Annotated in this window: 53 protein-coding genes, 1 tRNA gene and 1 riboswitch (2 of these 55 only partly in view); of the genes, 31 read left to right on the top strand and 23 right to left on the bottom strand. The window is 71.0% G+C overall.

Annotated elements, in window-relative coordinates; translation table 11 throughout:
* Nucleotides 1–2,376: the 3' portion of a transcription-repair coupling factor gene (gene mfd / locus EJC51_RS21215; protein ID WP_126272538.1), read on the top strand. 1,155 nt of this gene lie to the left of the window's left edge; the window shows 2,376 of its 3,531 coding nt (coding positions 1,156–3,531); the start codon falls outside the window, past its left edge; its stop codon occupies nt 2,374–2,376.
* A 188-nt stretch (nt 2,377–2,564) separates the two neighbouring features.
* On the opposite strand, the gene EJC51_RS21205 is transcribed toward mfd, so the two are convergent.
* Nucleotides 2,565–3,149 (bottom strand): TetR/AcrR family transcriptional regulator, encoded by a 585-nt coding sequence (locus EJC51_RS21205; protein ID WP_126272537.1) that lies wholly within the window; start codon nt 3,147–3,149, stop codon nt 2,565–2,567.
* Between the two features lie 128 nt (nt 3,150–3,277).
* Here EJC51_RS21205 and EJC51_RS21200 point away from each other — a divergent pair, with 128 nt between their 5' ends.
* Both EJC51_RS21200 and EJC51_RS21195 read left to right on the top strand, forming a co-directional pair.
* Nucleotides 3,278–4,177 carry an SCO6745 family protein gene (locus tag EJC51_RS21200; RefSeq protein ID WP_126272536.1) on the top strand — a complete coding sequence of 300 codons (900 nt, stop codon included), beginning with the start codon at nt 3,278–3,280 and terminating at the stop codon, nt 4,175–4,177.
* Between the two features lie 99 nt (nt 4,178–4,276).
* Nucleotides 4,277–4,702, top strand: coding sequence for a hypothetical protein (locus EJC51_RS21195; RefSeq protein WP_126277063.1), 426 nt, complete (start codon nt 4,277–4,279; stop codon nt 4,700–4,702).
* A gap of 113 nt (nt 4,703–4,815) precedes the next feature.
* Here the strand turns inward: EJC51_RS21195 and EJC51_RS21190 are convergent, their stop codons facing one another.
* Nucleotides 4,816–5,001 carry an antitoxin gene (locus tag EJC51_RS21190; RefSeq protein ID WP_059196131.1) on the bottom strand — a complete coding sequence of 62 codons (186 nt, stop codon included), beginning with the start codon at nt 4,999–5,001 and terminating at the stop codon, nt 4,816–4,818.
* Nucleotides 5,002–5,203: 202 nt separating this feature from the next.
* On the opposite strand from EJC51_RS21190, the gene EJC51_RS21185 reads away from it, so the two are divergent.
* Nucleotides 5,204–5,935, top strand: a complete 732-nt coding sequence (locus tag EJC51_RS21185; RefSeq protein WP_126277062.1) for an HNH endonuclease family protein — start codon at nt 5,204–5,206, stop codon at nt 5,933–5,935.
* 113 nt (nt 5,936–6,048) lie between these two features.
* Entirely contained in the window at nt 6,049–6,792 is a 744-nt protein-coding gene (locus EJC51_RS21180) for an N-acetyltransferase (protein ID WP_126272535.1), read from the top strand.
* Nucleotides 6,793–6,804: 12 nt separating this feature from the next.
* Here the strand turns inward: EJC51_RS21180 and EJC51_RS21175 are convergent, their stop codons facing one another.
* Both EJC51_RS21175 and EJC51_RS21170 read right to left on the bottom strand, forming a co-directional pair.
* A complete protein-coding gene (locus EJC51_RS21175) occupies nt 6,805–7,608 on the bottom strand; it encodes a LolA-like protein (RefSeq protein WP_126272534.1) in 804 nt (267 codons plus the stop codon).
* Nucleotides 7,609–7,709: 101 nt separating this feature from the next.
* On the bottom strand, nt 7,710–8,417 hold the full coding sequence (locus tag EJC51_RS21170; protein WP_126272533.1) for an Rv1352/Rv1906c domain-containing protein: 708 nt from the start codon (nt 8,415–8,417) through the stop codon (nt 7,710–7,712).
* Nucleotides 8,418–8,650: 233 nt separating this feature from the next.
* On the opposite strand from EJC51_RS21170, the gene EJC51_RS21165 reads away from it, so the two are divergent.
* The 5 genes from EJC51_RS21165 (at nt 8,651) to EJC51_RS21145 (ending at nt 15,257) form a co-directional block, all read left to right on the top strand.
* Nucleotides 8,651–10,888, top strand: coding sequence for an N-6 DNA methylase (locus EJC51_RS21165; protein WP_126272532.1), 2,238 nt, complete (start codon nt 8,651–8,653; stop codon nt 10,886–10,888).
* Between the two features lie 287 nt (nt 10,889–11,175).
* Nucleotides 11,176–11,832, top strand: coding sequence for a hypothetical protein (locus tag EJC51_RS21160; protein ID WP_126272531.1), 657 nt, complete (start codon nt 11,176–11,178; stop codon nt 11,830–11,832).
* A gap of 38 nt (nt 11,833–11,870) precedes the next feature.
* Nucleotides 11,871–13,364, top strand: coding sequence for a serine/threonine-protein kinase (locus EJC51_RS21155; RefSeq protein WP_279631439.1), 1,494 nt, complete (start codon nt 11,871–11,873; stop codon nt 13,362–13,364).
* Between the two features lie 167 nt (nt 13,365–13,531).
* Nucleotides 13,532–14,176 (top strand): SurA N-terminal domain-containing protein, encoded by a 645-nt coding sequence (locus EJC51_RS21150; RefSeq protein ID WP_126272529.1) that lies wholly within the window; start codon nt 13,532–13,534, stop codon nt 14,174–14,176.
* Between the two features lie 94 nt (nt 14,177–14,270).
* Complete coding sequence (locus EJC51_RS21145; protein WP_126272528.1) at nt 14,271–15,257, top strand: nucleoside triphosphate pyrophosphohydrolase; 987 nt, start codon at nt 14,271–14,273, stop codon at nt 15,255–15,257.
* Between the two features lie 6 nt (nt 15,258–15,263).
* Here the strand turns inward: EJC51_RS21145 and EJC51_RS21140 are convergent, their stop codons facing one another.
* Complete coding sequence (locus EJC51_RS21140; protein ID WP_126272527.1) at nt 15,264–16,502, bottom strand: cytochrome P450 family protein; 1,239 nt, start codon at nt 16,500–16,502, stop codon at nt 15,264–15,266.
* A gap of 206 nt (nt 16,503–16,708) precedes the next feature.
* Between EJC51_RS21140 and EJC51_RS21135 the strand changes: the two genes are divergently transcribed.
* From EJC51_RS21135 to EJC51_RS21095, 9 genes are all read left to right on the top strand, one after another.
* Nucleotides 16,709–18,664 (top strand): recombinase family protein, encoded by a 1,956-nt coding sequence (locus EJC51_RS21135; RefSeq protein ID WP_126272526.1) that lies wholly within the window; start codon nt 16,709–16,711, stop codon nt 18,662–18,664.
* Between the two features lie 125 nt (nt 18,665–18,789).
* A complete protein-coding gene (locus EJC51_RS21130; RefSeq protein ID WP_126272525.1) occupies nt 18,790–19,782 on the top strand; it encodes a LysM peptidoglycan-binding domain-containing protein in 993 nt (330 codons plus the stop codon).
* A 194-nt stretch (nt 19,783–19,976) separates the two neighbouring features.
* Nucleotides 19,977–20,144, top strand: a riboswitch (cyclic di-AMP (ydaO/yuaA leader).
* A 3-nt stretch (nt 20,145–20,147) separates the two neighbouring features.
* The gene (locus tag EJC51_RS21125; protein ID WP_126272524.1) at nt 20,148–20,837 is read left to right on the top strand and encodes a LysM peptidoglycan-binding domain-containing protein; all 690 of its coding nucleotides are present in this window, start codon (nt 20,148–20,150) and stop codon (nt 20,835–20,837) included.
* Between the two features lie 305 nt (nt 20,838–21,142).
* Nucleotides 21,143–22,429, top strand: coding sequence for a phosphopyruvate hydratase (gene eno, locus EJC51_RS21120; RefSeq protein WP_059196146.1), 1,287 nt, complete (start codon nt 21,143–21,145; stop codon nt 22,427–22,429).
* Nucleotides 22,430–22,527: 98 nt separating this feature from the next.
* Nucleotides 22,528–23,004 carry an FtsB family cell division protein gene (locus EJC51_RS21115; RefSeq protein ID WP_097265064.1) on the top strand — a complete coding sequence of 159 codons (477 nt, stop codon included), beginning with the start codon at nt 22,528–22,530 and terminating at the stop codon, nt 23,002–23,004.
* 26 nt (nt 23,005–23,030) lie between these two features.
* The gene (locus EJC51_RS21110; protein WP_059196148.1) at nt 23,031–23,561 is read left to right on the top strand and encodes a DUF501 domain-containing protein; all 531 of its coding nucleotides are present in this window, start codon (nt 23,031–23,033) and stop codon (nt 23,559–23,561) included.
* The gene (locus EJC51_RS21105; protein WP_126272523.1) at nt 23,558–24,502 is read left to right on the top strand and encodes a Ppx/GppA phosphatase family protein; all 945 of its coding nucleotides are present in this window, start codon (nt 23,558–23,560) and stop codon (nt 24,500–24,502) included. Before EJC51_RS21110 ends, EJC51_RS21105 begins: the two co-directional genes overlap by 4 nt.
* A 455-nt stretch (nt 24,503–24,957) precedes the next feature.
* Nucleotides 24,958–26,349 (top strand): NAD(P)/FAD-dependent oxidoreductase, encoded by a 1,392-nt coding sequence (locus EJC51_RS21100; protein WP_126272522.1) that lies wholly within the window; start codon nt 24,958–24,960, stop codon nt 26,347–26,349.
* Nucleotides 26,350–26,501: 152 nt separating this feature from the next.
* Nucleotides 26,502–27,794 (top strand): SAM-dependent methyltransferase, encoded by a 1,293-nt coding sequence (locus EJC51_RS21095; RefSeq protein ID WP_126272521.1) that lies wholly within the window; start codon nt 26,502–26,504, stop codon nt 27,792–27,794.
* Nucleotides 27,795–27,857: 63 nt separating this feature from the next.
* Here EJC51_RS21095 and EJC51_RS21090 read toward each other — a convergent pair whose 3' ends face one another.
* Together EJC51_RS21090 and EJC51_RS21085 are read right to left on the bottom strand one after the other, a co-directional pair.
* Nucleotides 27,858–30,386, bottom strand: a complete 2,529-nt coding sequence (locus tag EJC51_RS21090; protein ID WP_126272520.1) for an ABC transporter permease — start codon at nt 30,384–30,386, stop codon at nt 27,858–27,860.
* The gene (locus tag EJC51_RS21085; RefSeq protein ID WP_126272519.1) at nt 30,386–31,156 is read right to left on the bottom strand and encodes an ABC transporter ATP-binding protein; all 771 of its coding nucleotides are present in this window, start codon (nt 31,154–31,156) and stop codon (nt 30,386–30,388) included. The genes EJC51_RS21090 and EJC51_RS21085 overlap by 1 nt, the downstream gene beginning before the upstream one ends.
* Before the next feature lie 421 nt (nt 31,157–31,577).
* Here EJC51_RS21085 and EJC51_RS21080 point away from each other — a divergent pair.
* The 5 genes from EJC51_RS21080 (at nt 31,578) to EJC51_RS21060 (ending at nt 35,688) form a co-directional block, all read left to right on the top strand.
* Nucleotides 31,578–31,660, top strand: a tRNA-Leu gene (locus EJC51_RS21080).
* Nucleotides 31,661–31,787: 127 nt separating this feature from the next.
* Nucleotides 31,788–32,324 (top strand): hypothetical protein, encoded by a 537-nt coding sequence (locus EJC51_RS21075; RefSeq protein ID WP_126272518.1) that lies wholly within the window; start codon nt 31,788–31,790, stop codon nt 32,322–32,324.
* Nucleotides 32,325–32,327: 3 nt separating this feature from the next.
* Nucleotides 32,328–33,329, top strand: a complete 1,002-nt coding sequence (locus EJC51_RS21070) for a hypothetical protein (protein ID WP_126272517.1) — start codon at nt 32,328–32,330, stop codon at nt 33,327–33,329.
* Nucleotides 33,330–33,407: 78 nt separating this feature from the next.
* On the top strand, nt 33,408–34,583 hold the full coding sequence (locus EJC51_RS21065) for a 4-hydroxybenzoate 3-monooxygenase (protein ID WP_126272516.1): 1,176 nt from the start codon (nt 33,408–33,410) through the stop codon (nt 34,581–34,583).
* A 196-nt stretch (nt 34,584–34,779) separates the two neighbouring features.
* Complete coding sequence (locus tag EJC51_RS21060) at nt 34,780–35,688, top strand: Bax inhibitor-1/YccA family protein (RefSeq protein ID WP_126272515.1); 909 nt, start codon at nt 34,780–34,782, stop codon at nt 35,686–35,688.
* 81 nt (nt 35,689–35,769) lie between these two features.
* On the opposite strand, the gene EJC51_RS21055 is transcribed toward EJC51_RS21060, so the two are convergent.
* A complete protein-coding gene (locus tag EJC51_RS21055) occupies nt 35,770–36,000 on the bottom strand; it encodes a DUF4287 domain-containing protein (protein ID WP_059196158.1) in 231 nt (76 codons plus the stop codon).
* 104 nt (nt 36,001–36,104) lie between these two features.
* Here EJC51_RS21055 and EJC51_RS21050 point away from each other — a divergent pair, with 104 nt between their 5' ends.
* On the top strand, nt 36,105–36,416 hold the full coding sequence (locus EJC51_RS21050; RefSeq protein WP_179143432.1) for a hypothetical protein: 312 nt from the start codon (nt 36,105–36,107) through the stop codon (nt 36,414–36,416).
* 127 nt (nt 36,417–36,543) lie between these two features.
* On the opposite strand, the gene EJC51_RS21045 is transcribed toward EJC51_RS21050, so the two are convergent.
* The 3 genes from EJC51_RS21045 to EJC51_RS21035 all read right to left on the bottom strand — a co-directional run bounded on the left by EJC51_RS21045 (nt 36,544) and on the right by EJC51_RS21035 (nt 40,033).
* Nucleotides 36,544–37,326 (bottom strand): hypothetical protein, encoded by a 783-nt coding sequence (locus EJC51_RS21045; protein WP_207924851.1) that lies wholly within the window; start codon nt 37,324–37,326, stop codon nt 36,544–36,546.
* Between the two features lie 307 nt (nt 37,327–37,633).
* Nucleotides 37,634–38,854, bottom strand: coding sequence for an acetyl-CoA C-acetyltransferase (locus tag EJC51_RS21040; RefSeq protein ID WP_126272513.1), 1,221 nt, complete (start codon nt 38,852–38,854; stop codon nt 37,634–37,636).
* 147 nt (nt 38,855–39,001) lie between these two features.
* On the bottom strand, nt 39,002–40,033 hold the full coding sequence (locus EJC51_RS21035) for an SGNH/GDSL hydrolase family protein (protein WP_126272512.1): 1,032 nt from the start codon (nt 40,031–40,033) through the stop codon (nt 39,002–39,004).
* A 149-nt stretch (nt 40,034–40,182) separates the two neighbouring features.
* Between EJC51_RS21035 and EJC51_RS21030 the strand changes: the two genes are divergently transcribed.
* Nucleotides 40,183–41,577: a cystathionine beta-synthase gene (locus EJC51_RS21030; protein ID WP_126272511.1), complete on the top strand. Its 1,395-nt coding sequence runs from the start codon at nt 40,183–40,185 to the stop codon at nt 41,575–41,577.
* A 374-nt stretch (nt 41,578–41,951) separates the two neighbouring features.
* Here the strand turns inward: EJC51_RS21030 and EJC51_RS21025 are convergent, their stop codons facing one another.
* Nucleotides 41,952–42,791, bottom strand: a complete 840-nt coding sequence (locus EJC51_RS21025) for a helix-turn-helix transcriptional regulator (protein ID WP_126272510.1) — start codon at nt 42,789–42,791, stop codon at nt 41,952–41,954.
* 146 nt (nt 42,792–42,937) lie between these two features.
* Between EJC51_RS21025 and EJC51_RS21020 the strand changes: the two genes are divergently transcribed.
* Nucleotides 42,938–43,702 carry an SDR family oxidoreductase gene (locus EJC51_RS21020; protein ID WP_126272509.1) on the top strand — a complete coding sequence of 255 codons (765 nt, stop codon included), beginning with the start codon at nt 42,938–42,940 and terminating at the stop codon, nt 43,700–43,702.
* A gap of 6 nt (nt 43,703–43,708) precedes the next feature.
* Here the strand turns inward: EJC51_RS21020 and EJC51_RS21015 are convergent, their stop codons facing one another.
* The 6 genes from EJC51_RS21015 to EJC51_RS20990 form a co-directional block, all read right to left on the bottom strand.
* Nucleotides 43,709–44,140, bottom strand: coding sequence for a hypothetical protein (locus EJC51_RS21015; protein WP_166683024.1), 432 nt, complete (start codon nt 44,138–44,140; stop codon nt 43,709–43,711).
* A gap of 123 nt (nt 44,141–44,263) precedes the next feature.
* Complete coding sequence (locus EJC51_RS21010; protein ID WP_126272507.1) at nt 44,264–44,926, bottom strand: carbonic anhydrase; 663 nt, start codon at nt 44,924–44,926, stop codon at nt 44,264–44,266.
* Nucleotides 44,927–45,041: 115 nt separating this feature from the next.
* Nucleotides 45,042–45,974: an ABC transporter substrate-binding protein gene (locus EJC51_RS21005; protein ID WP_126272506.1), complete on the bottom strand. Its 933-nt coding sequence runs from the start codon at nt 45,972–45,974 to the stop codon at nt 45,042–45,044.
* Between the two features lie 10 nt (nt 45,975–45,984).
* Nucleotides 45,985–46,647 carry an ABC transporter permease gene (locus EJC51_RS21000; protein ID WP_126272505.1) on the bottom strand — a complete coding sequence of 221 codons (663 nt, stop codon included), beginning with the start codon at nt 46,645–46,647 and terminating at the stop codon, nt 45,985–45,987.
* 3 nt (nt 46,648–46,650) lie between these two features.
* Nucleotides 46,651–47,292, bottom strand: a complete 642-nt coding sequence (locus EJC51_RS20995; protein WP_126272504.1) for an ABC transporter permease — start codon at nt 47,290–47,292, stop codon at nt 46,651–46,653.
* Nucleotides 47,289–48,326: an ABC transporter ATP-binding protein gene (locus EJC51_RS20990; protein ID WP_126272503.1), complete on the bottom strand. Its 1,038-nt coding sequence runs from the start codon at nt 48,324–48,326 to the stop codon at nt 47,289–47,291. The genes EJC51_RS20995 and EJC51_RS20990 overlap by 4 nt, the downstream gene beginning before the upstream one ends.
* A 141-nt stretch (nt 48,327–48,467) precedes the next feature.
* On the opposite strand from EJC51_RS20990, the gene EJC51_RS20985 reads away from it, so the two are divergent.
* The 3 genes from EJC51_RS20985 to EJC51_RS20975 all read left to right on the top strand — a co-directional run bounded on the left by EJC51_RS20985 (nt 48,468) and on the right by EJC51_RS20975 (nt 51,497).
* Nucleotides 48,468–49,973 carry an aromatic amino acid ammonia-lyase gene (locus tag EJC51_RS20985; protein ID WP_126272502.1) on the top strand — a complete coding sequence of 502 codons (1,506 nt, stop codon included), beginning with the start codon at nt 48,468–48,470 and terminating at the stop codon, nt 49,971–49,973.
* Nucleotides 49,970–50,827 (top strand): MurR/RpiR family transcriptional regulator, encoded by an 858-nt coding sequence (locus EJC51_RS20980; RefSeq protein ID WP_126272501.1) that lies wholly within the window; start codon nt 49,970–49,972, stop codon nt 50,825–50,827. The genes EJC51_RS20985 and EJC51_RS20980 overlap by 4 nt, the downstream gene beginning before the upstream one ends.
* An 85-nt stretch (nt 50,828–50,912) precedes the next feature.
* A complete protein-coding gene (locus EJC51_RS20975) occupies nt 50,913–51,497 on the top strand; it encodes a hypothetical protein (RefSeq protein WP_126272500.1) in 585 nt (194 codons plus the stop codon).
* Between the two features lie 12 nt (nt 51,498–51,509).
* Here EJC51_RS20975 and EJC51_RS20970 read toward each other — a convergent pair whose 3' ends face one another.
* From EJC51_RS20970 to EJC51_RS20950, 5 genes are all read right to left on the bottom strand, one after another.
* Nucleotides 51,510–51,884, bottom strand: coding sequence for a roadblock/LC7 domain-containing protein (locus tag EJC51_RS20970; RefSeq protein WP_126272499.1), 375 nt, complete (start codon nt 51,882–51,884; stop codon nt 51,510–51,512).
* Between the two features lie 23 nt (nt 51,885–51,907).
* Entirely contained in the window at nt 51,908–52,384 is a 477-nt protein-coding gene (locus EJC51_RS20965) for a roadblock/LC7 domain-containing protein (RefSeq protein ID WP_126272498.1), read from the bottom strand.
* Between the two features lie 34 nt (nt 52,385–52,418).
* Nucleotides 52,419–53,228: a transcriptional regulator gene (locus EJC51_RS20960; protein WP_126272497.1), complete on the bottom strand. Its 810-nt coding sequence runs from the start codon at nt 53,226–53,228 to the stop codon at nt 52,419–52,421.
* Nucleotides 53,225–53,611 (bottom strand): hypothetical protein, encoded by a 387-nt coding sequence (locus tag EJC51_RS20955; protein ID WP_126272496.1) that lies wholly within the window; start codon nt 53,609–53,611, stop codon nt 53,225–53,227. The genes EJC51_RS20960 and EJC51_RS20955 overlap by 4 nt, the downstream gene beginning before the upstream one ends.
* Before the next feature lie 170 nt (nt 53,612–53,781).
* Nucleotides 53,782–55,179 (bottom strand): type III PLP-dependent enzyme domain-containing protein, encoded by a 1,398-nt coding sequence (locus EJC51_RS20950; protein ID WP_126272495.1) that lies wholly within the window; start codon nt 55,177–55,179, stop codon nt 53,782–53,784.
* A 136-nt stretch (nt 55,180–55,315) separates the two neighbouring features.
* Between EJC51_RS20950 and hutU the strand changes: the two genes are divergently transcribed.
* Nucleotides 55,316–55,846, top strand: partial view of a urocanate hydratase gene (hutU, locus tag EJC51_RS20945; RefSeq protein ID WP_126272494.1) — the start only. Its footprint extends 1,134 nt past the window's final position; 531 of the gene's 1,665 nt are visible here — the first part of the coding sequence; the start codon lies at nt 55,316–55,318; the stop codon falls past the right edge of the window.

The raw sequence follows: 55,846 nt of genomic DNA, 5'->3' as shown, positions 1-55,846 counted from the left end.
GAGACCTACCGCGGCGACACCGCCAAGGCCCTCGCCGACACCAAGGGCTGGCTCGCCGAGGGCTGGTGCACGGTCTTCGTGACCGAGGCCCACGGCCCCGCCGCCCGCACGGTCGAGGTGCTCGGCGGGGAAGGCATCGCGGCCCGCCTGGACGCCGAGCTGGGGGAGATCTCCCCGTCCGTCGTGCACGTGGCGTGCGGCTCGATCGACTACGGCTTCATCGCCCCGACGCTGAAGCTCGCCGTCCTCACCGAGACCGACCTGACCGGCCAGAAGGCGGCCGGCAAGGACGGCGCCCGGATGCCCGCCCGGCGCCGCAAGACCATCGACCCGCTCACCCTGGAGACGGGCGACTACATCGTCCACGAACAGCACGGCGTGGGCCGCTACATCGAGATGGTCCAGCGGACCGTGCAGGGCGCCACCCGCGAGTACCTCGTCGTCGAGTACGCCCCCGCCAAGCGCGGCCAGCCCGGCGACCGCCTCTACATCCCCACCGACCAGCTGGAGCAGATCACCAAGTACGTCGGCGGCGAGGCCCCCACCCTGCACCGCCTGGGCGGCGCCGACTGGACGAAGACCAAGGCCCGCGCGAAGAAGGCCGTCAAGGAGATCGCGGCCGACCTGATCAAGCTCTACAGCGCGCGCATGGCCGCCCCCGGCCACACCTTCGGCCCCGACACGCCCTGGCAGCGCGAGCTGGAGGACGCCTTCCCGTACGCCGAGACCCCCGACCAGCTGACCACCATCGCCGAGGTCAAGGAGGACATGGAGAAATCGGTCCCCATGGACCGCCTGATCTGCGGCGACGTCGGCTACGGCAAGACGGAGATCGCGGTGCGCGCCGCCTTCAAGGCGGTGCAGGACGGCAAGCAGGTCGCGGTGCTGGTCCCGACGACCCTCCTGGTCCAGCAGCACTTCGGGACCTTCTCCGAGCGCTACTCCCAATTCCCGGTGAACGTCCGGGCGCTCAGCCGCTTCCAGACGGACACCGAGGCGAAGGCGGTCCTGGAGGGCCTGCGCGAGGGCTCGGTGGACGTCGTCATCGGCACCCACCGCCTGTTCTCCTCCGAGACCAAGTTCAAGGACCTGGGCCTGGTCATCGTCGACGAGGAGCAGCGCTTCGGCGTCGAGCACAAGGAGCAGCTGAAGAAGCTCCGCGCCAACGTCGACGTCCTGACGATGTCCGCCACCCCCATCCCCAGGACCCTGGAGATGGCCGTCACCGGCATCCGCGAGATGTCGACGATCACGACCCCGCCGGAGGAGCGCCACCCGGTGCTCACCTTCGTCGGCCCGTACGAGGAGAAGCAGATCGGCGCGGCCATCCGCCGTGAACTGCTGCGCGAGGGCCAGGTCTTCTACATCCACAACCGGGTGGAATCGATCGACCGCGCGGCCGCCCGGCTGCGCGAGATCGTCCCCGAGGCGCGGATCGCGACGGCCCACGGCCAGATGTCGGAGTCGGCGCTGGAACAGGTCGTCGTCGACTTCTGGGAGAAGAAGTTCGACGTGCTGGTGTCGACGACGATCGTGGAATCCGGCATCGACATCTCCAACGCGAACACACTGATCGTGGAGCGCGGCGACAACTTCGGCCTGTCGCAGCTGCACCAGCTGCGGGGCCGGGTGGGCCGAGGCAGGGAGCGAGGCTACGCCTACTTCCTCTACCCCCCGGAGAAGCCGCTGACGGAGACGGCCCACGAGCGCCTGGCCACCATCGCCCAGCACACGGAGATGGGCGCGGGCATGTACGTGGCCATGAAGGACCTGGAGATCCGCGGCGCGGGCAACCTGCTCGGCGGCGAGCAGTCCGGCCACATCGCGGGCGTCGGCTTCGACCTGTACGTCCGCATGGTCGGCGAGGCGGTCGCGGACTACCGGGCCTCCCTGGAGGGCGGTGTCGAGGAGGAGCCGCCCCTGGAGGTCAAGATCGAGCTCCCGGTCGACGCCCACGTCCCGCACGACTACGCCCCGGGCGAGCGGCTCCGCCTCCAGGCCTACCGCTCGATCGCCTCCGCCAACACCGAGGAGGACATCAAGGCGGTACGGGAAGAACTCGTCGACCGCTACGGCAAGTTGCCCGAACCTGTGGAGAACCTCCTCCTCGTGGCGGGCCTGCGGATGCTGGCACGCGCGTGCGGCGTCGGCGAGATCGTCCTGCAAGGCACCAACATCCGCTTCGCGCCGGTGGAGTTGCGGGAGTCGCAGGAACTGCGCCTCAAGCGGCTGTACCCGGGGACGGTCATCAAGCCGGCCGTCCACCAGGTGCTGGTGCCGCGCCCGAAGACGGCGAAGGTGGGTGGGAAGCCGTTGGTCGGGCGGGAGTTGCTGGGGTGGGTCGGGGAGTTCCTGACGTCGATTCTGGGGTCGTAGCCAGCGGGGTGGGGGGCGGGGTGCGCCGGGGGGTGTCCCGCCGGGTGGTGTGACGCGGGGGTGCTCGGCGTACCGGTGGCTGTCTGACGGCCGTGGTGCTGGCGTTCCTACGCTTTGGTGCTGGCGTGCCTACGTTTTGGTGCTGGTGCTGGTGCTGGTGCTGGTGCTGGTGCTGGTGCTGGTGCAGGTCAGCGGAACAGTGTTGCCGCGAGCGTCCTGAACACCTCCTCGGGGTTCTGGTCGCCGACCGGGCCGTCCAGGTTGTGGCTCAGGAGGAGCGTCGCGAAACCGTGGGCGAGGGACCAGGCGGCGACGCCGGCGAGGCGGGGGTCGACGTCGCCGGGGTCCACGGCGGACACGGACTCGCGCAGGGCGTCGCCGGCGAGGGTGCGGGCCGTGGTCAGTTCGAGGTCGTCGGTGCGCAGCAGCCCGGGCGCGAACATGACCTGGAAGTGTGCGGGGTGCTCGCGTGCGAAGCGCACGTAGCGCACGCCCGCCTCCTTGAGGTCCGAGGCCTCCCGGAGCGTGGTCGCCAGTAGCCCGAAACCCTCGGCGGCGATCGACGTCAGCAGGCCGGTGCGGTCCTTGAAGTGGTGCGCGGGGGCCGCGTGCGAGACGCCGGCCCGGCGGGCGAGGTCGCGCAGGCTCAGGGCGGCGGGCCCGTCGGCGGCGATGACGTCGAGCGCGGCGGTGAGGATCGCGCGGCGCAGGTCGCCGTGGTGGTAGGGCCGGCGCGCGGCCGGCTTGGTGCTGTCGGTGTCCGCAGGTGCCATGGACAGCAGCGTACGCCCAATCTAGGCATTGACAAGTTCGGGCGGTCGAGGCAATCTTGTCAGTGTCAAGTTGCGCGGTGGGCGGCCGAGCGGCTCCCACCGGCTTCGATACGACGAGGAGGCGTGGCATGTCACAGCACGAGGGTGGGACCGGCGTCGTCGGCAGCGTGGAGCCGGCCCGGGCGCGTCAGCTCTGGCACCTGCTGGAGCCGCTGCACGCGGTCCTGTACTACGCGCCGGAGGTCTTCGAGGAGGCGGCGGCGCTCGGCTTCGACACGAAGGAGCGCTGGCCGAGCTACTTCCCCTTCCGTGCGGCGCCGTTGGGGGCGGTGGACGCCGGGCGCGTGACGTCCGCCTTCTACAGCTTCAGCCCGCGCATGGTCGCCGAGCATGTCGACGTCGCGTGGGATATCGCGCCTCCGGAGGCGGTGCTGGCGGCGCGATTGCGAGGGATCGACCGGGCGTACCGCGCGATGTTCGGTGACCGCGTCGACAGTCCCGAGCTGGCGGAGGCCGCCGCCCTCGCCCGGCGCGCGGCCGAGGCGGTGAACACCGCGGGCCGCCCGCTGGCCGCGGCCAACGCCGCGCTGGAGTGGCCCGAGGCCCCGCACCTCCAGCTGTGGCAGGCGGCGACGATCCTGCGCGAGCACCGCGGCGACGGCCACCTCGCCGCCCTGCTGGTCGCCGGTCTCGACCCGACCGAGTCGCTTGTCTCCTTCGCGGCGATAGGCGCGGCGTCCGTCGAGCGCTTCGAGAGCCGCGGCTGGAGCGAGGCGGAATGGACGGCCGCCCGCGAACGCCTGGCAGCGCGCGGCCTGGTCGACGCCGACGGCACGGCCACGGAGGCGGGCCGCGCCCTGCGCCACCGCGTCGAGGAGCACACCGACCAACTCGCCGTCGCCCCTTGGCAGTCCCTCGCGCCGACCGAGATCGACCGGCTCGTCGAACTCCTCGGTGACTATTGGGTGGCGGTGCTGTCCTCGGGTCTGCTGCCATCGGAGTCGACGCTGGGGATCGGGAAGGTGTGAGGTCCCGGGAGATGAGGGGGTGCGGTGAGCGGCCTGGCGGGGGACGCCGAGAGCGATCTGTCGTGGGACACCGTCAAGGAGTTCCTCGACCCGGAGGAGATGGGCTCGTTGCCCGACCTGCGGGTCCCGGGCACCTCGGCGGGGGACTGGCAGTCGCTGCTCGACCTCGTCGTGGAACGCGGCTGGAGCCATGAGTACGTGGAGGGCGACACTCCACTCCCCCCGCCCCGGGCGGCGGCCGTGCTGGCCCGGCCGGCCGACGCGGAGTGCCCCCAACTGCGGGTCTGGCCGGCCGACGGAATCCTGGCGATCTTCCGCTTCCTCGGGGACGAGGAGATCGACTTCGACGTCGACCTGCGGGAGTTGCAGGGGCAGGGGCGCCTCGACCTGTTCTGCGGGTTCCTGCGGACGCTCGGCAGACGGCTCGGCAAGCCGGTCTTCATGGATCCGGAGGGTTCCTACGGCGATCCGATCCTGGTGTACGACGTAGGCATCGACCGCGTGGTGCTGTTGATGGAGCCGTAGTCGGCACGCCGGTCAAACGCTCCCCGGGTGCGGGACGGCCGAAGCCGCCCGCGGGAGAGCTGGTCTCCGCGGACGGCCTCCACGGTTTTGTGTTTCTCCGTGGGCCTCCGGCCTTACGGCTGCTCGGGCCTGTCTCGGTCCATGCCCATCGCGCCTTCGATCTTCTGCTGCGCGTCGTCGACTTGGCTCTCGTACTTGTTGCCCGTCTTCTCGTTGGCCTTTCTCTCCGCCATGTCGGACATGTCCTTGGCCTTGTCCTGCATCTGGCGGTTGCTCTTGAACCTGTCGAAGATGCCCATCCAGAGCTCCTTCCGGAGGTGACTCGATTCGACGATACGCCCGAGATGCGAAGGATGCCCCTTGAGGCCCCATATGGTCTGGACCTCTCGCCCGCTACGGTGAGTACGGGCAGCGCCTGCCTGTGCGGGGCGGAGACGAACAGAACAAGGGGAGGGACGCACCGTGACGCGTCTGAGGGGTGGGGCGGCGGTCGCCGCCGCGATGCTCGGGATGGTCGTACTGCTCACGGGATGCGAGGGTGTCGACCTGCCCGCGGACGACGAGCCCTCGGGCTCCGTCCCGGCCGTCGGCTCCGGCCGTGCCGTGAGCCCGCTGGACAACCCGGACGGCACCAAACCGGGCCTCGCGGCCATCACCTCGGACGCCGACAAGGCGAAGGCCCGGGATCTGATCGAGAAGATCGCGACCAAGGGCCGCGGCCCCAAGACCGGCTACGACCGTGACGAGTTCGGCTACGCCTGGATGGACTCCGCCCCCGGCGGCGTCCCCTTCTCGCACAACGGCTGCGACACCCGCAACGACCTCCTCAAGCGCGACGGCGACGACGTCCGCTTCCGCTCCGGCTCGGACTGCGTCGTCACCTCCATGACCCTGGCCGACCCCTACACCGGCAAGGAGATCGACTGGGTCAAGGCCCGTGCCACGAAGGTGCAGATCGACCATGTCATGCCGTTGTCGTACGACTGGCAGATGGGCGCCGCGCGGTGGACGAAGGGCAAGCGCGAGGACATAGCCAACGACCCGCTCAACCTGATCCCGGTCGACGGCCCCACCAACGGCTCCAAGAGCGACTCGGGACCGGCTTCCTGGCTGCCGCCGAACAAGACCATCCGCTGCTCGTACGCCGTGCGCTTCGCCCAGGTCTCCCTGAAGTACGAACTGCCCGTGACGAAGGCGGACAAGGAGATGATGCTGCGGCAGTGCGGCGGGTGACCCTGCCGTGCGGCGGCTGAGCGTACGGTGCGGCCGGCCGCCGGCCGAGGGTGCTGTCCGCGGGGCCGGAAAACCGGTTCCGGCCTCCGGCGCCGCCCGCCTACGGTGGCCGCATGGAGTTGAAGGTGTCGAGTCTCGCCGAGCGTCCCGACGACCTCGGGCGGGCGGTCGGGATGGCCGACAGCTGGCCGGAGTTCGTCACCCGGGACCTGGTGGGTGACTACCACTACGGCCGGATCGCCCGGGAGTTCCCGGCGTATGTGCTGTTCGCCGAGGACGAGCGGGGCGAGGTCGTCGCCACCGGGTTCAGCGTGCCCTTCGCCCTCGATACCGAGGGACGGGGCGAACTGCCCGCCCGGGGCTGGGACGAAGTCCTCCTGTGGGCCTTCGCCGACCTGCGCCGCGGGACGCGGTCCGACACGGTCAGCGCGATCGCCATCAACGTCCGGCCCGACCTCCAGGGCAAGGGCCTGTCCGGCCGCATGCTCTCGGCGATGCGGGACAACGCCCGCGCCCACGGCTTCGGCGAGGTCGTCGCCCCGGTCCGCCCCAGCGCCAAGCACCTCGAACCGCACACCCCCATCGAGGAGTACGCCCGCCGCGTCCGCCCCGACGGGCTCCCGCACGACCCGTGGCTGCGCGTGCACGCCAGAGCCGGCGCCACCGTCGAGGCGGTGGCGCCGGCGTCCATGACGGTGGTCGGCTCACTGGAGCAGTGGCGCCGCTGGACCGGGCTGCCCTTCGACACCCGGGGCGACATCGAGGTGCCCGGGGCGCTGGTGCCGGTGCGCTGCGAGCCGGAGCGGGGGTACGCGGTGTACGTCGAGCCCAACGTGTGGATGCGGCACCCGCTCTAGAGGCGCCGGGGCTCAGCCGCCCAGCGCGTCCAGGTCCAGGATCTCGCCGCTGGGCTTCTGCGCCGGGACCTTCTTGTCGTAGTCGCTGAAGGTGAGGCTGCCCGGGTCCTTCGCGGAGACGCTGTCCACGCGCAGCAGGTAGGGCTTGCCCTCGGTGGCGACGTACAGCGTGTAACGCTCCTTGCCGTCCCGCTCGTTCAGCACGATGGCGGGCGTGCCGTCCACGGTGGTCGTCCTGCCGCGCGAGGCGTCCGTCTCGGCGTCGTCGGCGTCACCGAGGACCGTGTCGAGGTCGCAGAAGCTCGCGATGTCCTTGGCGTCCTTGCCCTTGGCGGACATCTTGGTCCACTTCCCGGCGAGCAGCGCCACGGCCGCGTCCACGTCCGACTTCTTCTCGCCCTTGCTCTGCTCGCGCAGGAACTTCTCGTCGTACTTCATGTAGACGGTGTCGCCGACCTTGATCAGGTCGGCCTTGCCCTGGCCGCCCATGCTCATCGTGCCGGCGCACTCGCCCTGCCTGTTCAGGGCCATGTCGATCGTGATCATGCTGCCCGACTCGTCGTCGGGGACGTCCCCCTTCATCCGCAGCGACGAGGCACCGGTCGTGGCCTCGACGGCCTTGTCGGCGATCTCGGCGCCGGTGAGTCCGGCGAAGGGTTCCTTCGCCTCGCTCTTGCTCGGCGAGGGCGAACCAGCCGCGCTGGAACCGGCCTTGTCCGGCTTGCTGTCGGCCTTGTCCTGCCCGGACTGGCAGCCGGTGAGAGAGAGCGTGGCCGCGGCGGCGAGGCAGAGGGTGGCAAGTGCGGTGTGACGCATGGGAATTCCCCGATGGTGAGGCGGTGGGATGAGCGGGTACGGCGAGACGTGCCGCGGGTTCGTCAGCGGAGCCGGGCGGATCTCGCCGTACGGGGCCGGTGTCAGCCGGTCTTCTTCCAGTCCGTGCAGCCGGACGTCTTGAAGTAGGTGTCCTTGGCGCTGATCGTGACGACGGCGCTGCCGGAGACGTTGTCGTTCGCGATGATCGAGTCGAGGCCGTGCTCGGCGTCCTTGGCGCGCTCCCAGTAGCACATGTCGTCCTCGTTGCCGGTGGACTTGTACGTGCCGGGCGCGATGTCCGCGCCGACTCTGAACATGCCACCGTCGCCGGCCATCTTGGAAGCGGGCGAACCCTTCGCCTTGGTGTCGACGGCCTCCCAGTCGTTGCAGTCGCTCGACTTGAAGATCTTGTCGGTGGCCTTGATGGTGACGTAACTGGTGCCGGTGACATTGTCGTTGGCGAGCAGCGAGTCCATCTCGCCCGAGGCGTCCTTGGCGCGCTCCCAGTAGCACATGCCGTCCTCGTTGCCGGAGGTGCGGTAGGTGCCGGGCTTGACGTCCGAGCCGACCTGGAACTGGCCGTCCCCCTCGAACGCGACCTTCTTCTCCTCGGCGGCGTCGGCGGCGTCGGTGCCCTCGGCGGACCCCTTCTCCTTGTCGCCCCCCGGCTTCGCCTGAGCGGACGACGAAGAGCCCTTGCCGCTGCTCCGGGAACCCCCGTCGGAGTCGTCACCGGAGTTCGCCGACACGGCGCCGATGACGACGATCCCCACGACGGCCCCCAGCGCGATCTTGCCCTTCATGCCCATGACTGTGTCCCCTCCCGACACGGTGACAGCCGCTGCTCGGCTGTCGCTCGTTCGCTGGGTCAATAAGAACAGAGCCTGTGAACCGAGTCAACACGGTTCACGGAATGTCTCGCGTACACGACCGTGAATGGGTAGATCTTGCATACGCCGCTATGCTCGGCGTCACACGCGCAGCGGACGTGTACGGGGACGTGCACAGGGACATGCGTGCAGGGACGACGAGGGAGCGGCCGGTGCAGGACAACGCCACAGAGGTGACCGCCGCCGGGATCGCCCGGCTCGCCGGGGTCGGCCGCGCCGCCGTGAGCAACTGGCGCCGCCGCCACGCCGACTTCCCCAAGCCGGTCGGCGGCACCGAGACCAGCCCGTCCTTCGCCCTCGCCGAGGTCGAGGCCTGGTTGCGCAAGCAGGGGAAACTCGCCGAGGTCCCCTTGCGGGAACGCGTCTGGCAGCAACTCGTCGGCCACCCCGAGGGCCCGGTCGCCGCGCTCACCCACGCCGGGTGCGTGCTGCTGCTCATCCACGACCGGCCCACCGTCTGGCTGGAGGTGAGCGCCGGCTCCGACGAGCGGCTCGCGGCGATGCTCCCCGGCGCGCTGGAGGAGGTGCTGACGCCGCGCTTCGGCCCGGTGTCGGCTGTGAACTCACGGCGCGCTGTGAACTCGCGGCGCCCCGGCATCACACCGCCCGCTGTGAACTCGCCACACCCCGGCACCACACCGCGCCCTGTGAACACCGCTCACGCGGGCGCCGACGGTGTGAACACCCCGGCAGGCGGCACCCCAGGCGTCCACGCCGGTCGCGTGAACACCTCCGCCGCCGACCCCGCTGTGAACACCCACCCCGCCATTCACCTCCCCACCGGCCCCGACCTCCTCCCCTCCACCCCCCTCCTGCGCGGCACCGCCGAACTCGCCGCCGAGCTCGGCGCCCGCCAGACCTTCGAGTTCCTGCTCGGCCGGCACCTCGACGCCAACCCCCGCCAGTACACGCTCACCCCCGCCGACCTCGCCGGTCTCATGGCCGACCTGGCCGGCCCCGCCCGCACCGTCCTCGACCCCGCCTGCGGCACCGGCGCCCTCCTGCGCGCCGTCGACGCCCGCCCCGACCAGGAGCTCTACGCCCAGGACAGCGCCCCCGAACTCGCCGCCCTCACCGCGCTCCGGCTCGCCCTGAACACCCGGGCCGTCGTCCGCGGCGCCACCGGCGACACCCTGCGCGCCGACGCCTACCCCCAGCTGCACGCCGACGCCGTCCTGTGCCACCCGCCCTTCAACGAGCGCAACTGGGGGCACGACGAACTCGCCTACGACCCCCGCTGGGAGTACGGCTTCCCGGCCCGCACCGAGTCCGAGCTGGCCTGGGTCCAGCACGCGCTCGCCCGCCTCAAGGACGGTGGCACCGCCGTCCTCCTCATGCCGCCCGCCGCCGCCTCCCGCCGCTCCGGCCGCCGTATCCGCGCCGACCTGCTGCGGCGCGGCGCGCTGCGAGCCGTCGTCGCCCTGCCGGTCGGCGCGGCGCCGCCGTACAACATCCCGCTCCACCTGTGGGTGCTGCGCCGGCCCGAGAAGGCGCCGGCACAGCCCGAGGTACTGCTCGCCGACACCGGGCAGTTCGCCGCCGACGGACGCGGCGGGCCCGACTGGCGGGACGTCGGGGAGGCCGTGCTCGACGCCTGGCGCGCCTTCGACCGCGCGGGCACCCTCGACGAACGGCCCGGCCTCGCCCGCTCCCTCCCGGTGATCGACCTCCTCGACGACGACGTGGACCTCGCCCCGGCCCGCCACCTCCCGCCGCCGACCGCGGCCGAGGGCACCGGCGCACTCACCGCCGTACGCGAGAACCTCGGCGCGACCCTGCGCCTGACCGCCGACCTCACCCCGCCGCCCGCCGAGGCCGCACACCCCGTACCGCGCTGGCCGCTCACCACCATCGGCGAACTCGCGCGCGGGGGCGCCCTGGTGCTGCGCACCGGCGGAAACGGCGGCCACGCGCGCGTGCCCGTCCTCACCGACCACGACGTCCTCGCCGGAACAGCGCCCTCCGGCTCGCTCCCGGAGAGCGACGAGGAGGCCGTGCTGGTGGAGCCCGGCGACGTCGTCGTGCCGGTGCTCGGCGGCGGTTCGATGGCGCGCGTGATCGACGACGCGACGGGGGGCGCCGCCCTGGGGCGCAACCTCGTGCTTCTGCGCCCCGAGCGCACGGCGCTCGACCCGTGGTTCCTCGCCGGCTTCCTGCGCGGCACCGCCAACAACCGTCAGGCCAGCAGCTACGCCTCCACCGCCACCCGCCTCGACGTGCGCCGCCTCCAACTGCCCCGGCTCCCGCTCGACGAACAACGGCGCTACGGCGCGCGCTTCCGCGCACTCGACGAGTTCGAGCGGGCGCTCAGGCGCGCGGGCCGGCTCGGAGAGCAGCTCGTGCGCGGGATGTACGACGGCCTCACGGACGGCACGGTCGCCCCCGACTGACGGTCCGGGGCCCCCGACTGACCGTCCGGGGCCCCCGACTGACCCTCCGGCGCGTCCGACTGACCTTCCGGCGCGTCCCCGTGCCGCACACCCCGCGCGGAAGCCACCACTCCGCCGACCTGCGCGGGCGCGAGAAGTGATCAGTGCGACAACGGTTCGGTACAACCCGGGACCGCTTGTCCGTGTCGGCCTATACGCTCGCCTGTACGCGCGAAGCGACAATCACAGGAACGGGGTTGCCGGGCGACGGCCGCCCTCGTACGCCCACCGAGGCACCAGGAGCTGTCATGCATGGCCACGGCTACCCGCAGCCGGTGAAGCAGCCGCCCCACCCGGCATGGCTGGTCGTCCTGCGTGTGCTGTTCGTGGTGCTCGGGATCTTCACCATCGGCCTGTTCTCCTGGGCGATGCTGCTGCGCCTGGCGCTCGTGACCCGCAGGGCGCTCGACTGGGGCCTGTTCGTCGCCTCGCTCGTCGCGGTCACCCTCGGGCTCGTGCTGATCGGCGTCGAACCGGGCGACGAGATCCACACCGCCGGCGGCTGGACCGGCATGGCCCTGCTGTTCGGCACGCTGGTGGCGTCGATCGCGTACTACCTCTCCGCGGACGTACGCCACTTCCACCAGCTCCGCTACAGCGCCTACGCCCCGCAGCCCGCCCCGGCATCGGCGCCCGCGTACGGCTACCCGCAGCCGCACCCCCAGCCGCCCCTCCCGCAGTCGCCGTACACCGCGACGACCGTGCCCCAGGCGCCGTCCCCGATCCCGCAGCCGCATCTCCAGAACCCCATGCCGCAACCCCCCGCGCCCCACACGCCCCCACCCGCGCCCCAGCGCCCCGCGCCCGCCCGCATCGACCAGGTGCGCGCCGAGCTCGACGAGCTCAGTGACTACCTGCGCCGGCAGGACGGGCAGCCCGGCGGCCACCACGAGGGCGGCAGGTGACCGTGGCGACAGGACGTGTCGTCGCAGGCCGCTATGAACTGTCCACGCTCATCGGGCAGGGCGGCATGGGACAGGTCTGGACGGCGTACGACCGACGGCTCGACCGGCGCGTGGCGGTGAAGCTGCTGCGCCCCGACAAGGTCGCCGGGCAGGAGGCGGACGAGCTGCGCCGCCGGTTCGTGCGCGAGTGCCGGGTGACCGCGCAGGTCGATCATCCCGGGCTCGTCACCGTGCACGACGCGGGCAGCGAGGGCGAGGAGCTGTTCCTCGTCATGCAGTACGTCGACGGCGCGGACCTCTCCGACCACCTCGCCGAACACGACCCGTACCCCTGGCAGTGGGCCGTCGCCGTCGCCGCGCAACTGTGCGCCGTGCTGAGCGCCGTGCACGCCGTGCCGATCGTCCACCGCGACCTCAAGCCGCGCAACGTGATGGTGAAGCAGGACGGCACCGTCACCGTCCTCGACCTCGGCGTCGCCTCCGTCATGGACGCCGACACCACCCGCCTCACCCACACCGGCACCCCCATCGGCTCGCCCGCCTACATGGCGCCCGAGCAGGCCATGGGCGGCGCCGTCGGCCCGTACACCGACCTCTACGCACTCGGCGTACTGCTCCACGAACTGCTCAGCGGCGACGTCCCGTTCTCCGGCTCGACGGCGCTCGGCGTCCTGCACCGCCACCTCTACGAGCCCCCGCTGCCCGTGCGCCGCCTGCGTCCCGAGGTGCCGGAGACGCTCGAGGCGCTCGTCCTGCGCCTGCTCGCCAAGGACCCGCAGCACCGCCCCGCCAGCGCGCAGGAGGTCTACGAGCACCTGGCGGTGCTCCTGCCCGCGCGCGGCATGCCCACGGGGGCGCCCCTCGACCCCACGCGCCCCTTCCTGCGCCCGCACGCCCCCTGGCCGGACCGTGCGCGCACGCCCGCGCCCCAGCCGGCGCCCGCCATGCCGCTCACGCCCCCCGCCGAGAAACCCGACGTCGCGCGCGCCGTCGACGAGGTCAAGCGCCTCCTCGGCGAGGGCCGCATCACCCAGGCCGTCGACATCCTCGGCGCGATCCTGCCCGCAGCGGCGGAACAGCACGGCGAGCACTCACCGGTGGTCCGCACCCTGCGCAAGCAGTACGCCGCCACGCTCATGGACGACGGCCAGTACCGGCGCGCACTGCCCGAACTGCGCCGCCTCGCCGACGAACGCGCCGCCGAGGCCGGCCAGGCCGACCCCCAGTCCCTCCGCTTCCGCCACGACGCCGCCCAGTGCCTCGAACAACTCGGCGAACCGGCGGCCGCGCTGGCCGAGTACCGCGCGCTGCTCCCGTTCTACGAGAACCAGTACGTGGCGGGCGACCCCGAGATGGCCCACGACATCCGCCGCCGCATCGGCCACCTCCTCCTCGCCCTCGGCGACCGCCCCGCCGCCCACGACACGCTGGCCCGCCTCGCCCACGACGTGGAGCACCTCCACGGGCCCGGCCACCCCCTCGTGACGGAGATACGCCGGACGCTGGAGTGGCTGGGACAGGTACGCGGCTAGGTCCGGCAAGAGCCGCGTCCGCAACCCGGCGTCACCCCTGAGGCGTGCCGGTGCCCCAAGTCCCGGTGAATCGTTGGTCGAATGGGTTGGCCAGAGCTTGCCCACTGCCTACCATCGATCACCGCAAGACTTTGTGCACCGTCGCACAAGCTCCCCGGGAGGCTTCCTTGCACCGCCGTCGTCGCACCGCGCTCCTCCTCTCCGCCGCGATCGCCGCGGCGCCCCTTCTCACCGCCTGCGGCAGCGACGCGCACCCCGGCGCGGCAGCCGTCGTCGGCGGCCAGCGGATCACCGTCGCGCAACTGGAGACCAGGGTGAACGAGGTCCGCGACGCCCAGCGCGCCGCGGTGACGGACGACGCGCAGTACGCGCAGGCCATCGCCAAGACCGGCACCCTCACCCGCGACACCCTGCACGGCATGGTCCTCGACCGCGTCCTGCACCGGGCCGCCGAGGACGCCGGCATCACCGTCACCCGCAAGGAGATCCAGACCATGCGGGCCGGCCTGGAACAGCAGGCCGGCGGCGCCAAGGGCCTGGAGACGGCCTGGCTCCAGCAGTACGGCATCGCCCCCGAGCGCCTCGACGACAACCTCCGCCTCCAGCTGGAGGCCCAGAAACTCGCCGCCGCCCTCGGCACCGACACCAGCCAGCCGGCCTTCTGGGCGGCCCTGTCCAAGGCCTCCAAGGAACTCGACGTCGACCTCAACCCCCGCTACGGCACCTGGGACGTCGAGAAGAGCAGCCGCGTCGACGCCAAGACCCCGTGGGTACGCGAGGTCACCGCGTCGGGGACCCGGCAGACCGCCTGACCCGGCACACACAGCGCGGCGGAACGGTACGGCAGCGCCGATCACCCTGTGGATAACTCGCGGGGTGGTCGGCGCCGTGCGTTAGCTTCGAACCGTGAACACCACCAGCCCCGAAGCCACGCCGGACACCCCCGCCGCCCCCGGCCGCATCGTCCTGCTGACCACCAGCCACCGCGTCGCCCCCGGCCTGCTGTCCTGGCCCGCCTGGCAGGCACTGCACGCCGCCGACCGCGTGCTGTGCGCCGACGGCGCCCACCCGCAGCTGCCGTACCTGCGCGAGGCCGGGATACGGGTGGACGAGGCGTCGCCGACGGCGGAGGACCTGGTCGCCGCCTGCGCGGGCGGTCACACCGTGGTCGTCGTGGCGACCGGCGAGGGCGAGCCCGTCCTCACCGACGGCCTCGCCCGTCTCGCCGGCTCAGGTCGCGTGTCCATGCCCGAGCTGGAACTCCTCCCCGCCTCCTACGACCTCCCGGGCGCCCGCCTCCTCGACCTCGTCCAGGTCATGGACCGCATCCGCGCCGAGTGCCCCTGGTCCTCGCAGCAGACCCACAAGGGCCTGGCCAAGTACGGCATCGAGGAGGCGTACGAACTCGTCGAGGCCATCGAGGAGGGCGACCGCGAAGAACTCCGCGAGGAACTCGGCGACGTCCTCCTCCAGGTCGTCTTCCACGCCCGCATCGCGGAAGAGGACCCCGACGCCCCCTTCTCCATCGACGACGTGGCAGGCGGCATCGTCACCAAGCTCATCCACCGCCACCCCCACGTCTTCGGCGACGAGACGGCCACGACCCCCGAGGAGGTCAAGGCCCACTGGCTGCGCACCAAGGCGATAGAGAAGCAGCGCGAGTCGATCACGGACGGCGTCCCCCTCGGCCAGCCCGGCCTGGCCCTCGCCTCGAAACTGGCGTCGAGAGTCCGGACGGCGGGGCTGGAGGTAGCGCTGCCGACGGGCGAGGGCCTCGGGTACGAACTGCTGACTCTGGCCGTGCGCGCGGAGGCCGCGGGAGTGGACCCGGAGGCGGCGTTGCGCAGCGCCGCGCGGGCTTATCGGGACGCCATCAGAGAGACGGAAGGCTGATGTCCGTCAGTCGGCGGTGAACCGCACCGGAAGCTCCCGGAGCCCGCGCATGATCAGTCCGCCCCGCCAGCGCAGATCCGCGGGTTCGGCGGCCAGTTCGAGGTCCGGCAGACGGCGGAGCAGGGTCGCGAGGGCGGTACGGCCCTCAAGGCGGGCCAGGGGTGCACCGAGGCAGTAGTGAATGCCGTGGCCGTACCCGAGGTGCTGGTTGTCACCGCGAGACAGGTCGAGGACGTCCGGATCGGCGAACCGTTCCGGATCACGGTCTGCGGCGGCGAGTACGACCAGCACCGGGTCGCCGACGGCGATGGACTGCCCGCCGATGGTCAGGGGCTCGGTGGCGTAGCGCCAGGTGGCCAGCTCCACGGGGCCGTCGTAGCGGAGCAGTTCCTCGACTGCGGTGTCGAGCAGTCGGGTCTCGTCGCGCTCGAGGGACTGCTGGAGCCGGGCGCGCTGAGCGGGATGACGCAGGAGCGCGTATGAGCCGTTGCCGATCAGGTTGATCGTGGTCTCGAATCCTGCGAACAAGAGTACGAAACACATGGCGGCGGCTTCGTTCTCGGTCAGGTGCTCACCATGGTCGGAGGCGCGGATGAGGTCCGAGATCAGGTCGTCGCCCAGATCGCCGCGCTTGCGGTGGATGAGGTCGGCGAGATAGCTGCGGATCTTCTTGACGGAGCGGGCGACACCCCCGCGTGGGCCGCCTCCGTGGCGGATCATCATGCCCGCCCAGTCCCGGAAGTCGTCCTGGTCCTCGCGCGGGACGCCGAGCAGATCGCAGATCGCATAGATAGGGAGGGGGAAGGCGAAGTCGTGGATGAGGTCGGCCTGGCCCCGGGGCGCGAACCGGTCGATGAGGACGTCGGTCAACTCCTTTACCCGGGGCTCGAATTCGGCCACGCGTCGTGGGGTGAACGCCTTGGAGACGAGGCGGCGCAGCCGGGTGTGGTCCGGGGGGTCGATGTTGAGCAGATGCGTCATGAGGTTGGCGCTGCGCTCGCCAGGGATTCCGGTCCGGCTCTTGCCCTGGGCGTCCTCGGCGTGATGGTCGGGGTTCTTCGAGAGGCGCTGGTCCGCGAGGGCTTGGCGCGCATCGGCATAGCGGGTCACCAGCCACGCCTCGACGCCGCTGGGGAGTTTTGTCCAGTGGACAGGGGAATGTTCGCGCAGCCAGGCGTAGGCCGGGTATGGATCGGAAGCGAACTCCCAGGTGAAGAGTTCGGGGCCGGTGTTCGAGACGTTCACATGGTGACCGTATCCGCAGCCGGGTGGCGGGGGCGGGGCCACCGGAGCGACGAGGCGAACATACGCATGTTTCGTTGGATAAGCGACTAGCCGGATTTCGGGTTCTACAGGTTCTGAGTCATGTCGAGAGCTAACTTTTCGGCAAATGCAAGGGGCCCCAGAGCTGGCTAGAGCTCCGGGGCCTTGCCAGCCGTGAAGGGGCTGACATGTTCAACGCTATCGCGATGCCCATGTCCGGGGGCGGGAACGGGCCGGGGTCGGTGGGTTCCGTTCGAGCAGCTCTGATGCTGCGGGTTTCCACCCAAGAGCAGGCACGGGGATACGGACTGGATGTCCAGGAGCGCGCGGGCCGCGCGTACGTCGCCAACAGGCCTGGATGGAGCCTCGCTCCCGATCTGATCTTCAGGGACGAGGGGGTGTCGGGGGCGACTGTCGATCGCCCTGGCATGCGGCGGCTCGAAGAAGCCGCTCGGCAAGGCCTCATCGACGTCATCGTGGTGGACAGGTTCGATCGCATCGGCCGTACGGGCCGAGCCTTCTGGGCCTGGATCTGGGCCATGGAAGACCTGGGCGTCAGCTTCGCCTCGGTCACCCAGGACATCGACACCACCACGGAGTTCGGTCGGAGGCAGCTGCAATTCCATGCCTCAAGCGCCGAGGCCGAGTGGAACCTCATCCGCGAGCGGACGCAGGGAGGCCGTCAGTGCAGAGCTCTCGAAGGCGGCTGGGTCGGCGGTCCACCACCGTGGGGGTACACCATCGAGCAGTCGGGCCGACGGGGTTCCACGCTGATCGTGAACGATCGCGAGGCGGACGTCGTCCGCGCAGCGGTGACTTTGATCGTGGAGGGGAAGAAGAACGTCTCTCAGGCCGCTTCGGAGCTCAACGAACGCGGGATGTTCACCCGGAGTGGGCGGCCTTGGACGGCTTCCAACCTTCATCGCCGCCTCAGGAGTTCTGCTCTTCTCCAGGGAGAGGTCGTCTTCCGCAACCCTGCCGGCAGTGGGAAGAACGGCACGAGACTCGACGAGGAGGGCGCTCCTCTGCACGGAGACAGTGTGACCATCCCTGTCCCTCGCATCCTCTCCACGGAGAGAGCGGAAGCCCTCGTCGCGGCGATGCGGGAGACAGGGCATGCCTCCCATGCGGCTTCTGGGGACTACCCGTTGTCCGGCCGGATTCTCGGTGCCTGCGGGTACCGGTACGTCGGGGCCTACCGCAAGTCCGACGACACCCGTTACTACCGGTGCGGAGGCGGCAACAACGGCAAGGGAAAGACCACGAACTGCTCCGACCCTTATCTGGCCGCTGACGAGGTGGAAGCAGTCGTGTGGAGGGAGGTGGTGACGCTTCTGAGGGGCCTGGACGGATGCGGTTCGCTGCCGGAGCCCGGTCGCAGGGCTCGTCCCGAGGACACCGACAAGCAGCGTGAACGCGTGGCCCGGTTCGAGGAACTGCTCCATGAGAAGAAAGAAGCCGCGGCTCGGGCGGCAACCGCACTGGCTGCTGTCCCTGGTCTCCATCAGACGGTGAAGGACACCGTCGTGCGCCAACTCGCCGAAGACGTGCGGAGCATGAGCGATCTCCTGACTCAGGCGAGGGAGGTGCTGGCGGAACAGAGTCAAGCGGAGCCGGATCTCAGCATGGTGATGGGCAGGACCCTGCAGAACCCGACGCGCTCCGAGATGGGAGGTGTGGTCAGTTTTCTGAACATCACGGTGAAGCCCCTTGCCCGGGTGAGAAAACGGTCGGGCGTCAAATGCAAAGTGACGGAGTGGCATGTGAGGACCGGGACGCCCGTCCCCGCCGAAGTGCCGGAGCAGGCCTGGCCCGCTGTCGAGGAGTTGATGGTGGCCTACTTCGGACGTCGCCGGTTCGCGCGCGGCACGCCGGACGTCCGGACTCAGGTCAACGGGATTCTGCATCGCCTCCGCACCGGCTGCCTGTGGGACGAACTCCCCGCCCGCTACGGTCCGTGGGCCCCTGCCAAAGACCGGCAGAACTCCTGGTTCAAGAAGGGCTTCTGGCCCGTCCTCATGAATCACTTGAATTCCCGGGGTGTCAGCTCACCGGTCAGGCGCGAGCCCCTCGTCCCACCTCTCCACGTCACAGCGGGAGTTACGCCGAAACCAGCCGAACGCGACTCCCCCTCACCCCTGTGATCTTCACGTGATCTGCGCGGCATTAACTTGTGACAAGTGATCGTCTGCCGATACGTTCACCAACCAGCGTGGCGCCCAGCCTCACCCGCCACGCCGGTCACCGCTGTCTCGCGAAAGGTCCCCGCATGCTCTCCGGGAACGGTCGTCACCGTCGCCCCCGCCAGGCTCCGGCACTTCTCGTCGCGGCCGGAGTGACCGGCTCCGCCATCGCGATCCCGCTGCTCGCCGCCACCGGCGCGAGCGCGGCCGACGGCGGCACCTGGGACAAGGTCGCCAAGTGCGAGACGGACGGCTCCTGGAGCCAGAACAACGGTGACGGTTCCTACGGCGGGCTCAGCCTCTCGCAGGAGAACTGGGAGAAGTACGGCGGCCTCGACTACGCCCCGAGCGCCGACCTGGCCAGCCGCAACCAGCAGATATCCGTCGCCGAGAAGGTCCTCGCCGACCAGGGTGTCGGCGTCTGGGGCGCCTGCGGGCTGCTGAACGGGCTCAGCAAGGACTCGGGCTCGGCCGATGTCGACACGGGCGTCGGGACCGGTTCGTCCTCGGCGTCCGGATCCGGCGCGGAGTCCGATACGTCCGGATCGGGATCGGAATCATCCGGGTTGCCCAACTCCGCGGAGTCCGGCTCGTCGGACGATGCTTCCGGTGACGCCTCCACCGACGCCTCTCCCTCGCCCTCCACCTCCACCGGCGCGGACAAGTCCGCCAAGTCGGATACGCCCGACTCCGGCTCGACCGCCTCACAGTCGCCCGACAGCTCGCCCACAGTCCCGGCGAATGAGGCCGAATCGGACAACTCATGGCAAGTGGGCGGCTCTTCGAACCTCGTCGACATCGGCGCCCTCGGCGGCGACAACAAGAGCGACAACAAGAGCGACAACAAGAGCGACGCCAAGAGTGATCCCGCGGGCGAGACCGGCACCGGCCGGCACCGTGGCCCGAGCGCCGACGAGAAGGCGTACACCGTCCGCGAGGGCGACACGCTCGCCTCCATCGCCGACTCCCTTGGCCTCGACGGCGGATGGCGCCACCTCTACGCCGCGAACGAGCAGGTCATCGGTCCCGACCCGAGCGCCATCATGCCCGGTCAGACCCTCGTAGTCGGGGCTGAATAGGGCGAAAAGCGACGGGAGTTCGCGTCACGCTTCGCGCTGAATGTCCGGTTTGGCGAAAGTGTGGGATGAGTCTCAGAAGCCCTGATCGTCTTTGAAATCCCCCGGGTTCCGTGTCTACGGTCAACACCGCTCGTCACCACGAGCCCCGGCTGCCGCAACGCCGAATCCTGCCAGCGGCCGTACGGGAACAGTCGTCGCGTCAAGCGCCGTAGGCAGGAGCGGGGGACCCAAGGTAAGCGCCGGGCCCAGCAGTTCACGCTGGACCGGCTTGGGGTGAAGCCGCGCACCGCAGGGTGCGCGACCGGGCAACTCAACCGGCCCGAACCCGACAGCTCACCTCGCAGGCGTCGGTGAGGGGATCCACCATGCTGTTTTCCGGCAAGGGCAAGCACCGTCGTCCGTCCAAGGCCACCCGCGCCGCCGCGCTCGCCGGCGTCACCGGTGTCGCCATCGCCGCCCCGCTGATGGCGGCCGGCAACGCCTCCGCCGCCACCGCCTCCGAGTGGGACGCCGTCGCCCAGTGCGAGTCGGGCGGCAACTGGTCCATCAACACCGGCAACGGCTACTACGGCGGCCTTCAGTTCTCGGCCTCGACCTGGGCCGCGTACGGCGGCACCGCCTACGCCCCGCAGGCCAACCAGGCCAGCAAGGCGCAGCAGATCGCCGTCGCCGAGAAGGTGCTCGCCTCCCAGGGCAAGGGCGCCTGGCCGACCTGCGGTGTGGGCCTGTCCGGCGCCGCCTACAACGGTGGCGGCTCGTCGTCCTCCGGTTCCTCCAGCTCGTCGAGCGACAGCGGCACCAGCACCCGCTCCTCCGAGCAGTCGGCCTCCCGCTCCTCGGAGCGCACGGCCGCGAAGAAGACCGTCACCACCCCGACCGGCAAGAAGGTCAAGAAGGGCGACGGCGAGTACAAGGTCGTCAAGGGTGACACCCTCAGCTCGATCGCGGAGAAGCACAAGGTCAAGGGCGGCTACCAGACGCTGTTCAAGCTGAACAAGGACATCATCGAGGACGCGAACCTCATCTACCCGGGTCAGCAGCTGCACCTCAAGTGAGTCCTGCCTGAACCGCGGCGCCCTCACATCCGTGGTCCTCTCATACTGAGGGCCTCGTGAGGGTCCCCCCGTCCCCACGGGCTCCCCGCTCCGGTGCGTGTTCCCCCGTACGCACCGGAGCGGGGTTTTTTGCGCCGCGTTTTGTACGTGGTTTCTTGAACCGTCTTTGTTCCGTTCGGAAACAATTTACGATCGGTTCTGTCCACGGGGCGGTCCACGCGGTGGCCGATCGCCCGGAGCCGGTTAGGCTCGTCTCGCAGAGTCGCTGCGGCAGTGCCGTAGCCGCGTCACATCCCAAGAAGGAGATGCTCGTGCCGTCCATCGACGTCGTCGTAGCCCGGGAAATCCTGGACTCCCGAGGCAACCCCACGGTCGAGGTCGAGGTCGGCCTCGACGACGGCAGCACGGGTCGTGCCGCCGTCCCCTCCGGCGCCTCCACGGGCGCCTTCGAGGCCATCGAGCTCCGCGACGGTGACCCGAACCGCTACCTCGGCAAGGGCGTCGAGAAGGCCGTCCTCGCCGTCATCGAGCAGATCGGCCCGGAGCTGGTCGGCTACGACGCCACCGAGCAGCGGCTGATCGACCAGGCGATGTTCGACCTGGACGCCACCGACAACAAGGGCTCCCTCGGCGCCAACGCCATCCTCGGCGTCTCCCTCGCCGTCGCCCACGCCGCCTCCGAGGCCAGCGACCTCCCGCTCTTCCGCTACCTGGGCGGCCCGAACGCGCACCTGCTGCCCGTTCCGATGATGAACATCCTGAACGGCGGCTCGCACGCCGACTCCAACGTGGACATCCAGGAGTTCATGATCGCCCCGATCGGCGCGGAGTCCTTCTCCGAGGCGCTGCGCTGGGGCACCGAGGTCTACCACACCCTCAAGAAGGTCCTGAAGAGCAAGGGCCTGTCGACCGGCCTCGGCGACGAGGGCGGCTTCGCGCCGAACCTCGAGTCCAACCGCGCCGCCCTGGACCTCATCCTGGAGGCGATCAAGGAGGCCGGTTACATCCCCGGCGAGCAGGTCGCCCTCGCCCTCGACGTCGCCGCCTCCGAGTTCTACAAGGACGGCAAGTACCAGTTCGAGGGCAAGGAGCGCTCCGCCGCCGAGATGACGGAGTACTACGAGGAGCTCGTCGCGGCCTACCCGCTCGTCTCCATCGAGGACCCGCTGTTCGAGGACGACTGGGCCGGCTGGAAGGTCATCACCGACAAGCTCGGCGACAAGGTCCAGCTCGTCGGCGACGACCTGTTCGTCACCAACCCGGAGCGTCTCGCCCGCGGCATCGAGGAGGGCACCGCCAACGCCCTCCTGGTCAAGGTGAACCAGATCGGCTCGCTCACCGAGACCCTGGACGCCGTCGAGCTCGCCCAGCGCAGCGGCTTCAAGTGCATGATGTCCCACCGCTCCGGCGAGACCGAGGACGTCACCATCGCCGACCTCGCCGTCGCCACCAACTGCGGCCAGATCAAGACCGGCGCCCCGGCCCGCTCCGAGCGCGTCGCCAAGTACAACCAGCTGCTGCGCATCGAGGAGATCCTCGACGACGCCGCGGTGTACGCCGGCCGCTCGGCCTTCCCGCGCTTCAAGGGCTGACACCCTTAAAGCCCTCAAGGACAGCGTCGTACGTACGTCCCCGTACTCGGTCCCGTACCGTGTGCGGGGACGTACGCGCGTGTGAACGGGAGTGAGAGATGGCCGTCAAGGACCGGGACCGTTTCTCCACCGCGACCCGGATCCGGCTGCTCGGCGAGCAGACCGCGGCCCGGGTCTACCGCTCCCAGACCAAGCGGCAGGCCCGCCGCTCGCGGCTCACCGGCCGCGCGGCGCTGCTCGCGCTGGTGCTGTGCTCGCTGATCGTCGCGCTCGCGTACCCGATAAGGCAGTACGTCTCCCAGCGCGCCGACATCGCCGATCTCCAGCGGGAGCAGGACCAGGCACGGCAGCGCGTCGAGCAGCTGCGCGACCTCAAGGCGCGGTGGCAGGACGACGCGTACGCCGAGCAGCAGATCCGGCAGCGGCTGCACTATGTGATGCCGGGGGAGACGGGGTTCGTCGTCGTCGACCCGGGCGCGGCCCAGCAGTCGCGCGCCGACCTGGGGGCGGCGGACCGCCCCTGGTACTCGAACGTCTGGGACGGGGTCGACAAGTCCGACGCCTCCGACCAGTAGACCGACAGAGGAAATCAGTAACAGGCATGCAAACGCCCCCGCCCACCACCCCGCGCACCGAGCCGACCGACGCCGACGTCGAGGCCTTCAAGCAGCAGCTCGGGCGTCCGCCGCGCGGGCTGCGCGCCATCGCGCACCGGTGCCCCTGCGGGCAGCCGGACGTGGTGGAGACGGCCCCCCGGCTGCCCGACGGCACGCCCTTCCCGACGCTGTACTACCTGACGTGCCCGAAGGCGAACTCCGCGATCGGGACGCTGGAGGCGAACGGCGTGATGAAGGAGATGACCGAGCGCCTGCAAACCGATCCGGAGCTGGCCGCCGCGTACCGCGCCGCGCACGAGGACTACATCCGGCGGCGTGACGAGATCGAGGAGCTCAAGGGCTTCCCGAGCGCGGGCGGCATGCCGGACCGGGTGAAGTGCCTGCACGTGCTGGTCGGCCACTCCCTGGCCGCCGGGCCGGGTGTGAACCCGCTGGGCGACGAGGCGATCGCGATGCTGCCGGAGTGGTGGCGCAAGGGCGCGTGCGTGACGCTGCCGAAGGAGGACGAGCAGTGACCCGTGTCGCCGCCATCGACTGCGGTACCAACTCCATCCGTCTCCTGGTCGCCGACTGCGACCCGGCCACCGGTGAACTCGTCGACCTGGACCGCCGGATGACGATCGTGCGGCTCGGGCAGGGCGTCGACCGGACCGGGCGGCTGGCGCCCGAGGCGCTGGAGCGGACCTTCGCGGCGTGCCGCGAGTACGCGGCCGTCATCAAGGAGATGGGCGCGGAGCGGCTGCGGTTCGTCGCCACGTCCGCCTCGCGGGACGCCGAGAACCGGGACGACTTCGTGCGCGGGGTGCTGGACATCCTCGGTGTGGAGCCGGAGGTGATCAGCGGCGACCAGGAGGCGGAGTTCTCCTTCACCGGCGCCACGGGGGAGCTCAAGGGCCGTGCCGACCTCGCCCCGCCCTATCTCGTCGTGGACATCGGCGGAGGTTCGACCGAGTTCGTGGTCGGCGCGGAGCAGGTGCGGGCCGCGCGGTCCGTGGACGTCGGCTGTGTGCGGATGACCGAGCGGCATCTCGTCCGGGACGGTGTCGTCTCCGACCCGCCCTCGCCGGCGCAGATCGCCGCCATGCGGGCGGACATCGAGGCCGCCCTGGACCTCGCCGAGGAGACCGTGCCGCTGCGCGAGGCGCGCACGCTGGTGGGGCTCGCCGGGTCCGTCACGACCGTCTCGGCGATCGCGCAGGAGCTGCCCGAGTACGACTCGGAGCGCATCCACCACTCCCGTGTCTCCCGTGAGAAGGTCAGGGAGATCACCGAGTGGCTGCTGCTGCACTCCACGCACGCCGAGCGCGCGACCGTGCCCTCCATGCACCCGGGGCGCGTGGACGTCATCGCGGCGGGTGCCCTCGTACTGCTGTCGATCATGGAGCGGATCGGGGCCGAGGAGGTCGTCGTGAGCGAGCACGACATCCTCGACGGCATCGCGTTCTCGGTGGCGTAGCCCTCCTTTGTTACCGATCGGTAGCCATCTGCTGAGCAGGTCGGATAACGTATGAGCGCCTCCAGGGGGCCCGGAGACGACCCCCGGGGGTGCGCCTCCGAGAAACTTCGTGAAGTTCTTCACAAGGAATTCCGCCCTGCGGAACCACGAAAAGCGGCCGACTGACCCTTCCGGGGCCCCGAAAGGCCATTGAACGTGTTCAGAAGTGTGATACAGGGGGTCGGCCGGGACCCTCCGTCGAGGGCTCGCGAGGGGTCGTCGCGGACCGCTCACAGGGGTCGCGGAGGCCAAGAGAGGCAGCTCACGCGGCATTGACAACGGTCCGCCATACCGGCTGGTTCCGGATCCGCACCATGACCTGGATCACGTGAGTCGCGGAGGATAACACACCCCCTGTCGGAGCTTGTGAAGGGGCGCACGAGCGACCCCCCTGGGGCGGGTGGATACTCGATGGCATGAGCACCACGGAGCGTCCCAGGATCCTCGTAGTAGGCGGTGGGTACGTAGGCCTGTACGCAGCTCGGCGCATCCTCAAGAAGATGCGCTACGGCGAGGCGACCGTCACGGTCGTCGACCCCCGGTCGTACATGACCTACCAGCCCTTCCTCCCCGAAACCGCCGCCGGCAGCATCTCCCCGCGCCACGTCGTCGTCCCGCTGCGACGCGTGCTGCCCAAGGCGGAGGTTCTCACCGGCCGGGTCACCACCATCGACCAGGACCGCAAGGTCGCCACGATCGCCCCGCTGGTCGGCGAGGCGTACGAGCTGCCCTTCGACTACCTGGTGATCGCGCTCGGCGCGGTCTCCCGCACCTTCCCGATCCCCGGCCTCGCCGAGCAGGGCATCGGCATGAAGGGCGTCGAGGAGGCCATCGGCCTGCGCAACCACGTCCTGGAGCAGCTGGACAAGGCCGACTCCACCACCGACGAGGAGATCCGCCGCAAGGCGCTCACCTTCGTCTTCGTCGGCGGCGGGTTCGCCGGCGCGGAGACCATCGGTGAGGTCGAGGACATGGCCCGCGACGCGGCCAAGTACTACAAGACGGTCTCCCGCGAGGACATGCGGTTCATCCTCGTCGACGCCGCCGACAAGATCCTTCCCGAGGTCGGCCCGAAGCTGGGCACCTACGGCAAGGAGCACCTGGAGAGCCGCGGCGTGGAGATCTACCTCTCCACCTCGATGGACTCCTGCGTCGACGGCCACGTCGTGCTGAAGAACGGCCTCGAGGTCGACTCCAACACGATCGTCTGGACCGCCGGCGTCAAGCCGAACCCGGTCCTCTCCCGCTACGGCCTCCCGCTGGGCCCGCGCGGTCACGTCGACACCCAGCCCACCCTCCAGGTGCAGGGCACCGACTACATCTGGGCCGCCGGCGACAACGCCCAGGTCCCGGACGTCGCCGCCCGCAAGGCCGGGGTGGAGAACGCCTGGTGCCCGCCGAACGCCCAGCACGCGCTGCGTCAGGCCAAGGTCCTCGGCGACAACGTGGTCTCCGGCATGCGGGGCTTCCCGCAGAAGGAGTACGCGCACTCCAACAAGGGCGCGGTGGCCGGTCTCGGCCTCCACAAGGGCGTGGCGATGATCGTCATGGGCAAGATGAAGATCAAGCTCAAGGGCCGTCTCGCCTGGTACATGCACCGTGGCTACCACGGTCTGGCGATGCCGACGTGGAACCGCAAGATCCGCGTCTTCGCCGACTGGACGCTCGCGATGTTCCTCAAGCGTGAGGTCGTCGCCCTCGGTGCCCTGGAGACTCCGCGCGAGGAGTTCTACGAGGCCGCCAAGCCCGCGCCGGCGCCCGCCGCCGCGCAGCCGGAGAAGACGCAGGAGAAGGCCAAGGCCTCCTGACCGACTCCGGTCGCCGCGCGACGAACGAACCGAAGGGCCTCCCGCCATCCGTGGTGCGGGAGGCCCTTCGGCGTGTCCCGGGATTGCGTCACCCCTTGTCACTGTTTACGTAGGTGGACAATTCCGGGATCCTCGTCACGGAGGTGTGCGCCATGGCCGACGCCGCGTCGCGGCTGAAGAACCTCTTCGAACTACTGCTGGGAGCCCCGCTCCCGCTCCGCGTGCGGGCGTGGGACGGCTCGCAGGCGGGACCGCCGGGCGCCCCGGCACTGGTGCTGCGCAACCGCCGGGCGGTGCGCCGGCTGCTGTACAAGCCCGGCGAACTCGGTCTCGCCCGCGCCTGGGTCGCGGGGGACCTCGACATCGACGGCGACCTCTACACCGCCCTCGACCTGATCTCCGGCCTGGTCTGGGAGCGCGGCGAGGGCACCAGGAGCCGTGCCGCGCTGCTCCGCGACCCCGAGGTGCGCGCCGCGCTGCGCGGCCTCGTCCGGCTCTCCGGGCTGCCGCTGCCGCCCGCCCCGCCGCCCGAGGAGGTCCGCCGGCGCCGCGGCCACCTCCACACCAAGCGCACCGACAGACGCGCCGTCAGCCACCACTACGACGTCGGCAACGACTTCTACGAGATCGTCCTCGGCCCGTCCATGGTCTACTCGTGCGCCTACTGGGAGACCCCCGGCGGCACGCTCGAAAGCGCCCAGCGCGACAAGCTCGAACTCGTCTGCCGCAAGCTCGCCCTGACCCCCGGTCAGCGGCTGCTCGACGTCGGCTGCGGCTGGGGCTCGATGGCGATCCACGCCGCCCGCGAGCACGGCGTGCGGGTCGTCGGCATCACCCTCTCCCAGGAGCAGGCCGCCTACGCCCGCAAGCGCGTCGCCGGCGAGGGCCTGACCGACCGGATCGAGATCCGCGTCCAGGACTACCGGGACGTCGGCGACGGCCCCTACGACGCGGTCTCCTCCATCGGCATGGCCGAACACGTCGGCTCCGAACGCTACTTGGAGTACGCCGAGGACCTGTACGCCCTCCTCAGGCCCGGCGGGCGGCTCCTCAACCACCAGATCGCCCGCCGCCCCCAGCGCGACGAATCGGCGTACCACGTCGACGAGTTCATCGACGCCTACGTCTTCCCCGACGGCGAACTCGCCCCCCTCGGCACCACCGTCACCCAGCTGGAACGCGCCGGGTTCGAGGTGCGTGACGTCGAGTCGATCCGCGAGCACTACGGCCTCACCCTGCGCCGCTGGGTGGCCCGTCTGGAGACCGACTGGGCCCGCGCCATCCGGCTCGCCGGACCCGGCCGGGCCCGGGTCTGGCGGCTCTACATGGCCGCCAGCGCGCTCGCCTTCGAACGCAACAGCATCGGCGTCAACCAGGTCCTCGCCGTCCGCGCCCTCGACTCCGGGGACTCCCGGATGCCGCTGCGGGCACGCGCCTGGAACTGAACGCACGGACGGGGCCCGCCACTTGCCGGTGGCGGGCCCCAACTGCCGTACGAACGCCGCTCGCTACTCGGCCTTGATGGCCGACAGCATGTTCAGCCTCGCCGCGCGCCGGGCCGGCCACAGGGCCGCCAGCACACCGACGACCGCCGCGCCCAGCAGGAAGAGCGCCATCCGCCCCCAGGGCAGGACGAGTTCGTACGTCGCCATCTTCGTGCCCAGCAGCTCCCCGGCCGCCCAGCCGAAGAACACGCCCAGGCCGATGCCGAGGACACCGCCGAACAGGGAGATCACCAGGGACTCCAGGCGCACCATCCGCTTGACGCCCTTGCGGTCCAGGCCGATCGCGCGGAGCATGCCGATCTCCTGCGAGCGTTCGAAGACCGACATGGCCAGGGTGTTGATGACCCCGAGGACCGCGACGAGCACCGCCATGGCGAGCAGGCCGTAGACCATGTTCAGGATCAGCGTGAACATCTGCGCGATGTCGTCGGACAGGTCCTGCTTGCTCTGCACCTTGACGGCCGGGTTGGTGCCGAGGGCCTTCTCCAGCCGGTCCTTGGTGGCGTCGGAGGCACCGTCGGCCGTCTTCACCAGGATCTGCATGTCGGCCGGGTCGGTCAGATGCGGGGTGAGGGTCCTGTTGTCGACCATGATGCCCCGGATCAGCTCGTTGCCCTCGTAGACCGCCGAGACCGTGAGCCGCTGCGCCTTGCCGTCCTCGTAGTGCGCGGTGAACGTCGAACCGGCCGTCCAGTCACGGGACTTGGCGGTGTCGCTGTCGACGACCACCTGGCCGCCGCCCACCTTGAAGGAGCCGCTGTCGACCTTCAGGTCGGTCAGCTTGCCGATCGCCGAGCCGTTCACGCCGGTCAGGTACTCGGTCTCGCCGTCGATGCGCGAGGGGGCGTTGCGCAGCGGGCTGGTGGTGGTGACACCGTCGGTGGCGTTCAGCTTCCGGTCGACGTCCGGGGACAGCTCGTTGCCGTTCGCCATCGACACGATGTAGTCCGCGCGGATCGCCGCCGACGCCATCTTGTCGATGGACTTCTGGAGGCTGCCCGCCATCACCGTCATCCCGGTGATCAGGGTCAGCCCGATCATCAGCGCGGATGCGGTGGCAGCCGTACGACGGGGATTGCGGACCGAGTTCTGCCGGGCGAGCTTGCCCGCCGTACCGAACACGCGCAGCACCGGGGCGGCGGCCGCGATGAGCGGGCGGGACAGCAGCGGGGTCAGGATGAACACGCCGAGGATGAGCAGGACCGCGCCGATGCCCATGGGGGCCTGGCCGTCGGAGCCGTTCATCGTCGTCGCCGCGAGGACGACCGCGACACCGGCGCCCGCGAACAGCGCGCCGAGGGTGTTGCGCAGCACCAGCGACTTCGTGGTGGCCTGCGCGTGCACGCTGCTCATCGCCGCGACCGGCGGAATCTTCGCGGCCCGGCGGCCCGGCAGCCACGCCGCCAGCATGGTGATGAGGATGCCGACCGCGAGGGCGGTGGCGACCGTGCCGCCGGAGACGACCAGCGGCCCGTCCGGGACGGTCGCGTCCAGCGCGCCCATCAGCGACCGCATCCCGGCGCCGATGCCGATGCCCGCGACCAGGCCGGTCACCCCGGCGGCCGTGCCGACGACGAACGCCTCGACGAGCACCGAGCGAGTGATCTGACGCCGGGAGGCGCCGACGGCCCGCAGCAGCGCCAGCTCCTTGGTGCGCTGGGCGACCAGCATGGTGAAGGTGTTGGCGATGATGAAGGTGCCGACGAACAGCGCGATGCCCGCGAAGACCAGCAGCATCTGCCGGAAGCTGCCCATCTGCGAGGAGATCATCTCGGCCTGGTTGTCGGCGAGTTCCTTGCCGGTCGTCGTCTCGACGAGCTTCGTCGGCAGGGACTTGTCGAGCGCGGCCTTGAGCGCCGTCTGGGAGGTGCCCGGGGCGGCCTTCACGTCGATCTCGTCGTACGTGCCCGTCTTGCCGAACAGCTTCTGCGCGGTCGCCGTGTCGAACAGGGCGAGGCTGCCGCCGGCCGCGACATTGCCGTCGTCGGTGGTGAAGATGCCGGAGACGGTGGGGGTGAGGACCGGGCCGTCGATCGACATACGGACCGTGTCGCCGACCTCGTACCCGGCGCGCCGCGCGGTCTCCGAGTCGATGGCGACCTGGCCGGCACCGCGCGGGGCGGCGCCCTCGACGAGCGGGTACCGGGGGTCCTTGGCGCCCCAGTAGTTCCCGCCCTTCGTCTGGAAGCCGCCGCCGACGAGCTTGCCGTCCTTGTCGGCGAGGGCGGTGAAGCCGCTGACGACGCCGATCGCGGAGGCGGCGCCCGGGGTCCTCGCGCTCTCGTCCAGCAGCGCCTGGGTGAGTTCGGGGGTCTTGCCGACCTTGTCGCCCTTGCTCTCCTGGTAGTCGGGCTGTACCGCCACGTCGACCTGGTCGAAGCCCTTGGCGGAGCTGTTCTGGTACGCGTCCGAGATGGTGTTGGTGAAGACCAGCGTCCCCGACACGAAGGCCACGCCGAGCATCACGGCGAGGACGGTCATGAGGAGCCGGGCCTTGTGCGCGAGAACGTTGCGCAGGGCGGTGCGGAACATCAGGAGGTACGGCCCTTCGCGTCGAACTGCTTCATGAAATCAAGCACGTTGTCCGCCGTCGGCCGGTACATCTCGTCGACGATCCGCCCGTCGGCGAGGAAGACGACACGGTCCGCGTACGCGGCGGCGACCGGGTCATGGGTCACCATCACCACGGTCTGCCCCAACTCCCGTACGGAGTTGCGGAGAAAGCCCAGCACCTCGGCGCCGGAGCGGGAGTCGAGGTTTCCGGTCGGCTCGTCGCCGAAGATGATGTCGGGGCGGGAGGCCAGGGCGCGGGCGACGGCGACGCGCTGCTGCTGGCCGCCGGAGAGCTGGGAGGGCCGGTGCGAGAGCCGGTCCTTGAGGCCGACCATCTGGATGACGGATTCCAGCCACTGCTGGTCCGGCTTCCGCCCCGCGATGTCCATCGGCAGGGTGATGTTCTCCAGCGCGGTCAGCGTCGGCAGCAGGTTGAACGCCTGGAAGATGAAGCCGATCTTGTCCCGGCGGAGCTTGGTGAGCTGCTTGTCCTTCAGCGAGCCCAGTTCGGTGTCGCCGATGCGCACGGAGCCGGAGGAGAACGTGTCGAGCCCCGCCACGCAGTGCATCAGCGTGGACTTCCCGGACCCGGACGGGCCCATGATCGCGGTGAACTCGGCCCGCCGGAACTCGACGGAGACCCGGTCGAGCGCGACCACCTGGGTCTCGCCCTGTCCGTAGATCTTCGACAGATCCGTGGCGCGTGCGGCCACGGAGGTGGTCCGGTCGGCGATGGGAGTGGTGGTCACGGGTGGGTGCTCCTTGACGGACGACGGCGGCGGTCCTGCGTTCTTGTGTTGCTGCGGCCGTTTCGGGCCGTGAACCATCGTCGCGTCGCCTCGCGGCCGTGTAGTCACCCGCTGTTCCGGTTCCGGAGGGCGACTCGAGACTGACCGGAGGCGGCCGTGTCATACCTGGGGATGACGGACGCCCCTGAGCCACGGCCGCGTCGAGAACAGGTGGAGCCCCCTGGTTGAGGCGGTGAAATTCCGTCATTCCGCATGCGCCGCCGGGCCTCGCGCGTAAGGCTATTGGCAAGTGCGGATGGCGCGTTCCACGGGCTGATGCACCCTCAGACGTCAATAAAATAAGACAACATCGGTCCGCCCGTCCGCTGTTCGGGGGACGCGCCCCGATAGGCTCGGGACCTCGATGCGGAGCCCATGGCCTGCCCGGATGGTGGAATGCAGACACGGCGAGCTTAAACCTCGCTGCCCCTCGCGGGCGTACCGGTTCAAGTCCGGTTCCGGGCACCTCCGACCTCATTCGTCCCTTTTCCGTAAAGCCGATGGCTGGATGCCGCTCGCGGTGGGACGCTGCCTTCACCACTTCGCTGCGGCATGCAGCCATGAAGGGGTGTCCCGTTCGGGGGAGGGACCCATGAGGGTGCGGTGTTTTCGGAGCCGTCCGGGCCGCTGGGGCGGTCACGCCGGGGCGGTCGGGCTGATGGTGGTGCTGGGCCTCGGTGCGGTCACCGGATGCGGTGCCTCGGCGGGCGCCGACGGGGACGATCCAGGCGGCGGCGGACCGGCGCCGGCCGCGACCGGCTCCGCGGGAGCGCAGAGCGACGGCGACGGTTACGGCAGCGGCGGCAGTGGTGGCGCGGCAGACGGCTCCGGCGGGGGCGGCGGCGGGGCCAACGGGGATCCGGGAGTGTCGGGCGTGGCGCCACCCTCGGACATCGACAACTGGGACAGCATCTCGGTCGGCCTCGACGGCGGTATCGGCGGTGTCGACAGCGCGTGCCCCTCGCCGCAGGAGGGCTTCTACCCGGACTGCTCCTTGCCGCCGAGCCCCACGGACGGCGGCGGCGAGTCCCCGGTGATCGATCCGCCGGTCGGCGACAGCCAGCCGCCCGTCGACCCCTCGGCCGCCCCGGGCGACGACGGCGCGGGCCTCACCCCCGAGCCGACCTGACCCGTGGCCACTCCCCCGGGGGACCCGGCGCAGCCCGCCGGCCGCCCCCGCCGCCCGGCCCGCCCACGGCCCCGACCTCCGCGTCTCGCCCCCGCCCGTCCGGCCCGCCCCGTACGCACCGCACCCACCGCGCCCACCGCGCCCACCGCGCCCACACCCCCGCCGGAAGGCGCCCGCAGCCCTTTCGAGCTCGTCAACTCCGTGGCCGGCATCGCGTCCTTCCTGGGCGCCCTGATGCTCTACGCCGGCTACATCTACACCAACGCCTACTTCGGCTACTTCCGCCTCAACCCCTTCGCCGTCGGCCTGAGCACCTTCGAACTCGTCATGCACAGCCTCCGGCTGGCCACCCTCCCGGTCCTCGAAATGCTGGCCCTGGCCCTCCTCGTCCCCGCCGCACCCAGGCTGCTGACCCTGCTCCACGTCCCCGAACAGCAGGTCCGCCGCCTGCGGGAGTTCGGCCGCGCCGTCGCTCGCGCGCACCTCGGATACGTCGTCCTCGGCGTCGTCCTGATGCTGCTGTGGCGCTGGATCCAGCCCTACGGCTGGACGGCCCCACTGCTCGTCGCGGGCGGGCTCATCCTCGGGCTGACCCGCGCCGCCGCCCCGGAGGGCGAGACCCGGCGGGCCCCGTGGGAACGCGCCGGCTCCCTCCTGGTCGCCGGGCTCTTCCTCATCTGGGTCGCCGCCCTGTCCGCCGGCCAGCTCGGCAGACAGGACGCCCGGGCCGACGCGGACCAGCTGGTGAGCCGTGTCGCCGTCGTCATCATGAGCACCGAGCGCCTCGACTTCGCCCCGCCCGGCCCCCACTACGAAGACCTCGGCAAAGGCGTCCACTACCGCTACCGCTACACCGACCTCCGCCTCCTCCTCGAACGCGACCACCGCTACTACCTCCTCCGCGTCGGCTGGGACCACGCCACCGACCCCACCTACGTCATCGAGGACGACGACACCGTCCGCATCGAGCTCCGCCCGGGCGTCCTGCCGCGCACCGACCGTTGACAGCGGCCCCGGGCCGTCGCAGACTCGGCGCGGTAAATGGTGAAGGAAATTTCACTACACGAACAGAGAGGTTCGTCGATGCGCACCACCGTCGGCATCATCGGAGCCGGCCCCGCCGGCCTCCTCCTCGCCCGGCTGCTCCACAACGCCGGCATCGACTCGGTCGTCCTGGAAGCCCGTGACCGCGCCTACGTCGAGCACCGCCAGCGCGCCGGAATCCTGGAGCAGGGCACCGTCGACGTGCTGCGCGCGGCCGGGGCCGGCGAGCGCATGGACCGCGAGGGGCTGCGGCACGACGGGATCGAGCTCAGGTACGACAGGAAGCGGCACCGCGTCGACTTCCCCGGCCTCACCGGCGGCCGGTCCGTGATGGTGTACGCGCAGACCGAGGTCTGCAAGGACCTCATCGCCCTCCAGCTGAAGGAGGGCGGCCCGCTGCTGTTCGAGGCGGAGGCGCTGGCCGTCGAGGGCGCCGACAGTGACAGCCCCGCCGTTCGGTTCCGGCACGAGGGGCGTGAGGACGTCCTCGAGTGCGAGTACGTCGTCGGGTGCGACGGGTTCTGGGGCGTCGCCCGCAAGGCCGTCCCCGAGGAACTCGTGCGCGTCTTCGAGCGGACGTACCCCTTCGGCTGGCTCGGCATCCTCGCCGACGTCCCGCCCTCGCACGACGAGCTGGTCTACGCCCGCCACGACCGCGGCTTCGCCCTGCTCTCCATGCGCTCGCCGTCCGTCTCCCGGCTCTATCTGCAGGTCCCCGAGGGCACGGAGGCCGACAGCTGGAGTGACGAGGAGATCTGGGACGAGCTGGAGCGCCGCTTCGAGACCGAGGACGGGTGGGCGCTGGACCGCGGCCCCATCACCCAGAAGTCCGTCACGCCCATGCGGTCCTACGTCCACGAGCCCATGCGGCACGGACGGCTCTTCCTCGCCGGGGACGCCGCTCACATCGTGCCGCCGACCGGGGCGAAGGGGCTGAATCTGGCCGTCGGGGACGTCGTCACCTTCGCGAGGGCGCTCACCCACCAGCGGGACACGGGGTCCGCCGAGCTGCTCGACGCCTACTCGGAGACCTGTCTGCGGCGGGTGTGGCAGGCCGAGCGGTTCTCGTACGACATGACGACCCTCCTGCACCGGGCGCCCGACGCCACTCCCTTCGAGGACCGGCTCCAGGTCGCGCGGCTGGAGCGGATCGCCGGCTCGCGGGCCGCCGAGACCGACCTCGCCGAGGGGTACACCGGGTTCCCCTTCGAGTGAGGTGTCGCGTGACGGACCAGGTGATGTACCGGAATGGTCATGAACCTGCCCCCTTCGTGGCCGGGAATCGACGGGCCGCGTAGCGTGTTGCGCAGCACGACGAGGGAAAGATCCTCCCCAAGCACTAGGGTCATTCCTTTGCCTACCTATTACTCTTGACGCCAAGGCCCACACGAAGTGGCCATGGAGGAGTGAAATGAGGAGCAGCAACCCGGTCTTCTCGCGACGGGGGTTCAGCCGCGACAACGGCTACGCGGGCTTCAACGCCCAGCCGCAGGCCGGGGGCGCAGCCGTGGGCACGCAGGGCAATCCGTACGCCCAGCCGCAGGCCGGCGACCCGTACGCGCAGAACCCCTACGCGCAGAACCCTTACGCCCAGCAGGACCTGCAGTACGGCGCGCCGCCGCAGGCCCCGGTCACCACCGGCCGGATGACGATGGACGACGTCGTCATGCGCACCGGTACGACCCTCGGCATTCTCATCGTCACGGCCGCGGTCGCCTGGGCGGCGCTGCCGGTCGACGACGCGAACATCAACCGGTCCTACGGCATCGCCGTCGGCGCCGGTCTGATCGGCATGGTTCTGGCGCTCGTCCAGTCCTTCAAGCGCAAGGCCTCGCCCGCGCTGATCGTGTCGTACGCCGCGTTCGAGGGCGTCTTCCTCGGTGTCGTCTCCAGCGTCGTCGACAACCGCATCGCGAGCGGTGCGGCCATGCAGGCCGTGATCGGAACGCTTGCCGTGTTCGCCGCCGTCCTGGTGGCGTACAAGGCGGGCTGGATCCGCGTCAACCGGCGCTTCTACGGCTTCGTCATGGCGGCCGCGCTCGGCTTCGTCCTGCTGATGGCCGTGAACCTGCTGTTCGCCGTCTTCGGCGGCGGTGACGGCCTCGGCTTCCGCAGCGGCGGCCTCGGCGTCCTGTTCGGCATCATCGGCGTCCTGCTCGGTGCCTGCTTCCTGGCCCTCGACTTCAAGCAGGTCGAGGACGGCATCGCCTACGGCGCGCCGAAGGAGGAGGCCTGGCTGGCGGCGTTCGGTCTGACCATGACGCTGGTCTGGATCTACATGGAGTTCCTGAGGCTCATCTCGATCCTCAACAGCGACTGATCACCGACGGTCGTACGGTCGTAGCGAAGGGCCCCTGGGCATCCGTCCCGGGGGCCCTTCGCCGTGTCGTGGTGCGCGCCGCTAGAGGAACTTGCGCGCGGCCCTCCTCAGGTCGTACTCGTGGATGATCGCCTTCGCGTGGCCGTACGCGAGGTTGTGTTCGTGGCGGAGCCAGCTGACCTTTTCCTCGAAGCGGAAGAGGGCCGGGCCTTCTTCGACGGTGCGGATCCAGTCGGAGACTTCACGACCGGTGCAGTGGGGGATGCGGGCGAGCATGTTGCGGTGGGTCTCCTCGGAGAGGACGTGGGACATCGGCGCCTCCGGACGCAAAGGGGATGTAAGCCGGTCCTTCAGGTCACCGTGCCTGAGCGTTCGCGTGTTGGCAACAGTCCCGGTGCGGCGCGTACGGTTGCGCCGTGGCTGATACGACGCGTCTGACGCAGGCTGTGGATCACTTCGCCGACCGTTTGCGGGCCGCTCCGCAGAGCCGGCTGCAACGGGGCGCCGCGGCCGAGGCACTGGGTCTGGCCAGGGAGTTGGCCCGCCGGGCGCAGCTTCTGGAGGACCCCTCCGGTGAGCCGCGGGAGATGCCCGACGCGGGGATGTTCGCCGCCGCGGACCAAATCACCGTCGCCGTGCACGACTTGGCCCTCGTCCTCACGGACGAGGGCCAGATCGACGAAGCGGTGCGGCTGGTGGAGGAGGCGCAGAAGCGGGCCGGAGTGTGAACGAGAGGCCCACAAGCCACAGGCCCACAAGCCACAGGCCCACAGACCTACAGGCCCACAGACCTACAGGCCCACAGACCTACAGGCCCACAGTCCTACAGGCCCACAGACCTACAGGCCCACAGACCTACAGGCTCGCTATGACCCGGTCCGCCAGGATGTAGACGTTCTCCTCGCCGCACGCGAAGGTCAGCGTGTACGCGCCCGAGATCCCCGAACCGCCCAGCAGTATCGGCGTCTCGCCGGCCATCAGGGCCGCGGAGAGGCGTTCCGCGGTCTCCTTGTGGCCCGGGGTCATGCACAGCGTGGTGCCGTCGGCGAAGACATAGACGTCGAGCGTGCCCAGCGGGCCCGGGCGGACATCGGCCAGTTCCGTCTGCGACGCGGCGAGTTCCTCCAGGGTGGCCACCGTGCGCTCATGGTCGTTCACGACCGGTGACTGGACCGGCACGAAGTCCGGGTGGGAGGGGTGCCGGCGGCGGGCCGCGGCCAGTTCGGGCGAGTCCGCGGCGAACTCGTCGGCGTCCGCGGCCGGCTCGGCGACGGGCTCCAGGTGCTCCAGGCCCACGAAGTCGCTCTGGCGGGGCAGGAACAGCTCGCTGTCGGTCAGCCCGAGGAGGCTGGGGGCGTCGGCGTCCCGGGCCTCCTGCGCGGCCCAGAAGGCGCGCGCCTCGGCGAGTTCCCGCTCCCGCTCCTCCGCGAGGGCCTCGGCCACCGCGGCGCGTATCTCGTCGGCCTCACCGGCGAGCCGGGCGGCGGGCACGAGACCGCGCGCGGCGGCCGCCGTGTTCGTCTCGGCGAGCTGGGTGTGCAGGGCCGCCACCTGTCGGCGCAGCTGCAAGAGGGTGCGCAGGACGGCGACGCCCACGGCGCCCGTGGCAGCCGTGGTGACCAGCAAGGCGATCGGCATGGCGCTCACTGACGTACTCCCGGTTCAAAGTCGACCCCCGACTTCCTACATCAGCTTGAAGGGCGGACTATCCCGCTGTCAGTGCGTAACGTCACGAAACGGACAGGACTTTGGGCCCGGAGTTTAGTGTGAGAACGGTTCTGACCTGCGTAAATCCCTGCGCAGAGGGAGATAGGTCACATCCTGACGGAGATTGGATCACAAAACGGCCCAGAACCCCGGTGGTTCCAGGGTTCTGGGCCATGACCTCACGGCGGGTGTGCGGACGACTACTTTCGGCGCTGCGCCGAAAGGGACGCCAACTCGCTCAGCTCAGGCGCTCGATGACCATGGCCATGCCCTGGCCGCCGCCGACGCACATCGTCTCCAGGCCGAACTGCTTGTCGTGGAACTGGAGGGAGTTGATCAGCGTGCCGGTGATGCGGGCGCCGGTCATGCCGAAGGGGTGGCCGACCGCGATGGCGCCGCCGTTCACGTTCAGCTTGTCCAGGTCGATGCCCAGGTCGCGGTAGGAGGGGATCACCTGCGCGGCGAACGCCTCGTTGATCTCGACCAGGTCGATGTCGTCGATGGTGAGACCGGCGCGGCGCAGCGCCTGCTGCGAGGCCTCCACCGGGCCGAGGCCCATGATCTCGGGGGACAGGCCCGAGACGCCGGTGGACACGATGCGGGCGAGCGGGGTGAGGCCCAGCTCGCGGGCCTTGGTGTCGCTCATGATGACGACGGCGGCGGCACCGTCGTTCAGCGGGCAGCAGTTGCCGGCCGTGACCAGTCCGTCCGGGCGGAACACCGGCTTCAGGCCGCCGACGGCCTCCAGGGTGACGCCGGCGCGCGGGCCGTCGTCCTTGCTGACCACCGAGCCGTCGGGCAGCGTCACCGGGGTGATCTCGCGCTCCCAGAAGCCGTTCTTGATGGCTTCCTCGGCGAGGTTCTGCGAGCGGACGCCGAACTCGTCCATGTCCTGGCGGGTGACGCCCTTCCAGCGGGCGAGGTTCTCGGCGGTCTGGCCCATCGCGATGTAGGCGTCGGGGACCAGGCCGTCCTCGCGCGGGTCGTGCCAGGTGGTGCCCTCCTGCTGGGCGACCTCGGCGGTACGGGCCTCGGCCTCGGCGAAGAAGGGGTTGTGCGTGTCCGGGAGGCTGTCGGAGTTGCCCTTGGTGAAGCGGGAGACCATCTCGACGCCGGCCGAGATGAAGACATCGCCCTCGCCGGCCTTGATGGCGTGCAGGGCCATGCGGGAGGTCTGGAGCGAGGAGGAGCAGTACCGGGTGACCGTGCAGCCGGGGAGGTGGTCCATGCCCATCTGCACGGCGACGATCCGGCCGAGGTTGTTGCCCTGCTCGCCGCCGGGCAGGCCACAGCCGAGCATCAGGTCGTCGATGTCCCGCGGGTCCAGCTCGGGGACCTTCGCCAGCGCGGCCTGGATGATCGTGGCGGTGAGGTCGTCCGGGCGCAGGTCCTTGAGAGAGCCCTTGAAGGCGCGGCCGATCGGGGAGCGGGCGGTCGAGACGATCACTGCTTCGGGCATCACGGCTCCATTGGCGATACAGGTTCTTCCGGGCAGGGCTGGTTGGGAAGTTACCCGTACGTATGGGCGAGGTCACGGGGGTGGGGGTGTGACCCTGGCCGCAGTTTTCTAAGCGCTTGCTTTTTCGGGTGGCCGGCGGTGAAGGGCTCACGGTGACGGAGTGACCGGCGCCCGCTCCGGCTCGGGCACCCTCCGCCGACGCCGCCTCTTCAGCAGGGCCCACGGTCCCTTCGGCCCCGTCGGCATGGCCGCCGTGACCTCCGTGCCCGGCTCCGCCACGGCCTCCGCCGCGGCCCGGGCCACCGGCAGGAAGCCCTCGCGGCGGCTGACGTCCGGGCGCTCCTCGTCCGCCGGCCACAGCCCGAGGGCCGCGCACACCGTCGGCAGCACCGCCATCGCCGCGGTCGCGTACCCCTCCGCCGACGGGTGGTAGTTGTCCGGCCCGAACAGCTCGCGCGGGTTCGCCGCGAACTCCGGGCCCAGCAGGTCGCCCAGGGACACGGTGCGGCCGCCCTGCTCGACGACGCCGATCGTCTGGGCGGCCGCCAGCTGACGGGAGGCCCGCCGGGCCAGCCAGCGCAGGGGCTGCTGGACCTGCTCGACGGTGCCGAGGTCGGGACAGGTGCCGACCACCACCTCCGCACCGGCCGTGCGCAGGCGCCGTACGGCTGTCGACAGATGACGTACGGAACGGGTCGGCGGCATCCGATGGGTGACGTCGTTCGCGCCGATCATGATCACGCAGACGTCGGGCAGCCGCCCGGGGTCCGCGAGCACGAGGGTCACCTGGCGGTCCAGGTCGTCGGAGCGGGCGCCCGGCAGCGCCACGTTGCGCAGATCCACCGGCCGTTCGGCGACCGCCGCCAGCCCGGACGCCAGCAGCGCGCCCGGCGTCTGCCCCGAGCGGTGCACGCCCTGGCCCGCGGCCGTGGAGTCGCCCAGCATCGTCAGCCTGAGGGGCGGTTCACCGGGGACGGAATAGGAGAGGCCGTACAGACCCTGCGCGTTGGGCACATGCGGCGACGGGCCGTGGCCGTTGCCCACCTGGCGTTTGGCCAGCCGCACCTCGGCCAGCAGCACACCCACGGCCGCCGCGCCGACCAGCCCGATCCCGCCGCCGCCGTACGCCGCGCCCGCCGCGATCCGCCGGGCCACCCTCGCCCTCGACATGCTCGTCATGCGTCGCCGCCACCTCCTCGTTGCCGTACATCCACTCCTTGCCCCGTACGGGCCGTCGTCCAATCGCAACGAGGAGTGAACAACCGCCAAGGGGCCGTAGGCTGGCGGAACCACTACGACCACATCTTTTGCAGCATCCGGAGACAACGGTGCAATTCCACGACTCGATGATCAGTCTCGTCGGCAACACCCCGCTGGTGAGGCTCAACAACGTCACCCAGGGCATCCAGGCGACCGTCCTGGCCAAGGTGGAGTACTTCAACCCCGGCGGGTCCGTGAAGGACCGCATCGCCCTGCGCATGATCGAGGCGGCGGAGGAGAGCGGCGCGCTCCAGCCCGGGGGCACGATCGTCGAGCCGACCAGCGGCAACACCGGCGTGGGCCTCGCCATCGTCGCGCAGCAGAAGGGGTACAAGTGCATCTTCGTGTGCCCCGACAAGGTGAGCACCGACAAGATCAACGTGCTGCGTGCCTACGGCGCCGAGGTGGTCGTCTGCCCGACCGCCGTCGACCCCGAGCACCCGGACTCGTACTACAACGTCTCCGACCGCCTCGTCCGTGAGACCCCGGGCGCCTGGAAGCCCGACCAGTACTCCAACCCCAACAACCCGCTCTCCCACTACCACTCCACCGGCCCCGAGCTGTGGGAGCAGACGGAGGGGAAGATCACCCACTTCGTCGCGGGCGTGGGCACCGGCGGCACCATCTCCGGCACCGGCCGCTACCTGAAGGACGCCAGCGACGGCAAGGTCAAGGTCGTCGGCGCCGACCCGGAGGGCTCGGTCTACTCCGGCGGCTCCGGCCGCCCCTACCTCGTCGAGGGCGTCGGCGAGGACTTCTGGCCGACCGCCTACGACCGGACCGTCGCCGACGAGATCGTCGCCGTCTCCGACAAGGACTCCTTCCAGATGACCCGCCGCCTCGCCAAGGAGGAGGGCCTCCTGGTCGGCGGCTCGTGCGGCATGGCGGTCGTCGCGGCCCTGCGCGTCGCCGAGCGCCTGGGCCCGGACGACGTGGTCGTCGTCCTCCTCCCGGACAGCGGCCGCGGCTACCTCTCGAAGATCTTCAACGACGAGTGGATGGCGGACTACGGCTTCCTGGAGGACGAGGGCCCGTCCGCCCGCGTCGGCGACGTCCTCAGTGACAAGGAGCACGGCGCCATCCCGTCGCTCGTCCACATGCACCCGGACGAGACGGTCGGCCAGGCCATCGAGGTGCTGCGCGAGTACGGCGTCTCGCAGATGCCGATCGTGAAGCCCGGCGCCGGCCACCCCGACGTGATGGCCGCGGAGGTCGTCGGCTCGGTCGTCGAACGCGAGCTGCTCGACGCGCTGTTCGCCCAGCGCGCCTCCCTGGGGGACCCGCTGGAGAAGCACATGTCGGCCCCGCTCCCGCAGGTCGGCTCCGGCGAGCCGGTCGGCGACCTGATGTCGGTGCTGGGTGCGGCGGACGCCGCGATCGTCCTCGTCGAGGGCAAGCCGACCGGAGTGATCAGCCGCCAGGACCTGCTGGCTTTCCTCGCCAAGGGCGGGAAGCAGCGGTGAACGTCCGGTGAACCGGCGGGGCGGGCGGCGAACTTGCGTTTGCCCACCCCATCGGTGGACTTCCCGGAAGTGGTACGAGGGCGTCACGTCCGCGCAGCACTCGCTTAACACGCGTCCGGCACATTAGTGGGTGTCGGCAGGGCGGGAGCGGCTCCCCGCCCCCGCCGACACCGAAACGTCCAAGGACCTCCGGAGCGGCTCCCGGACCTCCATGGACGCCGGACGTGAGACCTGGCCCTGACCCGGTCGACGTCCCTCGCGGGGACCGCCGTCGTCCCGCCCCCCGGTAACGGGGGTGCGGCGGTCCCCGCGCACCCCTTTGCGCCTAAACCGGCGCCGCTCTCGCGGATGTGGTTGCTCGCCGTCGGGGTTCCTCAATTGATGGTTGCGGCCGTTGTCGCTTTCCAACTTCCCAGCAGCTGCAGCCTCTCCGCCGTCTCCGAGCCCGGTTCCGGGGTGTAGACGACGAGCGTCTGGTCCGGGGTTTCCGGGAGGGTCAGGGACTCGTACGGGAGGGTCAGCAGGCCCGCGATCGGGTGCTGGACGCGCTTGACGCCGTACATGCACGCCCTGACCTGGTGGTCGGCCCACAGGCGCCGGAAGTCCTCGCTCTTGAGGGAGAGTTCACCGACGAGGTCGCGCAGGACGGGGTCGTCGGGGTGGGCGCCCGCGCTGAGGCGCAGGTGGGCGACGGTCTGGGCGGCGACCGCGGCGTAGTCGGGATAGAGGTCGCGCCCGCCGGGCTCCAGGAAGAGCTGCCGGACGATGTTGCGCCGGGCCGGAGCCATCCGGCTGAAGCCCAGCAGGGCGTCGCCGAGGGCGTTCCAGGCGAGGACCTCCATGCCGGGGCCGAGGACGAACGCGGGAGTGCGCTCCATGCTGTCCAGCAGGAGCTGGACGCCGGGGCGGACGCGTGGGGCGCGGCGGCGGGGCGTCTGCTTCTTCGGCGGCCTGGCCACCGCGCGCAGATAGGCGTGCTCGGTGTCGTCGAGACGCAGGACGCGCGCGATCGCGTCCAGGACCGCGTCCGAGACGCTCGGGCCGCGTCCCTGTTCCAGGCGGATGTAGTAGTCGACGCTGACGCCCGCGAGCTGGGCCACCTCCTCGCGGCGCAGCCCGGGTACGCGGCGCCGCCCGTACGAGGCCAGCCCCACCTCCTCGGGCTGGATGCGGGCGCGCCGTGAGCGCAGGAAGTCTCCGAGGTCCCCGTCCATGGGTTCGATCGTAGGGGAGCGGCGGAATTCCAACCTGGTTCTGCCAGACCCAGGAAAAGCTCATCCCTGGGTAGGCCGCGGCGGGCGGCGCAGGGTGGTGGACGTCGCCGGGAGACACCGGGCGACCCACCCACCGAGGAGCACTCATGTCGTACGAGAACCTGGCCGGCCGTACCGCCCTCGTCACCGGAGCCGCGAGCGGTATCGGCGAGGCCGTCGCCGTCGAGCTGGCCGCGCAGGGCGCGAAGGTCGCTCTGCTGGCGCGGCGGGCGGAGCGGCTGGAGGCCGTCGTCGGGAAGATCCGGGCGGACGGCGGGCAGGCACTGGCCGTGGTCGCCGACGTGACCGACGGGGCGTCCGTGGACGCCGCCGTGGAGCGGATCCACGAGGCGTACGGGAGCGTCGACCTGGTCGTCAACAACGCCGGCGTCATGCTGCCCAACCCGATCGAGGACGCCCGCGTCGACGAGTGGCAGCGGATGATCGACACCAATGTCACCGGCGTCCTGCGCGTCATCGGCGCCGTCGCCAAGGACCTGACGGACGCGGCCGCGCGGGGCCGCAGCGCGGACCTGGTGAACGTCTCGTCCATCGGCGCGCACGTCACCGGCTTCACCAACTACGCCGTGTACGGGGCGACGAAGGCCGCGGTCACCCACCTCTCGGCGCTGCTGCGGGGCGAGTTCGGGCCGCGCGACGTACGGGTCACCAACATCGAGCCGGGGTTGACGGAGAGCGAACTCGCCTCGCACATCGACAACGACGGTCTGCGCGAGCAGGTCGGCGGAATGGTCGACGCGATGGGCACGCTGTCCGCGGCGGAGGTCGCCGACGTCGTCGCCTACGTCACCAGCCGCCCCCGGCACGTCAACCTGCGTCAGATCATGGTGCTGCCGACCCGGCAGGCGTGAGGCCGGTCAGCGCTCCCACTCGCTGTCCTGCTCGGACTTGTGGTGCCGGCGGCCCCGGAACAGCTCGGGGTTGGTGCGGACGGCCTGGAAGGCGTTGACCCCGACGATGCCCACCCACGTGACCAGCAGGCCGGGGAGGTGGGAGACGCCGGCGCCGATCGCCGAGAGCGGGACGGCGAGGACCAGCGAGACGATGCCGAAGCCGTAGCGCTCGCCCCAGGAGTCCGTCGGGCTCGGCTTGCGGGCACCCCGGGCCACCACCATCTGCTGCTCGGCCAGCTGCCTGCGCACCCGGCGCTCCACCGCGCCGTCGATGCGCTGGTCGACCTTCTCCAGGAAGGAGTCCACCAGCGCGGACTCGTACTCCTCGCCCAGCTCCCTGCGGGCCTGCAGGGTGGCGTCGAGTTCTTTCTTCAGGTCGGCGTCCCGCGCGTCCATTCCGGTCATGTGGTCAAAGTTAGGGAGCCTGGGCGCCCGCCGCACTGGGGATAGCCCCCGTCTTCGGACTGGGGATGTCCGGGAGGACCCCTGGGGGCGCCGAGGGGCCCGCGGAGCGGAGGCTCAGGGGAGTACCGAGACGAGGCCCGTGTCGAGGTCGAAGCGGGCCGCCGCCACGTGGGCCCTGCGGAAGGCGGGGTCGGCTCGGACGGCGTCCCTGACCCAGCGGGTGTGCGCCGTCATGGTGTGCTCGGCCCAGTCGCCGGGCAGGGCGCGGGTGCGGCGGGCGGACGGGGTGATCTCGTCGACCAGCAGGTTCAGATGGGCGGGCACGGGGGCGCCGGTGCGCAGGTGCTCCAGGGTGGCCGCGACGGCCCCGCACCGCTCGTGGCCGAGCACGACCACCAGCGGGATGCGCAGTTCCTCGACGCCGTACTGGACGGACGCCAGCACCGCCTCGTCCAGCACGTGACCGGCCGTCCTTATGCACAACAGGTCCCCGAGCCCCTGGTCGAAGACCAGCTCCGGCGGCACCCGGGAGTCGATGCAGCCGACGATCACCGCGAAGGGGTGCTGCGCGCCCGCCAGGAGGTGGCGGCGGTGCACGGTGTCGTGGGGGTGGCGGGAGCGGCCGGTGGCGTACCGCCGGTTTCCGGCGAGGAGTTCGGCGAGGGCGGTGCGGGAGTCGTGCGGATGCCCGGTGGTGGCGGGGGCCGCCGCGGCGGGGGCGGCGGCCAGTGCGCCGACGGCGGTGACCGTCAGAAAGGCCCGGCGGTTGGAGGCCATGACGTGTCCTCAGGAGTCGTACGGTTAGCGCCCGATCACCGTATGCGTGCGATCGGTCACCGTACGTGCCTGTTTAACGACTCTTGGCTGATTCATCGTCAGATCATCGCCCGGCTCACTTCGCCAGCCCGTGCTGCTTCGCATACGCGTTCGCCACGTCCTCCGGGTCCTTCTTGTCGTTGTCGACCTGGCTGTTGAGCTGGGTGAGCTGGTCCGTGGTCAGGACGTTGCCGAGCCGGGCGAGGGCCTTGCGGACCTTGTCGTCGGCCTTGCGGTCGGCGATGAGCGGGACGATGTGCTGGCTGGGGATCAGGTTCTTCGGGTCGGTCAGCACGACCCAGTCGTTGCCGGCGATGTCGGTGTCGGTGGTGAAGAGGTTCGCCACGTCCACGTCGCCCTTCTTCAGGGCGCCCTTGACCAGCGGGCCGTCCGAGTCCAGCGACTTGAACTCCTTGAACTCCACGCCGTAGACGTCCTTCAGGCCGATCGCACCCACCCGGCGCTTCTTCACCTCGGGCGCGGCGCCGATGACCAGCTTGCCGTTCTGCTTCGCCAGGTCGGCGAGGGAGGTCAGCCCGTACTTCCGGGCCGTCTCGCGGGTGACCACGAAGCAGTCGGAGTCGGCGGCCTGGCCGTACGGCAGGACCTGGAGGCCGCTGGGCATCGCCAGCGTGAGCGCGTTCTGCATGGTGCCGGGCTCCGCCGAGTCGTCCTTCGGGGCCAGGTAGTTGAGGAGGGCGCCCTGGTATTCGGGCAGGAGGTCGATGTCGCCGCTCCGCAGGGCGGGGATCACGATCTCCCGGGTGCCGAGGTTCGGACGGACCTTCACCTTCACCCCGGCCTGCTGGAGGACGGCCGCGTAGAGGTAGCCGAGGACCTGGTTCTCGGTGAAGTTGGCGGTGCCGATGGTGATGCCGCCCTTGCTGGAGCCGCCGCCACCGGAGGCGGAGCCCTGGCCGTCGAGGGAGGTGATGCCGCCCGCGCAGGCGGAGAGGGCGGGGACGGAGGCGGCGGCGAAGAGGCCGCCGAGGAGAGTGCGTCGGTTCATCGGGGAGTCCCTAGGCGGTGCGGTGGCGGAAGAGGAAGCGCTGGAGGCCGGACAGCAGCAGATCGAGGGCTACGGCGACCACGGCGACCAGCACCGCGCCGCCCAGCACCTGGACCAGGTCGCGCTGGGCGAGGCCGTCGAAGACGTAGCGGCCCAAGCCGCCGAAGGAGACGTACGCGGCGATCGTGGCCGTCGCGACGACCTGGATGAGCGCGAGGCGCAGGCCCGTCATGATCAGGGGGAGCGCGAGCGGCAGTTCGACCTGGAACAGCACCTGGTGGCCGCGCATGCCCTGGCCCCGGGCGGCGTCCTTCACGTCCGGGTCGACGGCCGTCATCCCGGCGTAGGTGTTGGTGACGATCGCCGGGACCGCGAGGGCGACCAGGGCGACGTACACCGGCAGCATCGACAGCCCGCCGGCGAGGAAGACGAGGACGACCAGGCCGACGGTCGGCAGCGCGCGTCCGAAGGAGGCGAGGTTGATCGCGACGAAGGCGCCCTTGCCGGTGTGGCCGATGAGCAGGCCGAGCGGGAGGCCGATGGCGGCCGCGACGAGGGTGGCGAGGAGCGAGTACTGGAGGTGCTCGGCGAGGCGGTGGGCGATGCCGTCCGCGCCGGTCCAGCCGGCGCCGCTGGTCAGCCAGGTGCCGAGGTTCTTGATGAGCTCGTACATGGTTTAGGCCCGCCTCCTCTTCCACGGGGTGAGGACGTACTGGAGGGCGACCAGCGCCGCGTCCGCGACGACCGCGAGCAGGATCGTGAGGACCACGCCCGCGATCACCGGGGTCGGGAAGTCGCGCTGGAAGCCGTCGGTGAAGAGCTGGCCGAGGCCGCCGTCGCCGATGTAGGTGGCGACGGACACGAGCGAGATCGACATGACCGTGGCGATCCGGACGCCCGCCATGATCACGGGGAGCGCGAGCGGGAACTCGACGGTGAGCAGCGTGCGCAGCGGGCGCGTGCCCATCGCCTTCGCCGCCTCCTTGGTCTTCGCGGGGACCGAGTCGAGGCCCTCGACGGTGTTCCGCAGCAGCACGACCAGGGTGTAGACGGTCAGGCCGATGACCGTGGTGGTGCGGGTCAGGCCGCTGATCGGCAGCAGGAGCACGAAGATCGCGATCGACGGGATCGTGAACAGGATGTTGGAGACGCCGAGCAGGAAGCCGCGCAGCGGGCGGACCCGGTGGGCGACCACCGCGAGGGGCAGGGAGATCAGGAGGCCGAAGAAGACGGCGGACAGGGCTGCCTGGAGGTGGGAGACCGTCAGGGTGGTGAGGTCGTCGGTGTGGTCGCCGATCCACGACCAGTCGATGGTCATGCGGCCACCGTCCGGGCCGCGTGGTGCGCCTGGCCGGCGTGGGTGTGGATGTCGTCGCGGGAGGAGACGCCGGTGAGGACGCCCGCCGCGTCGACGCGGGCCACCAGGCCGGTGGGGGAGGCGATCGACTCGTTGAGCGCGGACAGCAGGGAATCGTCGTCCGTCAGCGGCCGTACGGGGATCTCGGCGTCCTGCGAGGCCCAGTGGAGGGGCTTGTGCGCCGCGTCGAGGACGAGGGACCAGGTGCCGCCCTCCGGTGCCGGGCCCTGCGGGACCTCCGCGAGGGTCCTGAGCGACAGCAGCTTCAGTCCGCGCTCGGCGCCGAGGAAGTCGGCCACGAAGTCGTCGGCGGGCCGGGCGAGGAGTTCGGCGGGGGAGGCGCACTGCACCAGGTGGCCGCCGGTGCGGAAGATCGCGATCTGGTCGCCGAGCCGGACGGCCTCGTCGACGTCGTGGGTGACGAAGACGATGGTCTTGCTCAACTCCTTCTGGAGCCGGAGCAGTTCGTCCTGGAGCTGGGTGCGCACCACCGGGTCGACCGCGCCGAACGGCTCGTCCATGAGGAGTACCGGCGGGTCGGCGGCGAGGGCGCGGGCCACGCCGACGCGCTGCTGCTGGCCGCCGGAGAGCTGGTGGGGGTAGCGCTTGCCGGCCTCGGGGGTGAGGCCGACGGTCTCCAGCAGCTCGGCCGCCCGGGCCCGTGCCCTGCGCCGGCCGTGGCCCAGTAGCAGCGGCACGGTGGCGATGTTGTCGAGGACCGTGCGGTGCGGGAAGAGGCCCGCCTGCTGGATGACGTACCCGATGGAGCGGCGCAGTTCGGCCGCGTCCTGCCGGGTGACGTCCTTGCCGCCGACCTTGATGGTGCCGGAGGTCGGCTCCACCATCCGGTTGATCATTCTGAGGGTGGTCGTCTTGCCGCAACCGGAAGATCCGACGAGGACGGTCACGCCGCCTTCCGGGATCTCCAGGGAGAGATCGTGGACTGCTGTCGTGCCGTTGGGGAAGCGCTTGTGGACCGCATCGAACTGGATCATGAGATGTCCCTTGCCCGGCTGTATAACGTCATGCAGAGTTCTCTGTAGCTGAATAGGTTGTCAACGGGTTGATGTAAATCCGACGTAACGGATGACCGTCAGGCAAGATCAGGTGTCCGGATTGAGGGGTGTTTGGGCTTTATGTCGTCTCGGATCGCGGACACACTCGGTTCCGTGCACACCGGACTGGTCGTCCTCGACGGGATCGGACTCGGCGTCTCCGACGTCGTGCGGCTCGCCGACGGGGCCGCGCGGCCGGTGCCCGGGACCGATGCGATGAAGCGGTTGTCCACATCGTGGGACGCGGCCCGGCAGATCGCCGCGACCGGTCGCGTCTACGGCCGCTCGACCGGCGTCGGCGCCAACCGGAACGAGCCGGTGCCCACCGAGGCGGCCGCCGAGCACGGCCTCAGACTCCTGCGCAGCCATGCCGGCGCCATCGGCGAGGAACTGCCCGCCCGGCAGGTGCGCGCGATGCTCGCCGTACGGGCGAACCAGTTGCTGGCGGGCGGCGCGGGGCTGCGACCCACCGTCGTCACCGCGCTGTGCGAGGCCCTGGAGAGCGGGGCGTACCCGGTCGTCCACGAGTTCGGGTCGGTCGGCACCGGGGACATCGCGGCGCTCGCCCAGGCGGGCCTCGCGCTGGCCGGGGAGCACCCCTGGAAGGGCGCCGGGCCCGAGCCGCAGCCCCTGGACAACAACGACGCCCTCGCCTTCATCAGCAGCAACGCCCTCACCCTCGGCCAGGCCGCGCTCGCCCTGCACGAGCTGCGCGGGCTGCTGGAGGCCACGCAGGTCGTCGGCGCGCTGTCACTGCTCGCGGTGGACGGCTCCCACGAGGCGTACGCCGCCCCCGTGCACGCCGCCCGGCCGCACCGCGGCAGCAGCGAGGTCGCCCGCCGGATGCGGGAGTTGATCGGCGCGGACGAACGGCCCACGCCACCCCTCGGCCGTATCCAGGACCCGTACGGCTTCCGCTGCCTGCCGCAGATCCACGGCCCGGCGCACGACGCCGCCGACGCCCTCGAAGCGGTCCTCGCCGTCGAGATCAACGCCGCCGCCGAGAACCCGCTCATCAGCCCCGAGGACATGGCCGCCTACCACCACGGCGGCTTCTACCAGGCCCAACTCGCCCTCGCCCTCGACCACTTCCGGCTGGCCCTGACCCAGGTGGCGCGGCTGTCGACGTCCCGCCTGTCCACCCTCAACGAGCCCGCCTACACCCGCCTGCGCCCCTTCCTCGCCGACCACGAGCCCGCCTCCTCCGGCGTGATGATCCTGGAGTACGCCGCCGGCGCCGCCCTCGGCGATCTGCGGGCCTTCTCGGCCCCCGCCTCGCTCGGTCACGCTGTACTCTCCCGGGGCGTCGAGGAACAGGCCAGCTTCGCCTCGCTCGCCGCCCGGCAGACACTGCGGGCGTGCGGGGCGTACCGGCTCGTCGTCGGCTGCGAACTCGTCGCCGCCGTACGGGCCTTGCGCCAGCGCGACCACGCCCCCGACCCGGCGCTGCCGGTGGGGCGGGCGCTGGAGCTGGCCTTCTCGGTGCTCGACGAGGACCAGGCCGACCGGCCGCTCACGGGTGACGTGACGACGGCGGCCGCACTGCTCGACCGGTTCACGGACATCTGGAGGGGGAGCGAGGCATGAGCGACATGGGTGTGACGGACACGCCGGCGGCACGGCTCCAGGCGCTCTTCGAGGGGCACCGGCTCACGCCGACCCAGCGGCGCATCGCGCACAGCATGGTGCGGCGCGCCGCCGACGTGCCGTTCCTGTCCAGCGTCGAGCTGGCCGAGCTCGCCGGGGTCAGCCAGCCGTCGGTGACCCGCTTCGCGGTCGCCCTCGGCTTCGACGGCTACCCCGCCCTGCGCCGCCACCTGCGCGAGGTCGCGCCCGCCGAACGGCAGCAGTCGGCGGACTCGGCGTCGTACAACGAGTACCAGCAGGCCGTCGAGGCCGAGATCGCCAACCTCCGGCACCTCGCCGAGCTGCTCGCCGACCCGCGGCCCGTGCAGCGCGCGGGCCGGGTGCTGGCCGCCTCCCGGCCGCTGCCGGTGCTGGGCCTGCGGGCCGCCGCCTCACAGGCCTACGGCTTCGCCTACTTCGCCGCCAAGGTCCACCCGGACGTCCGGCTGCTGCACGAGGGCGGCACGATGATCCACGACCGGATCGACGCCGCCGTCCGCGCGGGCGCCTCGGCGCTGCTGTGCTTCGCGCTGCCGCGGCATCCCCGGGAGGTCCTGGACACGCTCGGCTACGCCAAGGAGGCCGGGCTGTCCGTCGTCACCGTCGCCGACTCCGCCTTCGCGCCGGTCGCCAAGGTCTCCGACCTGCTGCTGCCCGCCGCCGTCGGCACCGGGCTCGCCTTCGACACCGCGTGCGCGCCGATGCTGCTCGGGCGGGTGCTCCTGGAGGCCATGGCCGACGAGCTGCCGGACGCGCAGGCGCGGCTGGAGGAGTTCGACACCAAGGCGGCGGCGCGGGGGCTGTTCGTGGAGTAGGGCCCGCTTTTTCAGAGTCGTCTCAGATTCCGCCGTTAACCTGCCCGACCGACAGGACTGTGCCGGGAGGACGAGGAGGCGGAACGTGGCACGCGGAGGACTGGGGCTCGCTCGGGTGGCCGTCGTCGTACGCGCCGGAGCCGCGCCCCTGTGGTGGGCCGGGGTGTTCGCGGCGGGTGTCGGGGTGCTGGTGCCGGGGCTGACCGGGCGCCGGATCGGGGTCATGGCGGGGGCCGCGCTGTTCATCGTCGCGGCGGCCGTCGTGTCGTACCGCCGCCGCAGGCGCTACACCGCCCTCGCGCGCGGGGCCGCCCGCGCCGGGAAGCACGACGTGCTCCAGGACCGGGCCGTGACCGTACGGAACTGGCGGCGCGGACATCGCTGGTGGCTGCTGCTCGCCTGGCTGGTGGCGCTCGGCGCGAACTTCGCCGTGCCCGTCGCGGGCGGGCTGCTGCTCGCCGGGGCCGGGGTGGGGCTGCGGCTGAAGGCCGCCTGGCTGGGGCGGCGCGAGCTCGCCGAGGACGCGCTGCTGTGGGTGCGGGTCGACTGGCTCGACGCGCGCGGCGGACGCCCGGCCGGCAAGGCCGTCAAGGCGTACCGCGGCACCGGCATCGCGGCGGGCGACGCTGCCCCCGGCGGGGCGCGCCGCCGCACCGCGGCGCTGGTCTGAGCGGCGCGCGCGTCAGACCTCCAGCTCCTCCTCGATCTTCTTCATCTGGTGGCGGGCCATCGCCAGGTTGGAGCGCTTGGCGTCCAGGACCAGGTACAGGAACAGTCCGTTGCCGCCGCGGCCGCTGAGCAGCCGGATCAGGTGGTACTGGTCGGACAGGGTGATCAGGATGTCCTCGATCTGGCCCTTGAGCCCGAGGTGTTCCATGGTGCGCATCTTGGCGCGGACGACGTCGGTGTTCCCGGCGGCGGCCACACTGAGGTCGAAGCTCTTGCTGCCGCCCAGGGTGCCGAGGGCCATGCCGCTGGTGTAGTCGACCAGCGCGACGCCGGTCGCGCCCTCGATGGAGGCGAGGCACTCTTTCAGGGAGGTTTCGGTGTTGGCCATGACTGTCTGCCTTTCCTGTGGGTTCAACTGTCGGTAGACGTAGGTGCGTTGGTCGGGCGCGGGGTGCGCGCCGCTCTGGTGCGGGCGGGCGCTCTGGCCGGTTTGGCGGCGACGGGTGCCTCCGCCGGTGTCCGGGAGTCGAGAAACTCCCCGATGCGGGTGCCGGCGCGGCGGCCCTCCAGATGGAGCCGGCCGGCGTTGACCCGGTCCTGGGCGAGCAGCGTGAGGACCGCGCTGCGGCCCGCCGCGTACGTCGCCACATAGCCGTACGCGCCCCGCACCGTCAGCTCCCGGAAGTTCCCCTGCCCGGTCGCGTCCGTCAGCCGCATGGCGACGCCGAGCGCGGCCGCGGTGAGCGCGGCCATGCCGTCGGGCTCCACGCCCGGGGTGTCCTGGGCGAGGACGAGCCCGTCGACGCTCGCCGCCAGGGCGCCGGTGAGATACGGCACCCGGCTCCTCAACCGCCGCAGCTCGTCCAGGATTTCGGGTTCGGCCGCCATCTGGTCACTCCTCTCGGCGCGGGCGCGTTGTCGTTCAAAGGGACTCCAGCGCATCCCTGAGCCTCTTCAGCAGCGTGATGTCGGGGTCGGTGGTCTCGGCGAGGGCCGCTTCGGGGGGTTTCATGGCGCCGCGCACCAGCACCCCGGCCGCGGCGAGCCGCCGTACGTCCACCAGGGTGTGGAACGCCGGGCGGCCCATCGCGCGGGCTATGTCCGGTGCCGTGCGGACGCCGTCGACCAGGTGCAGCACCGCCCGCTGCCGGGAGGTGAGGGCGGGAGCGGCGACCGTGTCGGCGTGCAGCAGCGGGGCCTCGTCGGTCCCCGCGTCGGGCCAGATCCGGTGCAGCAGGTCGCGGCGGCGCAGCGTCTCGTGCTCCAGGGCGGCCACCGCGGTGGCGCGCACCGAGCCGAGCCGGTCCGCGTCCGTGTACCGGAAGCGGCCCGGGGCGCTGCTGGGGGCGAGCACGAAGTAGGCGGCGTCGTAGAGCGCTTCGAGGTGGCACAGTTCCAGCGCGCCCCGGGTGAGCAGGCCACGGGCGACCAGCAGCAGACCGGCGCCGGGCGGCCCGCCCGCTTCCTCGACGGCCCGCCGCCAGGTGGCCGCGTCGAGCGTGCCGTGCGCCGTGAGCAGGACGTCCAGGCCCGGCGCCGCGGGGCTCGCCGCGTGCACGACCCGGCCCTCGGAGAGGTGCAGGGTGCCGCGCTCGCGGACCAGGATGCCGGTGGCCCGCTCGGCGGCGAGACGGGTCAGCATCGGGGAGACGCCGCCCCAGGCCCGGTCGCGGGCCTCCGCCTTGTCCCGCACCGGCAGCCGGGGCGGCGGTGTGGTGGTCACCGCCGTCATCCGAGGACCAGCCGTCCGGTCATCTCGCCGAGCCGGATGCGGGCCAGCGCGAGGTTGCCCTCCGTGCGGGCCAGCCACAGATGCAGGAAGACGCTGCTGTCGAACGACGTCTGGACGAAGCACAGGACGTGGTAGCTGTCCCGGTTGCTGATGATGACGTCCTCGACCGGGGGGTCGGTGATGTCGTCGTCCGGGGCGAACGCCCGGTGCTCGGCGGCCAGTCGGGCCAGCTCGGCGGCCTCGGCCGCGGCCGTCTCGTAGTCACCGCCCGGTGACTCGCCGGCGGTGCCCAGGGCCAGTCCGCTCGTCCAGTCGACGAGCGCGGCGCCCCGGGCACCGGGCAGTTGCATGACTTCGAGCAGACACTCGTCGATACCGGGCACCGTGAGTTCCCCTCCCGCCTGGGGTTCGGCTGAGTGACGCCGAAACTACGCAGGGTGTGGGCGAGGGGTGAGGATTCCGGCATTTTCCGGTGGAACATGCGGCGGATGGCTAGGGTGGGTCAACTGAGCTCGTTTTCGGATCAGTTGACCCACATGTCCACCGGCGTGCGTCAAGGGCGCGCGGTCGTCCCGAGGGTGGTGAGCGAGGCGGCGTGCGCCCCTCCGGACTCGGCCACGATCTCGTCGAGCGTCTGCGGGGTGCGCACGGTCGCGAAGGCGACGCCGCCGCCCTCGCCCGGCGCGAACCCGTAGATGCCGGGCCGCGCGAGGGAGTTGTAGGCGTAGTGGTGCGCGAAGTAGTACGCGCCCGTGTCCAACGCCGCCGCGTAGTCGCCCTGTTCGAGCAGCGGGAGCGCCCTCGCCTCGGCGAGCAGGTCGCCCGAGAAGCAGGCCGGCCCGGCGACGTCCTGCACCACGTCGGCCCCCGCCTTCGGCCGCCCCTTCCCGTCGTACGCGGCGATCCTGAGCGGCCACGACCCCGGCACGTACACCGTCCGCGTCGCCACCTGCACGCCCGCGTGCGTCACCGCGACCGGCCGCCCGCCCGCGCTCTTGGCGTACTCCACCCGCGCCACGATCGTGCCGTGCTTGGCCAGCAGCGACCGCCCGAACTCGGTCACCAGCCCGTACCGCCCGTCGAACAGCCCCGGCACGGCCTCGCTCAGCAGGCGCGCGTACTGCGCGTACGTCGGCGCCGTCGCGTCCGAGCCGAAGTTCACCGGCAGTCCGCCGCCGATGTCGATGGTGTCGATCTGCGGGCGTCCGAGGTGCCGGTTGATCTCCTCGGCGAGCGCGTACGTCTCCGCGACCCCCTGGGCCATCAGGGACAGCGGGATGCCCTGGGAGCCGGTGTGCGCGTGCAGCCGGTTCAGCCAGGGCCGGTCGGCGTAGGCGCGTAGGACCCACTCCCGGGCGCCGGGGTCGCGCAGCGCCACCCCGAACTTCGAGGTCGCCGTCGCCGTCGAGGTCGCCCCGATGGAGCCCCCGCCGATCTGCGGATTCACCCGGATCCCGAGCGGCGAGCGACTCGGGCCGGACCGCATGAGGGCGTCGATGCGGTCCAGCTCCTGCGGGTTGTCGGCGTTGACGGCGATCCCGAGGGCGAGGGCCTCCCGCAGCTCGGCCGGTGTCTTCGCGGGCGAGTCCAGCACCGTCTGCCGCGGGGTGAGCCCCGCCGCCCGTGCCAGCGCCAGCTCACCCGGGCTCGCCACCTCCGCGCCGATCCCGGCCTCCCGCAGCAGCCGCAGCACCGGCACCAGTGGGGTCGCCTTCACCGCGAAGGCGTGCAGCACCGGGGTGCCGGGCGCGGTGACGGCGTCGAACGCGGCCCGCAGCTCGGCCGCCGACTCCCGGATGCCGCAGACGTCCAGAAGGCCGACGATCGGGGAGTCCGGCCCCAGCAACCCCTGCTCCACCGCGGCCCGCACCGCCTCGTCCCGCCGGACCGCACGGTCCCCTTGCTGCCCGATATCCACGACGTCCCCCGTCAGGTCGTTGTCCGCGCCCATAGATCCAGCGTCTGCGCCCATGCATCCAGCCAAACATCCGCGGCGCGCCCGCGCTGACGGACCACCCTATTGACTAGCTCTATTCAGAACGTCAGGATGTGAATAGAGACTCAAACAATCCGCCAGGAGGCAGACCATGTCAGGACCCCGCCCCGTACGAGCGCCGCGCGGTACGGAACTGAGTGCCCTGGGATGGCAGCAGGAAGCCGCCCTGCGGATGCTCCAGAACAACCTCGACCCCGAGGTCGCCGAGCACCCCGACAAGCTCGTCGTCTACGGCGGCACCGGCAAGGCCGCCCGCGACTGGCGCTCCTTCGACGCGATGGTCCGCACGCTGCGCACCCTCAAGCAGGACGAGACCATGCTGGTCCAGTCCGGCCGCCCCGTCGGCGTCATGCAGACCCACGAGTGGGCCCCGCGCGTCCTCATTGCCAACTCCAACCTGGTCGGCGACTGGGCGAACTGGGAGGAGTTCCGCCGCCTGGAGGCCCTCGGCCTGACCATGTACGGCCAGATGACCGCCGGCTCCTGGATCTACATCGGCACCCAGGGCATCCTCCAGGGCACCTACGAGACCTTCGCCGCCGTCGCCGCCAAGAAGTTCAACGGCACCCTCGCGGGCACCATCACCCTCACCGCCGGCCTCGGCGGCATGGGCGGCGCCCAG

The sequence above is a fragment of the Streptomyces aquilus genome (assembly GCF_003955715.1).
Taxonomy (GTDB): domain Bacteria; phylum Actinomycetota; class Actinomycetes; order Streptomycetales; family Streptomycetaceae; genus Streptomyces; species Streptomyces aquilus.
Note: the sequence above shows the minus strand (reverse complement) of the source record. Positions and strands in the feature narration are given on the sequence as shown.

Excerpts from the sequence above, each read along its gene's own strand:
- EJC51_RS21100 (WP_126272522.1), top strand. The coding sequence starts at position 24,958 with ATGAGCACCACGGAGCGTCCCAGGATCCTCGTAGTAGGCGGTGGGTAC.
- eno (WP_059196146.1), top strand. The coding sequence starts at position 21,143 with ATGCTCGTGCCGTCCATCGACGTCGTCGTAGCCCGGGAAATCCTGGAC.
- EJC51_RS21020 (WP_126272509.1), top strand. The coding sequence starts at position 42,938 with ATGTCGTACGAGAACCTGGCCGGCCGTACCGCCCTCGTCACCGGAGCC.
- EJC51_RS21205 (WP_126272537.1), bottom strand. The coding sequence starts at position 3,149 with ATGGCACCTGCGGACACCGACAGCACCAAGCCGGCCGCGCGCCGGCCC.
- EJC51_RS21180 (WP_126272535.1), top strand. The coding sequence starts at position 6,049 with ATGGAGTTGAAGGTGTCGAGTCTCGCCGAGCGTCCCGACGACCTCGGG.
- EJC51_RS21010 (WP_126272507.1), bottom strand. The coding sequence starts at position 44,926 with ATGGCCTCCAACCGCCGGGCCTTTCTGACGGTCACCGCCGTCGGCGCA.
- EJC51_RS20980 (WP_126272501.1), top strand. The coding sequence starts at position 49,970 with ATGAGCGACATGGGTGTGACGGACACGCCGGCGGCACGGCTCCAGGCG.
- EJC51_RS21135 (WP_126272526.1), top strand. The coding sequence starts at position 16,709 with ATGTTCAACGCTATCGCGATGCCCATGTCCGGGGGCGGGAACGGGCCG.
- EJC51_RS21060 (WP_126272515.1), top strand. The coding sequence starts at position 34,780 with ATGAGGAGCAGCAACCCGGTCTTCTCGCGACGGGGGTTCAGCCGCGAC.
- EJC51_RS21055 (WP_059196158.1), bottom strand. The coding sequence starts at position 36,000 with ATGTCCCACGTCCTCTCCGAGGAGACCCACCGCAACATGCTCGCCCGC.
- EJC51_RS21005 (WP_126272506.1), bottom strand. The coding sequence starts at position 45,974 with ATGAACCGACGCACTCTCCTCGGCGGCCTCTTCGCCGCCGCCTCCGTC.
- EJC51_RS21090 (WP_126272520.1), bottom strand. The coding sequence starts at position 30,386 with ATGTTCCGCACCGCCCTGCGCAACGTTCTCGCGCACAAGGCCCGGCTC.
- EJC51_RS21000 (WP_126272505.1), bottom strand. The coding sequence starts at position 46,647 with ATGTACGAGCTCATCAAGAACCTCGGCACCTGGCTGACCAGCGGCGCC.
- EJC51_RS20970 (WP_126272499.1), bottom strand. The coding sequence starts at position 51,884 with ATGGCCAACACCGAAACCTCCCTGAAAGAGTGCCTCGCCTCCATCGAG.
- EJC51_RS21125 (WP_126272524.1), top strand. The coding sequence starts at position 20,148 with ATGCTGTTTTCCGGCAAGGGCAAGCACCGTCGTCCGTCCAAGGCCACC.
- EJC51_RS21115 (WP_097265064.1), top strand. The coding sequence starts at position 22,528 with ATGGCCGTCAAGGACCGGGACCGTTTCTCCACCGCGACCCGGATCCGG.
- EJC51_RS20990 (WP_126272503.1), bottom strand. The coding sequence starts at position 48,326 with ATGATCCAGTTCGATGCGGTCCACAAGCGCTTCCCCAACGGCACGACA.
- EJC51_RS21075 (WP_126272518.1), top strand. The coding sequence starts at position 31,788 with ATGAGGGTGCGGTGTTTTCGGAGCCGTCCGGGCCGCTGGGGCGGTCAC.
- EJC51_RS21160 (WP_126272531.1), top strand. The coding sequence starts at position 11,176 with ATGCATGGCCACGGCTACCCGCAGCCGGTGAAGCAGCCGCCCCACCCG.
- EJC51_RS21095 (WP_126272521.1), top strand. The coding sequence starts at position 26,502 with ATGGCCGACGCCGCGTCGCGGCTGAAGAACCTCTTCGAACTACTGCTG.
- EJC51_RS21195 (WP_126277063.1), top strand. The coding sequence starts at position 4,277 with ATGGGCTCGTTGCCCGACCTGCGGGTCCCGGGCACCTCGGCGGGGGAC.
- EJC51_RS21110 (WP_059196148.1), top strand. The coding sequence starts at position 23,031 with ATGCAAACGCCCCCGCCCACCACCCCGCGCACCGAGCCGACCGACGCC.
- EJC51_RS21170 (WP_126272533.1), bottom strand. The coding sequence starts at position 8,417 with ATGGGCATGAAGGGCAAGATCGCGCTGGGGGCCGTCGTGGGGATCGTC.
- EJC51_RS21185 (WP_126277062.1), top strand. The coding sequence starts at position 5,204 with ATGCTCGGGATGGTCGTACTGCTCACGGGATGCGAGGGTGTCGACCTG.
- EJC51_RS20950 (WP_126272495.1), bottom strand. The coding sequence starts at position 55,179 with ATGGGCGCGGACAACGACCTGACGGGGGACGTCGTGGATATCGGGCAG.
- EJC51_RS21015 (WP_166683024.1), bottom strand. The coding sequence starts at position 44,140 with ATGGACGCGCGGGACGCCGACCTGAAGAAAGAACTCGACGCCACCCTG.
- EJC51_RS21175 (WP_126272534.1), bottom strand. The coding sequence starts at position 7,608 with ATGCGTCACACCGCACTTGCCACCCTCTGCCTCGCCGCCGCGGCCACG.
- EJC51_RS21040 (WP_126272513.1), bottom strand. The coding sequence starts at position 38,854 with ATGCCCGAAGCAGTGATCGTCTCGACCGCCCGCTCCCCGATCGGCCGC.
- EJC51_RS21065 (WP_126272516.1), top strand. The coding sequence starts at position 33,408 with ATGCGCACCACCGTCGGCATCATCGGAGCCGGCCCCGCCGGCCTCCTC.
- EJC51_RS21130 (WP_126272525.1), top strand. The coding sequence starts at position 18,790 with ATGCTCTCCGGGAACGGTCGTCACCGTCGCCCCCGCCAGGCTCCGGCA.
- EJC51_RS21035 (WP_126272512.1), bottom strand. The coding sequence starts at position 40,033 with ATGACGAGCATGTCGAGGGCGAGGGTGGCCCGGCGGATCGCGGCGGGC.
- EJC51_RS20960 (WP_126272497.1), bottom strand. The coding sequence starts at position 53,228 with ATGACGGCGGTGACCACCACACCGCCGCCCCGGCTGCCGGTGCGGGAC.
- EJC51_RS20995 (WP_126272504.1), bottom strand. The coding sequence starts at position 47,292 with ATGACCATCGACTGGTCGTGGATCGGCGACCACACCGACGACCTCACC.
- EJC51_RS20985 (WP_126272502.1), top strand. The coding sequence starts at position 48,468 with ATGTCGTCTCGGATCGCGGACACACTCGGTTCCGTGCACACCGGACTG.
- EJC51_RS21025 (WP_126272510.1), bottom strand. The coding sequence starts at position 42,791 with ATGGACGGGGACCTCGGAGACTTCCTGCGCTCACGGCGCGCCCGCATC.
- EJC51_RS21045 (WP_207924851.1), bottom strand. The coding sequence starts at position 37,326 with ATGCCGATCGCCTTGCTGGTCACCACGGCTGCCACGGGCGCCGTGGGC.
- EJC51_RS21190 (WP_059196131.1), bottom strand. The coding sequence starts at position 5,001 with ATGGGCATCTTCGACAGGTTCAAGAGCAACCGCCAGATGCAGGACAAG.
- EJC51_RS21200 (WP_126272536.1), top strand. The coding sequence starts at position 3,278 with ATGTCACAGCACGAGGGTGGGACCGGCGTCGTCGGCAGCGTGGAGCCG.
- EJC51_RS20965 (WP_126272498.1), bottom strand. The coding sequence starts at position 52,384 with ATGGCGGCCGAACCCGAAATCCTGGACGAGCTGCGGCGGTTGAGGAGC.